The following is a 55,256-nucleotide window of genomic DNA, read 5'->3' on the forward strand; positions in this document are numbered from 1 at the left end:
ACCCGTTTTTATTTTTGCTGACATAACATCCTCATTCGTTCATAGCGCGGTAAGCGGCTTTCGCCCGCTCTTTGTCATAGCCAACCGCCGTTAACTTATTAACCAGTTTGCGTTTGTAGTACCAGTTAACGCCAAAAGTACCAATCGCCACGATGATCCCCACCAACACCGCCCAATCCTGTAAGGTCATAGCCCCAGCGGCTGTTAATATCGATGCAACCCAGTACGATAGCTGGGAACTGTATTTGTCCATTCTCATGATCCCCACCTCCCATACGGGTGGCACTCGGAAGAAATAACGCCTGTTCTCAGGCCAGTGCCAGGCATTGTTCCGGCTTTAGCTCCTGAAACAGCACTTCGATCCCCAGCTTTTCAGCCAGAGCGTATTCAGCGCGTTGCAGCATTGCGAGGGAAATCGCCATGTAATCAGCCTCACTAAGCCCATCGGGTAATACAGCAGGATTCAGTGGGGTATCGCCAGAGGCGGCAATTTCCGCTGCCGCTGCGAAGAAAGCTCGCCGGTTAAACTCAGGCAAGCCGCTCATCGGGCCAGCAATATACGTTTTCATGCAGTTGGTTCCTGAAATGCAAAAGGCCAACGCAAAGGCTGACCCGGTTAATTGTCGTGGTTTATGGAAGAGTGTATTCTCATTCCTTTTCACAAAATGGAGGTTAAGTATGTTTATGCCATTTCTTATCGCACTGTGCACCGCATTCTGTGCAGTAGCTGGTAAGAAGAAATTGAGTTATTCCCTTTGGGTAGCCCTGATGATTGTTACTATGTGCTGGTTCAAATACCATGCATCAAGCGCATTAACTTTATCATTTTAAAGGTAAAATAATGAAATTCGCTCTAAACACTACTAACACTTATCGGATGGGTATCTGGCTGAACACCCTCGGTCTTTTTGGGATCAACGCGATATTGCTAATCGCATTCTACTATCAGTTGGCTTTGTCAGAATTGCCTTGTCCGCTCTGCCTGTTGCAACGGGCTGGCATGATGTTAATTGGCTTTGGATTTTTATTTAATATCTGTCTCGGAATTAAAAACATACATTACAGTATTGCACTGTTTGGCTGCGTGCTAACTGAAATTATCGCTGTTCGTCAAGTTTTTCTGCATATTTTGCCAGAAGATTTGGGATATGGTTCAACCTTCCTGGGTTTGCATTTCTATACATGGGCGCTGGTAGCTTCAATTCTCATTACTGTAGCAGTTGCAGTGATAATGACGTTACATAAAAGCGATTCAGCACAATCTCTCGTACCTAAATCGCTCATCGTTAAAATCGTTATTGCACTGTTTATATTACTGATTACAGCGAATTTAATATCAACAATCCTTGAGTGTGGTGGTGGGCAATGCGCAGATGACCCCACGTTTTATCAACTACTAAAACCGTAATCTATTCGTGGCGATACACCTGTATCGCCATCTTTAAAGTTCCCACGTAAAAAATCAGCAAAACGGGGGCTATTTAACATAATGGTTCTTAAGCGCACCGGCAAAAATGCACTCGTTTAAAATGTCACCTTAAAGCCACAAAAGCATATGTTTTCCTGGCGTTATTTGGCGAAAAACAGCAGTAATATTTTTATAACAAAACGCCATTATTGGCATTCAGCCAAATCAGCATGTGAACGGCTCATTTTGGACAGTTTCATGTTTTCAGCCGCCCAGAAACACGAAAGCCCCGCATCCGAAGAAGCGAGGCTTTGAAATTGAGGTCGTAAAATTAAATCACAATTTTAGATGTTAGAAGACTAGCATAGGTTTTTGGACGTCCGCAAGAGGTGCCGGCAAAACAACAATCGGATCCATATCAAGCCGAACTGCCATCGCAACTAAACACCCCTCTAAAAACTCCTCTGACGAACGCAAAGAGCGCGTAACATTAAATCGGGGTATATCCATTGCCTCAGCGATAAATCGAGTTGTGTGGCCCCCGATGAAACGTTGCCCCAGGATCAGGATGTCTTCTGCATGGCGTACCGTGCTCATATGCGCGACGCAGGTATCAATTGCCAGTCCGTCCTCGTCAGAGCAGCCAGGCTTACCAACTTCGGGTTTGCGTCCGGGTGTTACCGACATCGCAGGCCAGTCCACCAGTGAGCAGTATTCTTCACTCGCAGCCCACCGGCCCCAGCGTTCTAAAACTTCTTGCATATTTCTGCGCATAGCTTTTGACCTCAACATTTCTCAACAAAAATTATCGCTTAGTATTCATCCGACGACGCCAAACTCGGCGCTCAGGGTAATGAAACCCACCACCAGTCCAACTGGGTAACCGGATTGGGAAGAAGTCATCAACGATATGCGCCCTACGAGCCATTCCTAACCCACGATCATAGTTGCCGTACCGAAAAGGACGAACCAAACCATTTCCATACCAGAAATGAATTTCTCCAGAACGATTTCCACCGGAATAACTATGATGGATCCAGCGTTCCCACGACTCAGGGCGGCGAAGCCGATACCAGGTATTAACCTTTGGATTCACGGAAAGAAGCCAAATAACATACACCCCCGAACGGGCATACAACTCCGTACGCCGGTACAGTTCATCGATGCTCAATGCGCTGATTTGTATTTCGAAAGCGACCCTACAACCACGTATAGTCGCCAGCACGTCGGGGCGAACATTCCCCACAGCAACTTCGATCGCAACCTCCTCCACGTCCTGATGATCTCTGAGAGAGTCATAGACTTGCATTTTCAGGTCCATGTGCAATTCGGATTCACCTTTCCCGTAACCGCAGGATGTGGTGCTGCGATGGGCAAAGTGATGGATCTTCACACGACCTTTCCGCAGGGTAACAACTTCACCGCATTCCGGGCATGTAAAAAATCCCGGCTTCTGCGCATCCCTTGCGATGACAATTTTTTCGTTGTTGATTGCTGTCAGCATCCGGCCTCCCCATTCACAAGCATTGCATATGAATATTCGGTGAATAAAAATTGGGACGGCTTGGGTGGGACAAACCCCTCCCCCCTAAAGGGGGGAGAGGGGGTTATGTCCCGCTACCTGCGCTTGTCGTGGTGTCCCGCTTATCCCGATTAAAAAACTCTTTAAAATCAACGCTGGGACAAAACTTGTCCCGTTGTCCCGCACCTTGTCCCGCTAAAATTTGTCCCGCCAAAAATAAATGATTTTTTATGCAAAATAATCGCATAAAAATTGAATCTGCCTTTTTATGCAAATTTGTTATTTCCTGCGAATTGGTAAATTTAAACACTTTCACCCCCTTCAAATTGCGCACCCGTGCCAAGCGCATCGGTTAAGATGCCGCTATCTGATTCCGCTATATCACCTGATTTTTTCATACGATTTAGTTCTCTGCGGAAAGTATCCTCTTTGCCACCATCGTCAATCCATAACGTTTTAAGCTGCTCACGGCTGATACTTCCGCCAGCGGCATCCAGTTGCCCCCAAATCCAGGTAGCAGTAGTTTTTTTACCTTCGCCGTTGTGCACTTCCATCATTATCGGTTCGATCTCGGCCATTGGCACATCTTCAAACACGCGTTCGGTAGTCAGTCTGACAGGGTCGTACACTTCACCTTCCGTACTGGTATACTCATCGTCGTACGCTTCGTTAGCTGCGATAACGTCGTCAGGCAGCTGCACCGTCGGTACCATGTAGCCACGGGTCGGCTGAGCCGGGCCGGTACGCTGTTTCTCATTAATCAGGTTCACAGCATCACCAATACGTTCAACGCGAATAACCGCATCGGCGTTGGCAAAGGCAGCAGAAGAACCACGCATTCCCTTACTGCTGTCCTTGCCGCTATGGTGAACAATACCCACCGCTGCGCCAGTCTCAGTGAACACCTTAGTAGCCCCCGCCATGAACTTTGCCACATCGCTGGCGCTGTTTTCGTCACCCTGCATCATTGACTGTGACAGCGTGTCGATAACAACCATGCGAAGGGGTTCACCTGTGTGGAATTCAATACGCTTGATCTCATTGATTAAACCTTTGACCTGTGCCGGAACAGAGAGATCGACCGGATGTGCGTAGGTGTAAAAAAGCTCCACTGGTTTACCATCGTTGTATTTGTCCGCCCAGGCACCGACGCGGGGCATTACGGAACTACCACCTTCAGCGGCAACGTACAGAACAACACCACCTTTAATGTTACGACCGCCCCAGCGATGGGTTTTCATCGCCAGACGACACAGCATGGAGATGAGAAGATACGATTTGAAATGGGAGGACATACCGTAAAACATCATCACGCCTAGAGGAACCAGCCCTTCAATGACGAACTTTCCCGGTTTACCGTATCCACCGGTATGCGGCCATGATTTCGGTAATTCGGGTTCTTCTGGCGGGAGTTCGTCAAAATCCTCGACGCTGGCGACAGAGGATAAACGCATACGTTCAGCACTAGGATTTTTCCATCCGGCTTGCTGCGCACGGGTAAAGATAGCTTGAAAACCAGTACGATCCGCCGTCAGGTGATCACTGTCCCATTTTTCTACAGCGGCGATATCGTCACCTATCCCGGCAGCAGACCATTCCAGCCAGAGATCACGCGCCTGGCCTTCCCAGTCGGTACCTTTAAACCAGGCAAGACGATTCCCCATCGCTACCCAGCTAGGGTACATATGTTCACCAGCATCAGCCAGCACAGAGGGATGCCACATTGCCGAACGCAGATCATCAAAGGTCTGTTGGGTTACGTGATTCAGATCGACGAGACGCGATAAATCATCACCGGTGTGATCAGATACAGACGAGATTGGCACATCGTCAGCCCTTGCCAGCAGTATATCAACGTCGATTACCTTGCCTGAAAAATCAATGAAAACGGCGCTTTCATGGGGGGCATACACCATGTGATCAAGGTTATATACCGATCTGTCCCATTTAACCGGGCCATCGCCAATCAGGCTGTAGCAGTCCATCAACTCCCGCTCAATCGCTTCACACAGGCGTTTATAGTCGGTTGTTGCTACGGTGCGGGAGAGCGCGAAGCACAGACGCCAGCGTTGTTCTCCGTTTGCGGTTCGGTGTTCATGGCTGGCGGTGGAATAAGCAAATCCTTGATAAGAGTTGGCTATGTCACGCAGCGTAGCCCAGCTAGGTAGTAAGCATCCGTCTAAATCCATCCACGCAACATCACGGTCACCCGCATTAACGGCGCTACGTCCATTCGACGTGTCGCGCATCGCCCCCCAAAGGTAAGACAGGCGCTTTTTTTTACGGGACAAGATGTCCTTTGAATCATCGGGGGCAACACCAATGTCTTTACGCAAGCGTTCAACTTTCGTCCGATAATCGGCAAAGTCCTTCGCCAGCGCGGGGGCCGGTCGGCTGTCTGTAGCTCCTTGCCCCACTGAGTAGTGTATAGGCATGGGTTAAGCCTTTTGTTGTTCTGGAGTTTCACCATTCAATAGCCAGACGGGTTCACATTTAAGAACTTTTGCCAATTCAAGAATAAAACTGGTACGGGTTGCACGCCCAGACTCAAGGTACTGAATAGATTGCTGGCGCATGCCAACACTTTCAGCCAATGAGGTTTGGGTAATGCCTAACGCCTTGCGGCGCTCCTTAATCCGGGAAGCAAGCGTAGAACTAGTCATTGGGTAAGCCCTTAGATGTTTACAGGTTTACTTGTAATTAACCCACAGGCAATCTGGTTTGTCAAATACAGATGTATCTGTAATCATCAACACCAGAATAAGGAGTCAACCATGAATCTTGCCAATCGAACCAAAAAGCGCAGAACAGAACTAAACTTAACTCAAGTCGAAGTCGCCAAACGGGCTGGGATAAGCCAGCAATCGATTGAAGCTATAGAGAATGGGAAAACGCTCAAACCTCGTAACCTCCTTGCTTTGGCTGCGGCCCTTAAGTGCGATCCCAAGTGGCTATTACTTGGCGGTGATGTTGTCACAGATTACAACTACGGAGCACGTAGAGTGCCGATTCTAAGCTATGTACAGGCCGGGGCTTTTACCAACGCTGAGCCAATACTTGATGCGGGTGAATTCGAGTATGTGCTAACTACAGCAGAATTGTCAGAGCGTTCGTTCGCGTTACGTATTCGTGGGGACTCAATGGAACCCGAATTTCGAGAAGGGGATATTGTGATCATCGACGCTGATGTGTATCCGACTCCTGGTGAGTTCGTAGCAGCGTCCAACGGTAGCCATGAGGCCACATTCAAAAAGTACCGCCCGGTAGGGATTGGAGCTAAAGGAGAAGAAGCCTTCGAGCTTGTACCTCTCAATAGCGATTACCCCATCTGCCGATCATGGGAAAAACCAGTAACTATCATTGGCACTATGGTGGAACACCGCATATTCCGAAGAAAACGCTAGTTTAAAATACACCTATCCATCTCAAGAGGGCTTTTGCCCTCTTTTTTATTGCCGTAAAAACAAATAATTAGGTTAAATATGCAAATAAATACCAAAACAACTGTTGACGCACTTACAGGTTTACTTGTATTTTTGACCGCAAGTCGAACGGCGCGACTTTAAACCATGCGTCGGAACCGTGGCGGGACAGGATGTCGGCAATACGGGGCAAAGTGAACTTATCAAGCGCCCTGCGGGGCGCTTCAATAAGACCACTGAGAGGAGTGAACAAAGTGAAAACCAAACTCCGAGAGGCTTTTGAGTATCGAAACGGCCAACTGACATGGAAATACAGGCCCATCTCGCACTTTAAAAGCCCCCATGCCTGGAAATCCACTAATTCGCGTTTAGCCGGAAAGCCAGCAGGAAAAGTACGAGCTAATGGATACGTTACGGTCTATCTCGACGGGAAAAACCAATATGTACATCGACTGATTTGGGTTTATCACTTCGGAAATATCCCGGAAAACATGGAAATAGACCATATCAACCACAATCGCACTGATAACCGCATTGAGAATTTGCGGCTTGTAACGCGAGCCGAGAATGCGCTTAACCTGGGGCAACGTCACCCAATAAAACGTAACGGCGTTACCTGGCGTCCGGAGCATAAACGTTGGTACGCGCGGATCACTGTTCACGGAAAAAGACTTCACCTCGGCACTTTCATCAATTTCGAAGCTGCTCTCGCCGCTCGATTACATGCAGAGCGGGAACACGGTTTCCAGCACGTCAGGAGGATTCAACCAGATGCAACAGCCTGAAAAAGTCAAAACAGCCCCATTAGGCACTGCTCCCGTAAATAACACTGTTCGCCGCCTGCGCTGGTTGCGTAAGCGCGATGAACTGGAACGAAACCCCAACGCCCACTTCCCGATCACCCTTTATATCTGAGGTACCCCATGAGCCTTGAATTAGTCATTAAAGAAAATACCGAGGTAATGCGCCAGCTAATTGCAGCAATGCAGAGCGGCAAAGCCTTTACCCCTGATACACCGCCCCAACCGAAAACAGACAGCGCCAGCGTCAAAAAAGAGGAACGAAAGGGGCCTTTCTGGTGGAAAAGTCTGGACGGACTAAAAACCGGCGTGGCGGATGATACTACCGCGCTGAAAGCGATAATCGACGCCAACGCTGGTATTGAGATCACCAAAGTTGAATATCTGCAATTGCAGGAGAAACCTGAAAAAGAAGCACCTGATATTGAATCACTTGATATCCGCATTATCACAGCGCTGGCCAATTTGTTCGGCGCGAAAGCTAAGAACCTCACGTCTGAACAGGTAGAGAAAGCACGGGCGTATGAGAATGGCAACAAACGCGATCAGTTCACTGACGCACTGAGCCTTGCGCTGATTGATTGCAAAGCGGCGAAAAACACCACGCGCGCAGTGATACTCGATCTCTGCATCGTCATGCTGGCGCACTGGAGTGCGATGGAAACCATCGACGAACGTCAGGCGTTTGCCGAATTGTACATCAAAACACCGTACAACAAACGCGCTGGCCTGATACCTCAGAAAGCCGAGCCGGAGGCAATAACAGAGCCGGAAACTAACGAGCCTGATCAGGACACCGCAGCACTTTTTGAACAGGCCAGAACCCTGGTCATGAAGCTGACAACAGGCGGCTATCGTAATGAAGCCGTGGAAATCCTGAACAAATTCGGCGCTCAGAAGCTGGCTCAGGTTCCCCAGGAAAATCTGGCAGACGTTGTGATGCTGGCAGAAGCCGCATTACAGGGAGAGTGAGTTTTATGCACTGGAAAGATATTCCCGGATATTCGGGGTTCTATCAGGCTCACCCTGACGGCGTTATACGAAGCGTTGACCGACAAGTTCATAATAAAACGGATAAAAAATCACGATCAGTTAAAGGCACGGTTATTAAGCAGCAACTTAACAGGCGTGGGTATTTTACCGTTTCACTTCGAACCAACGGATTTCGAAAACAAGTTGCTGTTCATCGCTTAATCGCAATGACATTTATCCCAAACGACGAAAAAAGCGCGTTGGATGTTGACCATATAAACGGTATCCGTACTGATAATCGCGTTTCTAATCTTCGCTGGCTAAAACGCTATCAGAACTGCGCAAACCTTCACACTTGCAGAGGAAGGACAAGCACAATCGGTGTTGCTTATTATCCAAGGCTTTCAAAGCCCTATAGGGCATACGGTAATAATGCTGGTGAGTATAAACACCTCGGATATTTTTCCTCGCTGCAAGAAGCCAAAATTGCACGCCAAAAACATCTTGAGGAGGTTTTTAATGGCTGAACACGCGAAACTTTCTCCATCGTCTTCGCATCGTTGGTTACATTGCCGTGCGGCACTGGCCGTAGAACAGTTTGAGACTGACGAAACAACGAGTTATGCCGAAGAGGGTACAGCAGCCCATACTCTGGCGGAGATTGTTCTTCGTAACCGACAGAAACACCCACCAGAATATGCAGGCTGTGACGTTGGCACCTATCTCGGAACCTATCCGCTGGCGCATCCATCAAAACCGAATCCGGGGCCGCAGGTCAGTCAAGAAATGGCTGATAAGGTGGGTGAGTATGTCGAAGCGGTCTGGACGCTGGCGCAGCACCCCGGCGCGATACTCATGGTGGAGCAGAAGTGCGACTTCTCTCACATAGTCGGTATACCCGATCAGTTTGGTACCTCTGATGCGGTAATCATCATCGACGACGAATTGCAGATCCACGACCTCAAATATGGTTACGAGAAAGTGGATGCGTTCGAAAACCCCCAGCTAATGATTTATGCGCTGGGAGCACTGGAACATATCAGTTTGATCGCCGACATCAATCGTGTACGAATGTTTATCCACCAGCCGCGCATCAACCACGTCAGCGAGTACGAATGCAGCGTACAAAATCTGGAAGAGTTTGGGCAGAACGTGAAAGCCATCGCTGCCGATGTGCTACAACTGGCAGACCACGCAGGGGATAACGGCCCCGATGTTATCCCGGCAACGGCATTCCACCCCGGAGAGAAAACCTGCCGTTGGTGCAAGCGGCGAGGTAAATGCCAGGCGCAGGCGGAATATGTATCAACTGCGCTGATGAATGATTTCAGCGAAATATCCGAGCCGCCGCCCCTGGAAGACGCACTGACCACCGCCCGTCAGAAACTGGCTGAATCGGATGGGAAATGGCTGGGTGAAACGCTACCGCTGATTGACCATATCGAAAGCTGGTGTAAAAGCGTCCGCTCTGCGGCATTTAGCATGCTCCAAAATGGCCACTCCGTTTCCGGCTATAAACTGGTTCAGGGTAAACAGGGTGATCGGAAATGGCGAAGCGATGAAGAAGCCGAAACCTTGCTCAAATCATTCCGGCTGGGTAAAGACGCACCTATTTATACAGAGAAACTTATCAGCGCCCCGCAAGCTGAAAAACTGTTTAAGTCAGGGGCTATCAGCGACCGCCGTTGGAAAAAACTTACCGCACTGATAACCCGCTCTGATGGAAAACCAACAATAGCCCCTGAGTCCGATTCCAAACCTGCATTAAATATCAATCCTGCAAACGACTTTGACGATGTTGAAGCCGCTGAATCCCTCATTTAATTTAAAGGTAATTATCCATGAAAGTAAAACTGAATAACGTGCGACTGTCTTTTGCTCAAGCTTTATTTGAAGCGGAGGATTATCAGGGTGATGGTAATTTTAAATTTAGCTCTACATTTCTTATCGATAAAAACCGAAAAGATTTAATTCAGGAAATAGAAGCCGCCATTAAACAGGTTGCGACTGCTAAATGGGGAGCCAAGGCAGATGCCATTATTAAATCCATAAGAGGGAACAACAATAAATTTTGTTTCAGGGATGGTGACGAACACCCTGACTATGACGGTTACGATGGGCATATGTCCATTAAAGCCAGCAACAAAGCTCGCCCCCTGGTAATCGACCGGGATCGTACTCCGCTGGCCGCCGCCGATGGTAAACCCTACTCAGGTTGTTATGTCAACGCGACGATCACCCTCTTCGCTTACGACAGCAAAGGCAACAAAGGCATTTCCGCATCCCTCGGAGGTGTCCAGTTCCTGCGTGATGGGGATGCTTTTGCCAGTGGTGGTAGCGCAACTCCTGACGATTTCGACGATGTGAGCGAAGGTGCTGACGCCGAATCGCTGATCTAACCCATCCTGCCCCGCCGCCAGCGGGGTTCAATCTTCAAAGGTGAGCAAATGATGAATACCACTCCATTTAACCAACAACTGGTTTACCTGAACAAAGGCACCCTGAATGAAGAACTGACCGAAGTTCTGGCCGAGGTAGTGAAAGCGGTACGCGAAACCGGTAAAGCGGGTTCCCTGACGCTGACACTCAAAGTGGCGATGTTCAGTAAAGCCAACGAAGACGTAGTGAAAATTTCCCCGGTTGTCGCCAGCAAGGTACCGGAAGGCGAACGCGCCGAAACCATTATGTATTCGACAGCGGATGGCGATCTGCTGCGTGACGATCCCAGCACAGTACGCACCGAACTGAAACAGGTTGATGCAGGACAGCAGGAACGACGCACCCTGCCAGAACAGGAAACCAGCCTGCGTAAAGTTATCTGACCCTTTTAGCCAGTACCAAGGGAAACCACTCACCCGGCCAACGCGCCGGGTTATTTATATCTAAAACAGGAACAAAGAAATGACCGAAGCTCAGACAATTTTCGATATTGTAAAAAGCAATCAGTTGTTAAACGTCAATGGTACTCCGGCGATTGCTATGCCGGAAGGCTACGAACTGGCCGATCTTGAGCACTTTCTTCCAGCACCGCGCCGCATCCGTCAGAACGTCAAACTGTTGTCGGCTGACAGCTTCATCCAGTACTGCGCAAAGTTTGCAACCGATGCCTCGGTGATCCTGGCCGATGCTAACCAAACAAAGTTAACCGCCCAACTCGACTATCACGCCGCTCCTGCCACACCAGACTGGTGTAGCCACTCTGCTGTTTATCAGTGCGTGAAGTCCAAACCCTGGAAGATTTGGGAAGAACATGATGAAACCGCTATGGGACAGGAGGCTTTCGCTGAATTCCTGGAAGACCGCGCTGGTGACATCGTTACACCAACCGGTGCGGAACTGCTGGAGATCGCGACTAAATTCCAGGTGATCCGCAAAGCGGTATTTGGTTCCGCTATCCGCCTCGCCACCGGGGAGTTTCAGTTCAACTACAGCGATGAAAACGACAAAGGCACCATTGAGGTACCGGAAGTTATCACGCTGGGTCTGGCACCGTTCCATAACGGTGAATCATATGAGGTGCAGGCCCGTCTGCGTTACCGCCTGCGCGAAGGTAAGCTGGCCTTTACCTTCAAGCTCATCAATCCGGAGCGCGTGATCGAAGATGCTTTTAACTCTGTCGTTGAGAGTGTTAAAGCCGGTGTGACCGAAGCAACCGTCTACGACGCGCAAGCCTAAACGACGATACCCACACCCGACGAAATGTCGGGTGTTTTGCAAAGAAGGTCTATTGCCTTCTCCGCAAAACATTAATTCGGTGAGGATAGCTATGAAATATGGATCGGTTTGCAGCGGTATTGAAGCCGCAAGTGTTGCATGGAGATCTCTAGGCTGGAAAGCGGCTTGGTTCTCCGAGATTGAAAAATTCCCGTCTGCTGTGTTGGCGCAACACTGGCCGGAAGTGGTCAATCTTGGCGATATGACGAAAATTGCACAGTTCGTGCACGCTGACGAAGTTGAAGCGCCTGACATCCTGGTCGGTGGCACTCCGTGCCAATCATACTCAATTGGTGGTCTAAGGAAGGGACTCAAAGACCCACGAGGGAAACTTACTCTCGCATTTGTGGAGTTAGCTGATGGAATCGACATTAAACGCGCCGAAAAGGGACAGCAACCAACAATCATCGTCTGGGAAAATGTCACTGGAGTCTTCTCGTCAAAAGATAATGCATTCGGATGCTTTCTTGCAGGACTGGCTGGAGAAGCTAAAGAGTTCGAACCTGGCCCACGACCTTCTGAAAGAACCAGTAGCAAATTCTGGCGCTGGGATAAAAAAGCCAGTAAGCACTTTCCAGTCTGGTCAAAGCGTGGTGCTGTTATTGGACGACAGCGCAAAGTGGCCTGGCGAACCTTTGATGCACAATACTTCGGAATGGCCCAACGACGCCCGAGAATTCTCCTTGTTGCAAGCGCTCGAACCGACATTGATCCCGCCAAAATACTTTTTGAGTCCGAAAGCCTGCGCAGGGTTGATCCCCCGTCAAAACAGACGCCCGTGCCTGTTTGTCTCACAGCAAGAGGGGCTGGCTCTCTCGATGACCGAGAAACTTATGTTGTTACAGAAGCAGGCAAAATCCGCCACCTAATGCCAATTGAGAATGAGCGGCAGATGGGCTTCCCTGATGACCACACAAAAATCCCTTGGCGTGGAAAGAATGCCAACGATTGTCCTGACGGGCCACGTTATCGCGCTATCGGTAACAGTATGGCGGTACCTGTAATGCAATGGATTGGAATACGAATCCTACTGGGTATTTTTATCTTTTAAGGGCTTTAAGATGCAAAGACTTTGGTTAGACCTTGAAACTTATAGCGAAACACCTATCAAGAATGGTACCCATGCCTACGCTGAAAACGTAGAGATCATGCTGTTTGCCTGGGCGATTGATAGTGATCCTGTACAAGTATGGGACGTTACCGCTAATGCAAAAATCCCTCTTGAACTCCGACTTATGCTCAAAAATCCTGACGTGCTGATTTACGCCCACAATAGCCATTTCGATCGCACGGTATTAAATCACGCCATGCCGGGTGTCGCTGTCGGTGGTGTGGAACGCTGGCGGGATACAATGGTCAGGGCGCTGGCACACGGTCTGCCGGGAGCGCTGGGCGATCTGGGCGACATTCTCAGTGTTTCACAGGATAAAGCCAAGGATAAGGCTGGTAAGCAACTGATCCAGCTATTCTGTAAGCCTCGCCCCAAAAACAGCACTATCCGCCGCGCTACTGCCAAAACACATCCTGTCGAGTGGCAGCGATTTGTTGAATACGCCGGGCTGGATATTGATGCCATGCGCGAGATCGACAAAAAGTTACCTACCTGGAATTACTCAGGTCAGGAACTGGCGCTCTGGCACCGTGATCAGCGCATTAATGATCGCGGCGTATTCATGGACGTGCAGCTTGCAGAGGCAGCGGTTACGGCTGTTGAGATGGAACAGAAGGTTCTGGCCAAACGAACGCGGGAACTCACGGACAACGAGGTGCAGGCGGCAACACAGCGTGACGCCATGCTGAAACACATAGCAGAAGCCTTTGGTATCGAACTGCCCGATATGCAGGCCAGCACCTTGCAGCGCCGGGTTAACGATCCTGATTTACCGTTTGAACTTCGTGAATTACTCGCTATTCGCCTACAGGCCAGTTCCACCAGCACCAGCAAATACAAAACCCTGATGAAAGGCGTCAGCCGTGATGGACGCCTGCGCGGAACGTTACAGTTTTGTGGGGCATCGCGTACGGGCCGCTGGGCCGGGCGCTTATTTCAGCCCCAAAATTTACCCAGACCAACGTTAAAACAAGCCGACATTGATTTTGGGATTGAAGCACTGAAAGCCGGGTGCGCCGACCTGCTTTACGATGATGTGATGCAGTTGACCAGTTCAGCGTTGCGCGGCTGCATCATGGCCCCTGCGGGTAAAAAACTGGTGATATCTGACCTTAGCAACATCGAGGGACGCGTACTCGCGTGGCTGGCCGGGGAGAAGTGGAAGCTACAGGCGTTTCGCGATTATGACACCATCATCGGTACCGATGAAAAAGGCGAGGCGATCCGCGCTGGCCATGACCTGTACAAGCTGGCCTATGCGAAATCCTTTGGTGTAGCCCCGGATGAAGTGGATAAAGATCAGCGTCAGGTCGGCAAAGTAATGGAGCTGGCTTGTCTTTCTCCTGATACTTTAGTAATGACGGATAAGGGATATCTTCCGCTTATAAGCGTAACGACTAACGAAAAATTATGGGATGGAAAAGAATGGGTAACACATCAGGGAATAGTTTATCGCGGACAAAAAAGAGTAATCGAAGTAGACGGTGTAAAAATGACCCCAGACCACATGATCCTGTCATCGACTGGATGGAAGCCGGCAAGCCATATCGTTTCAAGCAAATATACGCTACGCCAGAGCCTGGCTCTCGCTTCGGGGAACTTACCGTCATCCGCGAAATCGCAAAAAATCAGAGCGGTGCCCGAAGACTCCTGGTTCAGTGCTCGTGCGGCACGATGCCACATAGTGTCCTTCTTCAAAACATTCTCAAAGGAAAAAGTAAAAGCTGCAATACCTGCGCCCGGAAAAAAACTGAAACGTACCGTAAACAGTATTTTTGCTACGCAGACGCCTTGCCTAATGATGAAACACGCAGGAGATTGCTCAACAGACTGGCTGCTGCCATCGGACGTTGCCACAAATCTTCGAATCGCCTGTATCACAACTATGGAGGGAGAGGTATCTCCGTCTGTGAGCTTTGGCGAAAAGATAAAAGAGCTTTTCTCTTACACGTACGCAATTTGCCGAGATTTGATGATCCCGTACTCGAAATGGATCGTATCGATAATAACAAGGGGTACGAACCCGGGAACATTCGCTTTATTTCCAAAGCAGAAAACAATAAAAACCGGCGCAAGATTGCTGAGTTACAAAGTCGAATTGATGAACTGGAAGAACGTTTACGACATTGCAAATGCAGGGCCTCGTAACCGTTTCACGATAAAGACAAATAGCGGACATTTAATAGTTCACAACTGTGGTTATGAAGGCGGAGTTGGTGCTTACGCCACATTCTCTCTGGCGTACAACATCGACCTCGAAGAAATGGCCTCTGCCGCTATCGACAACATCCCGCGTAACATACTGGATGAAGCCATTCGTGCATATGAATGGGCAGTAAAACAGAAGCGAACCTACGGGCTGTCAAAACGCGCTTATGTTGTTTGCGACTCTTTTAAACGCCTCTGGCGCGAAGCCCACGCGGCAACATTCAGCTTCTGGAAGGAGATCGACCAGGCCACCCGCCGTGCCATTGCTACACCCGGCATCACCATTTCCTGCCGCAAACTAAAACTTCGCCGCGACGGAAGCTGGCTACGCATTCAGCTTCCATCTGGCCGGGCAGTCTGTTACCCCGGCGCACGTATCGACGACAGCGGCAAGATCAGCTATATGGGCATCAACACCTACAGCCGGAAATGGCAACGCCTGCAAACCTACGGCGGAAAATTGGCGGAAAATATTACTCAGGCAACTGCCCGCGATGTGATGGCCGCCAACATGCCCGCCGTGGAGGACAACGGCTACGACATCATACTGACGGTACATGACGAGATTTTAACAGAAGCCCCCGACGCCGCCGATTACTCTCACGAACACCTGAGCACCCTGCTCGCAACTAACCCCGCATGGGCTTTAGACCTGCCGCTATCCGCGGATGGGTTCGAGGCTTATCGCTACAAAAAAGATTGACATTTATGCAAGTTTTTACAAATACTGAAAAGGCACCAGCAAAATCTGGTGTCGGGATTGGAACCCCGGATATCTGTAAAGACGCATAGCCGCGTTTGCGGTTTTTTTATGCGCAAAGCACAGTCGCATCTGGATTATGGTGGGGCGTGCAGGGGAGCCGAAAGGCTCGCCGGGTCTTTACAGCCGGTAGTTCCAACCCTGTACGTCTCACCACCCTAAGATTGGAACCTGACGGTGGTGGTTAACTAAACTGTAAAGGTAAATCACTATGACCGCTCAACTCATCCCCGTTTTCAACGGTGACATTTCTAACGAAACCGTTCTACTTTGCAACGCTCGCGATCTTCATGCTTTTCTCGGCGTTAAACGTGATTTTTCAACATGGCTTTCCGGTCGCGTTATCGAATATAAATTCATTAAAGATCAAGACTATGTTTTGGTACCCCAAAATGGGGGAATCAAAAATGGACGGGGCGGCGATCGCAGAAGCAAAGATTACCACCTCACGTTAGATACCGCTAAAGAATTGGCGATGGTAGAGCGCAACGAACAGGGTCGTCAGGTTCGGCGCTATTTTATTGAGTGCGAGAAAAAGTTACATCAGCAGTCCTTTCCTCAGGCTCCGTCAGTACCCGATGCGTTTAATCCACGCGGACTACCGAGAGGAGTTTATCTTCAGAAGAATTGTAGTAAGAACCCCTACCGGGCTTCAATATGGCGGAATGGACAACACTATCATGTGGGCGTTTTTCCCACGATAGAAGCAGCGGTTAATGCACAGAAAAATTTCTTCAGCGGAGATAAAATCCAACCGATACTGTCCTCAACTGAACAGGATCTGTTTATAGGCAACCTGCACGCCATCCTGCACAATTTCAGACGTATTGATGAAATCTGGCGCTCGCGGCTGCGTCCGGCACTTGAAATAATGGATTCGAAATTAGTCTACCTCCTGCATGACCGATTTAACGACAGCATGTGCGTCATACCGACAATAGAAAGCCGCATCGGCAAATACATACCGCCAAAACTACCTCGTTAAATAGACTCAGCCCCTGTATATGCAGGGGGTTTTTTATAGGATAAAAACAATGTCATTTAAATACCATGACAGCCCCCTGTATTACCGGGCTGCGCGTGAGGCTGCGCAAATTGAACGCGAAGGCGATTACCGCCGCGCTGCAAAGGTATGGACAAAAGCCAGCCGGTTATCGCGCAACGGAATTAATCAGCAGTGGAGCGAAAATCGCTCCGACTTTTGCCTAATGCAGATCGGGCGGGAAAAACTGAAAGAGGCGGTTGCCGATGGCCTACACCCGTGAATCCACCATCGAAAAATATCTGGTAGCGGAAGTGAAAAAGGCTGGCGGCATCGCGTACAAGTTTTTATCTCCCGGTCGCCGCGCGGTGCCGGATCGGCTGGTACTGCTACCGGGTGGCCGGGCAATCTTCGTTGAGTGCAAAGCCCCCGGCGAAAAGCCACGACCCGAACAGTTGCGCGAGCATGAACGGCTTCGGGCACTGGGCTTTACCGTAGTGGTACTGGATAGTAAAAATCTGGAGGAAATATTGTGAGTAAACGCGATGATCCACAACTGCGGGTACGCATCCCACAAGAACTAAAGGATGCGCTGGAGAAAACAGCAGCGGATAACGACAGGACACTGACCGCCGAAATAACAAGGCGGCTACGTGAAAGCCTCGAACAAGATGGGGTCACTTTCTACGGCTAAGAAGCTGATGAAGTTTACTAACTGCATCGTATAACTCTTCTTCATTTTCAGTGATCCACTCCAAATCGGTCAACTGTTTGTTCAGACCTCTAAGATCTTCTAGCTCGTCAGTAAGAGCTTCGAAATCAATAGCCATATTACTGTAAGCATTATCCTTTTGATTACCATTTTTATAGTAATTCGAGTTCACAAAATCTTGGACAACAGTAGCCTCAAGACGATCAACAATCTCAGCTGTCAACGTTCTTTTATTAGATTTCGCTTTTAATTCAAGCGTTTCTTTCAATTCATTAGGTATGCGAACCCGCAGTTGGGGATCATCTCTCTTGCTCATATTCATCACCCGATAAGTACATGAGGACAACATGCCTCACATTTATGTTGACTTCAAGCCTCACGGAGAGTACTACTATTTTAGTTCTCACATTGAGTACTAAATGAGGTATTGGGTATGGCTATAAAACCGTCACAACTTCATCATGCGGATTTACTCTCACATCTGGCCAGCCTACTTGAAGCTGCGCAGTTGCTGGTGATCTTCAATGGTGGGTATCAGCTAGCGTTAGAGATTATTAATTTTGTACAACAGGCTGCGAAGGAGGCCGCAAATGCAGATGAGCAGTTTTGAAATGAAAAACGCACCAGTAGCGCCAACTACCGATGCGTCAGTAAAACATTCAAGCTTAGGAGGCTTAACGATGTATACCTCGCAGGATAATAGCGCGGCCCCCATAACTATGTCCAGCCGGGAGATCGCCACTCTGGTTGAATCCCGACATGATAAGGTCAAGCAATCCGTTGAACGCCTTGCCAATCGTGGTGTTATTAGTCTTCCCCCAATGGGGGAATACCTCGACCGCCTAGGCCGAAAAGCTCACGAATACCACCTTACCAAACGTGACAGCTACGTAGTTGTCGCGCAACGCTATACCTGTTATCGATCCGATGGTTGCTCTTAACGACCCGGCTACAATGCGCGGTTTGCTGCTTGGATATACCGAAAAGGTGCTCACCCTGGAAAACCAGGTGCAGGAAATGAAACCGGATGTTGACGCCCTGTACCGCATCGCAAAATCTGACGGTGGCACCTGCATCACCACTGCGGCCAAAGATCTGCAAATTCGGCCAAAAGACCTCTTCGCTTACCTCAACGCCAATAACTGGATCTACCGCCGCGCCGGGGGCAAAAGCTGGCTTGCTTACCAAAGCAAGATCCAGTCTGGTTTGCTGGAGCATAAAGTCACTGTCGTCACCAGGGGGGATGGTTCAGAAAAGACCGTCGAGCAAGTACTGGTAACGCCAAAAGGATTAGCCAAACTATCACAGTTGCTGAACCAGCAGGCGGCATAAGATAACCGGCCCCGTCACAGTACGGGGCTTTTTACAGGAACAACAGCGTGCAACAGGCATTTACCCCAAGGCCCTATCAGGAATTAATAACCAATTTCCTCATTAATAATCCGCGCTGCAACGTGTGGGCTGGCATGGGTATGGGGAAAAGTTTGGCCACACTGACCACACTGGAAGATCTCTTTATGTGCGGTGCCGAAACACAGCCGGTGCTGGTTCTTGCGCCACTGCGCGTAGCACGGTCAACGTGGCCGGATGAAGTCGATAAATGGAACCATCTGCGCAATATTGAAATGCAGCCGATTGTCGGCACAGTCAAAGAACGGCTGGCTGCACTGCAAAACACCAATGCCAGCGTGTATACCACCAACTACGACAACCTGGTCTGGCTGGTTGAAACGCTGGGTGACCGCTGGCCGTTCGGCACAGTGGTCGCAGACGAGAGCACCCGGTTAAAGTCGTTCCGGTTACGGCAAGGCGGTAAACGCGCAGCGGCACTGGCTAAAGTCGCGCATAAGAACGTACACCGCTGGATGAACCTCACCGGTACACCTGCGCCTAATGGCCTGATCGACCTGTGGGGCCAGGCGTGGTTTGTTGATCAGGGCCAGCGTCTGGGGCGGACCTTTGGCGCATTTGCTTCTCGCTGGTTCAACAACATTCAGTTTCCCGGCCAGCAGTGGTCAAAGCTGGAACCACGCCCCTACGCACAGGAGCAAATGCAGGCGGCGCTACGCGATGTAACTATCTCACTGGATGCCGCCGACTGGTTTGATATTGAGGAACCGATCCACAACGTTATCCGGGTGCAGATGCCAGCAAAGGCGCGGCAACAATACCAGGAAATGGAAAAGCAGATGTTTCTGGAACTGGACGGCACCGACATCGAAGCACAGAACGCCGCCGCTAAAACGGTAAAGTGTCTGCAAATCGCCAGCGGTGCTGTCTATACCGACGACAAAGGTACCTGGTCAGAGATCCACGATGCCAAATTACAGGCGCTGGAAAGCGTGATTGCCGAATCTGGCGGTATGCCGGTGCTGGTTGCCTACCACTTTAAAAGCGACTTAGCCCGTTTGCTGAAAGCATTTCCGAAGGGTAAACAGCTTGATTCCGATCCACAGACGCTGCGCGACTGGAACGCCGGAAAAATACCTGTCCTTTTTGCTCACCCAGCCAGCGCAGGCCACGGCCTCAACTTACAGGATGGCGGCAACATACTGGCGTTCTTCTCTCACTGGTGGGATCTGGAACAGTACCAGCAAATTATTGAACGTATAGGGCCAACGCGCCAGATACAGGCAGGGCATAACCGTCCGGTCTGGATACACCACATTATCGCCGCCGATACCGTAGACGAACTGGTAATGCAGCGGCGCGATTCAAAACGCGAAGTGCAGGACATTCTGCTTGAGGCAATGAGAAAGCGAGGTTTGAAATGAGCGAACAATCAATTAACAGGGCTTTGATCGAGGATTTAGCAAGGTTTAGCGACACTCAGGATGTTATTGAATTCCTGTTCGGAACAGCAGAAGGGCTTGTTGCAGAAGAACGCTATGCCGAAGCAGAAACGTTACGAGAAGCAACAGACAGTTTAAGCGCAATGTATACCACTCTCACGGAATTTGCCGGGGAAATAGCACGCCTCAATTTTCAGGTCGAACGGCTGAAAGATAGAACAGGAGAATAATTATGGCTACTCGTTATATCGGACTTAAAGAGATGTGCGAACTGACAGGGAAAAGTCATCCAACCTTATGGCGGATGTGGGCCAAGAAGAAGGAATTTCCTGCCCCGCAAAAAAGCCTTAGCGGCTCGTTCCTCGGATGGCCTGAAAATATCTACGAAGAGTGGGTTAAGAGCCAAAACGCTAACAGCACCCGTTAGAACACCCGCAAATCTAACAACACCCACCAAAACAAACGTAACTTATTGATTTTAATGGCACGCCCTACAGGATTCGAACCTGTGACCTACGGCTTAGAAGGCCGGTGCTCTATCCAGCTGAGCTAAGGGCGCATAATGAGTCGGTCGAATTATACGGTGCCAACCTGCCGAGTCAATGTTTTTGCCGCCGGTGGCGGACGAAGTGATGAGGTTATAACCAGTTATTAACGGCGACCATGACGGTGATCATCCAGTGAGATCAATCTTTCTTCCGTTGGCATACTGTCAACAGGATCGGGCATAAAGTGGGCATTGTAGGCCTGGCGGAAGACGTTCATTTCCCGGCTGTCCGGTTCCAGCTGACGCAGAAAACCGAGTGCCAGCAACATTTGCTGACGGCTGATATCGGCAGAGATGGCCGCTTTACGCAGGATATAGCGCCAGCGCAGCTGGTTCTCTTCGCTGTTATCAACGATAAACACTTGCCAGATAAGCAGCACTACGGCGGCATTGCGCAGAGTTTCTTCATCATCGCGGGCGATATAGTCAGTAAATTCCTGGGCCGCATCTCTTCCCATCACCAATAGCAAGGATTCAACCTGTACCGGCGCAATATTCAGCCGTTTGCTCAACGCCCTGGCTGAATGGCGCGTTGTGGCGGTAAGCAGCCGAAATCCTGCAATAAATACCACAATCAGTGTGGCCAGCATTAACCAAATCATCATCATGTCCGTTACGGAGTCTATGCTGCATAATAAAAGTTATTGGTCACCAGCAAAAGCGTGTTTATCAATAGTGCAGCGATTTCCTGCCTGACAGCCGCGCTGGCTTCTGACAGAATAGCCCAGTGTTTATTTTAATTCTCTACAGGTGAGTTGCCGCGCAGATGGTTGCAAAAATTATTGATGGTAAAGCCATTGCTCAACAGGTTCGTCAGGAAGTGGCCACAAAGGTAAGACAGCGTCTGGCAGCAGGAAAGCGCGCACCTGGGCTTGCCGTGATTCTTGTCGGTGAAAATCCTGCCTCACAAATTTATGTTGGCAGCAAACGCCGCGCCTGCGAAGAGGTCGGATTTATTTCCCGTTCATACGATCTGCCTGCCGCGACCAGTGAAAATGAACTGCTTAAGTTAATTGACGAGCTAAATGACGATCGGCAAATGGATGGTATTCTGGTGCAATTGCCGTTACCCGCAGGGATTGATAACGTCAAAGTTCTGGAGCGTATCGCGCCGGATAAAGACGTTGATGGTTTTCATCCCTACAATGTCGGACGTTTATGCCAGCGGGCACCCAGACTGCGCCCCTGCACGCCACACGGTATTGTCACCCTGCTGGAGCGTTATAACATTGAGACTTTCGGTCTGAACGCCGTGGTAATCGGCGCCTCCAATATCGTTGGTCGTCCAATGAGTATGGAGCTGCTGCTGGCCGGCTGTACCACCACCGTCACCCATCGTTTCACCCGTGATTTACGCCATCATGTAGAGCATGCCGACCTGCTGGTGGTCGCCGTGGGCAAGCCAGGTTTTATTCCCGGCGAGTGGATTAAACCGGGTGCCATCGTGATTGACGTTGGCATTAATCGTCTGGAAAACGGTCAGGTTGTCGGTGATGTGATCTTTGCCGAAGCCGCACAACGTGCCGCGTGGATTACGCCGGTACCGGGCGGTGTCGGGCCGATGACGGTTGCAACGCTGATTCAGAATACGCTGCAGGCCTGTGAAGAATTTCATGACCAGGAGGCGCAGTGATGGCAACTTTTTCCTTAGGTAAACATGCACACGTCGATCTCTGCGATCTGCTTAAGCTGGAGGGTTGGGTGGAAAGTGGAGCGGTAGCGAAAAATACCATCGATGCCGGCCTGGTAACGGTGGACGGACAGGTAGAAACCCGCAAGCGCTGCAAAATTTTTCCCGGTCAGACCGTCGTACTCGGCGCACAACGCGTTACCATTATTCCGTAACCCAAGGCCTGCGTCGTTTCATCCGCTTACCCGGCGCAGGGCTTTCACTCAGTGCAATCCGATTATTTACGCCGCCAGGTGGTGCCCTGGGGCCCATCTTCCAGCACAATCCCCATTGCCATCAGCCGATCGCGTGCTTCATCCGCTTTTGCCCAGGCTTTCGCCTGACGGGCGTCAAGCCGCATCTGAATCAATCTTTCAATCTCGGCGGTGTCTTCTTCACTGTGGCGTCCGCCACTTTGCAGGAACTGTTCCGGCTCCTGTTCCAGCAAGCCAAGCACCGCACCAAGCTGACGCAGACGCGCTGCCAGCCCATCTGCTGCTACGCTGTCTTCAGCTTTCAGGCGATTTACCTCGCGGGCCAGGTCAAACAGCACCGAGTAGGCTTCCGGCGTGTTGAAGTCATCGTCCATTGCCTGACGAAAACGCGTTTCAAACGCCTCCCCGCCTGCGGGAAGCGCCCTGGCATCGGTATGACGTAGCGCGGTATACAGGCGCTCCAGCGCCGCACGCGCCTGCACCAGATTATCTTCGCCATAGTTAAGCTGGCTGCGATAGTGGCCGGACAGCAGGAAATAACGCACCGTTTCAGCATCAAAGTGCTGCAGCACGTCACGCACGGTAAAAAAGTTGCCCAGTGATTTGGACATTTTTTCCCGATCAACCATCACCATACCGGAGTGCATCCAGTAATTGACGTATGTGCCATCATGCGCACAGCTGGATTGTGCCAGCTCGTTTTCATGATGGGGAAACATCAGGTCGGAGCCACCGCCGTGCAAATCGAAATGTTCCCCCAGCTGTTTGCAGTTCATTGCCGAACATTCAATGTGCCAGCCAGGCCGCCCTGGGCCCCAGGGGGATGGCCAGCTGGGTTCATCTTCTTTGGCCATTTTCCACAAAACAAAATCCATTGGATTACGCTTCACATCGGCCACTTCAACCCGGGCACCGGCCTGCAGCTGTGCCAGATCCTGACGTGACAGCTGACCGTAACCGGCATCGCTGTCGACGGCAAACAGCACATCACCGTTTTTTGCAATATACGCATGCTGACGGGCTATCAGCTTTTCCGTCATTTCAATGATTTCACTAATATGGCGGGTAGCGCGCGGCTCAAGGTCCGGCGGCAGAATATTCAATGCAGCAAAATCACGCTGCATTTCGGCAATCATGCGGTTAGTCAGCTGCTCAACGTTTTCTCCATTATCACGGGCGCGCTGAATAATTTTGTCGTCAATATCGGTAATATTGCGCACATATTTCAGCTCATAGCCAAGATAACGTAAATAACGCGCAATGATATCGAAGGCAACAAAAGTCCGGCCATGGCCAATATGGCATAAATCATAAACGGTGATACCACACACGTACATGCCCACCTTTCCGGCATGAATAGGTTTAAATTCCTCTTTTTGACGACTCAGGGTGTTAAAAATCTTCAGCATTGAGACATTCCGTTTGTACGTGTGGGATGATAAGTAAATACAATTCTGTTCACTATTGTGCCCTAGTGTGGTGACAAGCGCTACGGTAAACAGGAATTCTCCGCCGGGGTTGAAAGCTGACGCGCGGTAACATTCTGTGATATAAGTCCATGCTGATTGATCCTGCGGTCAGAGAACCAGCGGGAGTGCGAGACGTTAACCTTTACAGGAACAGATTATGGTTACTTTCCAGACAAACCACGGCAATATCGTGATCAGAACCTTTGATGATAAAGCGCCGGCCACCGTTAAAAACTTCCTGGATTATTGTCGTGAAGGCTTTTACGACAACACTATTTTTCACCGGGTTATTAATGGCTTCATGATTCAGGGCGGCGGCTTTGAACCTGGCATGAAGCAGAAAGGTACCAAGGCTGAAATCAAGAACGAAGCCAACAACGGCGTCAAAAATACCCGTGGTACGCTGGCAATGGCCCGTACTCAGGCGCCCCATTCAGCCACCGCCCAGTTTTTTATCAACGTTGTCGATAATGATTTTCTCAACTTCCGTGATGAAAGCCTTCAGGGCTGGGGTTATTGTGTATTCGCTGAAGTGGCAGAAGGGATGGACGTGGTTGATAAAATTAAAAGCGTTGCCACCGGTCGCAGCGGTATGCATCAGGACGTACCAAAAGAAGACGTTGTGATTGAAAAAGTGACTATCAGCGAATAATGCCTGCTACTCTTTTTATCGCAGACCTTCATCTGTCACAGGACGAACCGGCAATCACTGCCGGTTTTCTTTCCTTTCTGGCCAATGAAGCGCCAGCCGCAGAGGCCCTTTATATCCTGGGGGATCTGTTTGAAGTGTGGATAGGGGATGACGACAGCAACCCGCTCCACCAGCAGATTGCCACCGCGCTGCATAAGCTGCAAGAACAAGGTGTACCCTGCTACTTTATCCACGGCAATCGTGATTTTCTGCTGGGGCAGCATTTTGCCAGACGGGCCGGTATGCAGCTGTTGCCTGCAGAACAGATGGTCAACCTGTACGGTGAGCAGGTACTGATAATGCACGGTGACACGTTATGTACTGATGACACCGGTTATCAGCGTTTTCGCCGCCAGGTGCAACAACCCTGGCTACAACGCCTGTTTCTCGCCCTGCCGCTCAGCCTGCGTCAACGCATTGCCGCCCGCATGCGGGACAACAGCCGCCAGGCCAATCAGTATAAGTCACTGGATATTATGGATGTGAATCAGCAGGCCGTTGAGCAGCGTATGCGTCACTATCAGGTTCAGCGCCTGATACATGGCCATACCCATCGCCCCGCCGTACATCGCCTGACGGTAAACGATGCGCCGGCTGAACGGATGGTTCTCGGCGCATGGCACCACCAGGGGTCCATGATTAAAGTAACGCCGGACGGCGCTCAGTTTATTGCATTCCCGCTGTAAATCTGCGCCATTCCGTGGCCCCCTGATAGCGTAACGCAACCGTTTTCCTCGTTGGCAGGACGTGCTATCCTCAGTGCCCTTCACTGAACCTCAGGATGCCTGCAAAACCATCAAGCAGGCGGATAATCACAGGAGCCAGACCCGATGTCTTCTACTGCCGCACCGGCCCCTATCGCCATTGTCATGGGCTCAAAAAGTGACTGGGCAACCATGAGCGCGGCCGCCGGGATCCTCGACAGCCTGCAGGTGTCTTATCATACTGAAGTGGTGTCAGCACACCGCACGCCGGACAAACTGTTTAGCTTTGCCAGCCAGGCGCATGACCATGGCTACCAGGTGATTATTGCCGGTGCCGGCGGCGCGGCGCATCTGCCGGGAATGCTGGCGGCAAAAACGCTGGTGCCTGTGCTGGGTGTTCCGGTGCAGAGTGCCGCACTGAACGGCGTTGACAGCCTGTACTCCATCGTCCAGATGCCCCGAGGCATCCCGGTCGGTACCCTGGCGATTGGCAAAGCAGGCGCGGCCAATGCCGCGCTGCTGGCGGCGCAGATCCTTGCGCTGCATGATGCCCCGCTGGCACAACGGCTGGCTAACTGGCGACAGAGCCAGACTGACGAGGTCCTGGACAATCCCGATCCGAGGGGGCAGCCATGAAACCAGTTTGCGTACTGGGAAACGGTCAGCTAGGCCGGATGCTGCGTCAGGCGGCAGAACCGCTGGGTATAGCGGTTTTTCCGGTTGGCACCGATGCCGAACCGGCGTCATTACCCATTCAGCAGAGCGTGATTACCGCTGAAATTGAACGCTGGCCAGAAACAGCACTAACCCGCCAGCTGGCAAACCACCCTGCCTTCGTTAATCGCGATATTTTCCCGCAGCTGGCAGATCGCCTGACGCAAAAACAGCTGCTGGATGCGCTGGGGCTGGCAACCGCCCCGTGGCAACTGCTACAGAGTAAAGACCAATGGCCGCAGATATTTTCCACACTTGGCGATCTGGCTATCGTTAAGCGCCGTACCGGCGGCTATGATGGCCGGGGTCAGTGGCGTCTGCAGCAACACGAGACTGACACCCTGCCTGCAGAATGCTATGGCGAAACCATCGTCGAACAAGGGATTCATTTTTCCGCTGAAGTGTCGTTGATTGGTGCCCGCGCACATGATGGCAGTACGGTGTTTTATCCGCTAACCCACAATTTGCATGAAGATGGCATTTTACGCACCAGCGTCGTGCTGCCACAGCCGGATGAACAACTGCAACGCCAGGCAGAACGGATGCTGTCTGCAATTATGAACAAGCTAAGCTATGTCGGTGTCATGGCCATGGAGTGTTTTGTTGTGCCGCAGGGACTGCTGATTAACGAACTGGCTCCACGCGTTCACAACAGCGGTCACTGGACGCAAAATGGCGCATCCATCAGTCAGTTTGAACTTCATTTGCGCGCGATTCTGGACCTGCCACTCCCGACACCGGCAGTCAGCTCACCAGCAGTCATGGTCAATCTGATTGGAACCACGCTGGATTATCAGTGGCTCGACCTGCCACTGGTACATCTCCACTGGTATGAAAAAGAGGTCCGTGCTGCACGCAAAGTCGGCCATCTTAATCTCACCCACCCCGATCGGATAACCCTGAGCCTGACGCTGAAAGCGTTGCAATCAATGTTGCCCGACGAATATGCCACCGGCATTCACTGGGCATTAAACCGGTTGGCCTGATCGCTGCCATCAAGACACTGCCGGCTGGCAAAGCGAAAAATCACGCGGTATTTTGCCAGCCCCGGTATGATAGACCGCCTGCCCGCGCTTTATTCGGCGTTAAACATACGATACAGCACCTTCCCTTGCAGCAAGCGGCCCCCCAGCCAGCCGCCGCACAGTGCCAGCAACACCGTACCGGTAAGCGGTAACGTTAACCATAATGTCCACTCCGGTGTTCAGGGGAAATCGAATATTTTACGCTGCAAACCCCACAGCGCCGCTTCGGCACCGATTGCCGCTGCGACGCCGGAAATCAGACCGAGCAGCGCGAACTCACTCCACAAGGTTGCCTGCAACAACCGACGACTGGCACCAAGGGTGCGGTATACCATCAGTTCCTGACGCCGCTGGCGCAAGCCAACCTGAATTTGCGCCAGTAACAGCAGTAATCCGCAAACCGTCACCAACACCACCATCACTTCCAGCGCCCGGCTGACCTGACTCAGCACCTGACCGATTTGACGCAGGATACTACCTACATCCAGCAAACTGAGCGTGGGAAATGTCCGGTTAAGCTGTACCAGTAGAGGGTTATTGTTGTGTAAACGGAAACTGGTCAGCCAGCTTTGTGGCTGATCGTCCAGTTCCCCCGGCGGAAAGATGAAAAAAAAGTTCGGCCGCAAGCTTTCCCAGTCAACCTTACGCAGACTGCTAACCTTTACCGAAAAGTCCTGGGTATCCCCGGTAAACGTCAAAACATCACCCAGCCGGATACCTAAACGCTGTGCCACCCCCTGTTCCACCGAAACTTCCACTTTGTGCGGCGGCCAGCTGCCGCTAATCAGTTGATTCTGTTGTGGCAACACCTGCAGCCAGGTGAGATTGAGTTCACGATTCAGCGCATTGTCACTGCGGGGATCGACAGGCTGTTGATTCAACGCGGTCAACCTGGCACGAACCACCGGGTAAAACGTCTGCGCGGTCACCTGGTGCTGTTGCAGAAAATCCGCCACCTGTGGCACCTGTGACGTGGTAATATTAAGCAAAAAGTAATTCGGGCTGTCAGCCGGTAACTGTTGCTGCCAGCGCTCAAGCAAATCGCCACGCATGATCAGTAATAGCGCCAGCAGCATAAAAGAGAGCGAAAATGTGGCCAGCTGGCTAAGCGAGGTCCACGGCTGACGTAATAAACGATTAATCGCCAGTCTGATAGCCAACTGACGCACCTTCAGCCGTTTCAGCAGCAGTAACGCCAGCCATCCCAATAGCGCCAGTACCAGCGCCAGCATGACAATACCGCCGGCCAGTACCCATAACAATTTATTCCCCCCTACCAGCAACGCCAGCAGAACCAGCACGATTAGCGCGGCGGCAGGAAGATAATATTTTAGCGGCCAGACGCGAGCGACCGCATCACGCCGTAACACTCTGAGCGGCTGGGTTGCCAGCAAAAGCCGCCAGGGACGCAAACCCACTAATAGCGCAATCACAAACAGCGCACCGAAAGCCCAAAGCCATGGCCAGCTACCGGCAGCAGGTAAGCTGCCAGGCAGCACCGGTCGCAGTAACCGCAGCAATACTGCTTCCACCGCCTGTCCGGCCAGCGCGCCAGACAGCGCGGCCAGCAGCAGGATCGCCAGCCACTGGCCAATAAGCAGTTTACGCAACATCACTTTGCCGGCACCGAGCGTTTTCAGTACCGCCACCAGATCGTAACGACTGCGGCTGTAATGGCTCATCGCGACGGTAACGGCAGCAATGGCCAGCATCAGGGTCAGCAGCGCAGACAACAACAAAAACTGCTGGGCACGCTGCATCGACAGGCTCAGCGCATCCTGTGAACTGCCGGCACTCAGCCAGCGCTGGTCGGGGTGAATCTGCTGTTCAATATAGCGGTCATAGGATGCCAGTGCGGCGGGCGTGCCGGAGAACTTATAACGCCAGCTGAGCCGGCTACCGGGTTGTATCGCGCCGGTGGCCTGCACGTCAGCCAGATTCATCAGCAGCCGGGGGGCAGTCTGAAAAGGGTTAAAGCCGGCGTCAGGCTCCTGAAGGACTTCCCCGGCAACCCGCAAACGGGTATCGCCAACTTCCAGACTTTCACCCGGTTTTAAACCGAGTAATGCCAGCAGCCTGGGCGCAACCAGCACCGTCCCCACTCCGGGTTTCTGCCCGGCAGGGGCCGTCTGCAAAACGCCAAACATCGGATAACGATCGTCAACCGCTTTTACCGATGCCAGCTGCGGGCTATCTGCGGCAAAGGTCATGGTCATGAAGCTAAGCTGGCGACTGAGCTGCAAGCCACGTTGCTGCGCCTGCACCAACCAGTCAGCCGGCACCTCACGCGGCGAGATCAGGGTACGATCGCCGGCCATAAAATCACGACTTTGTTGTGTCAGCCCTTTTTCCATACGGTCGCCGATCGAGCCTAATGCCAGCACGCAGGCGACTGCCAGACTCAACGCCAGCCAGACAATCAGCAACGAGGGAGCGCGCAGCTCTCGCCAGAACCAGCGGACAATCATGACTCCTCCCACAACCGGCCGTCGCGCAGCCGTAAACGCCGTTCACAGCGTGCAGCCAGCTGCTCATCATGAGTAACCAGGATTAAGGTTGTCGCCTGATGACGATTTAACGAAAACAGCAAATCGGCAATACGCTCGCCGGTCTGACGATCAAGGTTGCCCGTTGGTTCATCAGCGAACAGCAGATCGGGACGGCCACTGAAAGCGCGTGCCAGCGCCACCCGCTGTTGCTCACCGCCGGAGAGCTGCGCCGGCAGATGCCGCAGACGCTGGCCAAGACCAAGCTGCTCCAGCAATTCCGTTGCCTGCTGGCGGCTGGTCTTATCACTCTCACCACGCAGCAACGCGGGCAACTGAACATTCTCCAGCGCATTCAGGGTAGGTACCAGCATAAAAGACTGGAAAACAAAACCTACATGACGCGCGCGCAGCGCGGCACGCTGCTCCTCGTTCAGGCGATGCAAAGGCTGACCCAACAGCAATACTTCGCCCTCACTGCCATCATCCAGCCCGGCAAGAATAGCCAGTAATGTAGACTTACCAGAACCCGATTCCCCCACCAGCGCAATGCTTTGTGCCGGTTTGACAACCAGCTCAACTCCGGTAAGGATGGAAAGCTGATGCGCTCCCTGACCGACGGACTTACTAAGACGATGCACTTCAACAATGTTTTCCGCTGGCATGACCTGTTCCTGTTAGTGATAATACTCTTCGCCGTACCCGCAGGCGCAGCACAAAGGTTACTGGTTCTTGGCGACAGCCTCAGTGCCGGCTACCGTATGCCAGCTGACGAGGCCTGGCCACAGCGATTAAACCAAAAATGGCAGCATACTCCTGAAGTCATTAATGGCAGTATCAGTGGTGATACGGCGGCACAAGGCCTGGCACGCCTGCCGGCATTACTCAAACAACATCAGCCTGACTGGGTACTGATTGAACTCGGTGGTAACGATGGCCTGCGTGGCTTTCCACCACAGCATATTGCCAGCGACCTGCAAAAAGCCATTGATAGGGTGAAAGCCGCGCACGCCAGACCGATACTGATGCAAATCCGTCTGCCTGCCAACTATGGCCGTCGCTACACTGAAGCCTTCAGTGCGATTTATCCCCAGCTGGCACAGCAAAACGCGATACCGCTGGTACCGTTTTTTATGGAACAGGTTTACACCAACCCGGCATGGATGCAGCAGGACGGTATTCACCCAACCCCGGCAGCCCAGCCCTTTATTACCGGGCTGATGGAAAAGGTACTTACCCCCTTAGTTAAACATGAATGAAACGGGCGTCGTGCCTGTGACAGGTAAAGTTATGCAAAAAGCGGTTGTAATTACCGGCTGTTCCAGTGGCATTGGTCTGACGGCAGCAAATGATTTACTGCAGCGCGGCTACCGCGTGCTGGCCACCTGCCGTAAAACGGAGGACGTAGAACGCATGAACCAGCTGGGGTTTACCGGTATCCAGCTCGATCTCAACGATGAACAAAGCGTTGAGCAAGCGGCCCGGCAAATTCTGGCTGCCTGTGATAACCGGCTATATGCGCTGTTTAATAACGGTGGTTATGGTCTTTATGGCCCGCTACAGAGCGTGACGCGCCGGCAGCTGGAACAGCAGTTTGCCACCAATTTGTTCGGGACTCATCAGCTAACGCGCTGTCTGTTACCGGCCATGCTGGCCCATGGTGAAGGCCGAATTATCAGTACCAGTTCGGTAATGGGCCTGATTTCCACAGCCGGCCGCGGTGCCTATGCCGCCAGCAAATATGCGCTGGAAGCCTGGAACGACGCATTACGTCACGAACTCCACGGCAGCGGCATCCGCGTCAGCCTGATTGAACCCGGGCCAATTGACACCCGCTTTAGCGATAACGTAAACCAGACCCAGCGCGATAAACCGGTGCAAAATCCGGGTATCGCCGCGCGTTTCACCCTGCCGGCGACGGCGATACTACCCGCGCTGCGCCACGCGCTGGAGAGCCATCATCCACGTTTGCGCTATCCGGTTACGCTGGTCAGCTGGGGGATAACCTTTTTGCTCCGCCTGTTGCCAGCGACAATAATGGATATGATATTGCGTGTAAAATGAGCCAACGGCAAGCCGGCCCCTTGATCGCCGCGGCAATACCCCCATAAGTGTTCAATACCTTATAAAAAGAGACTTTGCCCATGTCACCACAAGCAACTGTTGTTAACATTACGGAAGCCAACCTGCATCAGACGCTGGAACAATCCATGGAAATGCCGGTGCTGTTTTACTTCTGGTCGGCACGCAGCCAGCATTGTGAACAGCTGACGCCGATACTGGACCGGCTGGCACAGGAGTATGCGGGGCAATTTATTCTCGCCAGACTGGATTGTGACGCCGAGCAGCTGGTCGCCTCACAGTTCGGACTGCGCGCTATTCCAACCGTTTATCTGTTCCAGAACGGTCAGCCTGTTGACGGCTTCCAGGGACCGCAACCAGAAGAAACCATCCGCGCACTGCTGGAAAAAGTCCTGCCAAAACCGGAAGAACTTCAGGCACAGCAAGCTCTGGCACTGATGGATGAAGGCAAATATACCGAAGCATTGCCGCTGCTGAAAGAGGCCTGGCAGCTCAGCCAGCAGAACAGTGACATCGGTTTTCTGCTGGCTGAAACGCTGATTGCGTTAAAACGCAGTGAAGAAGCCGAATCGGTGTTAAAAGTCGTGCCGCTTCAGGATCAGGATAGCCGTTATCAGAGGCTGGTTGCCCAGATTGATTTACTCAAACAGGCGGCAGACACTCCGGAAATTCAGCAACTGCAACAGCAGCTGGAAAAGGAACCGGAAAATGCGGTTCTGGCCAGCCAGCTAGCGCTGCAGCTACACCAGGTAGGTCGCAATGAAGAGGCACTGGCGTTGCTGTACAGCTTCCTGAAAAAGGATTTGGCAGCGGCCGATGGCGAGGTACGCAAAATATTTCAGGAAATTCTGGCGGTACTTGGCACCGGCGACGCACTGGGAACAAAATATTATCGCCAGCTTTATTCGCTGCTTTACTGAGATACCCGGCGGGGCCCCACTGCCCGCCATTATTTTCGCTGCACACAGCAGCCGGCCAGGTTATTGATAATCGGGCAGTCTGCGCTATCGTCCTCCGGACACTGCGCCGCCAGTGCCAGCAGGCGTGTGCGCATACGCTGCAGTTCGCCAATGTGATTTTCAATCTCCGCCACTTTTTGCAAAGTGCGGTGCTTTACTTCGGCACTGTGTCGCGCCGGGTTGTTAAACAGTTGTACCATCTCCCGACACTCTTCCAGATTAAAACCAACCTGGCGGGCCTGGCGCAACAAGGTCAACTCTTCAACATGCCGGGCATCGTAGCAGCGATAACCGTTCAGGTTGCGCACAGGTGGAGTTACCAGCCCCTTTTCTTCATAAAACCGGATAGTTTTACTGGTCAATCCGGTTCGTTTCGCCACATCGCTGATATTCACATTAACTCCTTGACCTTAACCTTAATGGAAGGTCTACCCTTGATAACATCTGTCAGGCAGGATTACAAATCAAGGAGTCATCAATGTCCCGGACACTATTACTCAATCTGAAGGGGCTGTCCTGCAATCACTGCATTCAACGCGTGCAGCAAGCGCTTGAACAGCGTCATGACGTGCAAAACGCCACGGTATCGTTACAACAGGCACGGGTAACCGGCGATGCCAGCGCTGAAGCGCTGGTCGGCGAAATTGAAAAGGCCGGCTACCATGCCACTGTCGCCGGGGACAACCCCTGCCCAAAATCTGAGCCGCTGACAGACAGTCATCAGCCGCCGGAAGCGCTGGCAGCGGACAGGCAACAGCTTCCGGCAGAAAATAATGAAGTACAGCATTTACTGATAAGTGGAATGAGTTGTGCCAGCTGTGTCAGTCGGGTGGAACAGGCATTAACTGCCGTTCCCGGCGTTCAGCAAGCACGGGTAAATCTCGCCGAGCGCAGCGCGCTGGTACTGGGTGATGTCGATGCACAACAGCTGGTCACAGCCGTTGTGCAGGCCGGTTATGATGCTGAAGCCATTGAAGATGATGAGCGGCGCCGTGCCAGACAACAGCAGACTGTCCGCCATGCGCTACGCGGTTATGCCTGGCAATCGACGCTGGCACTGGCGCTCGGTATTCCCCTGATGCTCTGGGGATTACTGGGTGGCAATATGCAGCTGACGCCGGCTAACCGCAGCGGCTGGCTGGTGATTGGTATAGTTACTCTGATCGTTATCATCCTCGCAGGCGGTCACTTTTATCGCAGCGCATGGCGCAGTCTGCGCAATGGCAGCGCCACCATGGACACGCTGGTGGCGCTGGGTACCGGCGTGGCCTGGATCTACTCAATAAGCGTTAATTTGTGGCCAGAACGCATCCCTGGCGAAGCGCGGCATCTATACTATGAAGCCAGTGCGATGATCATCGGTTTAATCAACCTGGGGCATTTACTGGAGCTACGCGCCCGCCAGCGGGCCTCACAAGCACTGACCCGCCTGATGGACCTGACGCCGCCCATGGCGCGGGTAGTGGAAAACGATAGCGAACACCCACGACCATTAAGCCAGGTACAAATCGGCATGACGCTACGCGTGACGCCCGGCGATCGGGTGCCGGTAGATGGCGACGTTATTCAGGGAGAAGCCTGGGTCAATGAAGCCATGCTGAGTGGTGAAGCGCTGCCTCAACATAAAAAGGCCGGTGATACCCTGTCAGCAGGGACGCTGGTTGAAGACGGCAGCGTGCTGTTTCGGGCCAGCGCGGTCGGTAAACACACAACCCTGGCACGTATTATCCAGCTGGTGCGCCAGGCGCAAAGCAGCAAACCACGGCTTGGTCAGCTGGCCGATAGTATCACGGCAGTTTTCGTACCGGTGGTGGTGGCGATCGCCATTTTTAGTGCCGCTATCTGGGCGTTTTTTGGTCCGGCACCTCAGCTCACTTATAGCCTGGTGGTGGCTACTACGGTGTTAATTATTGCCTGTCCCTGCGCACTGGGTCTTGCTACGCCGATGGCGGTGATCGCAGGCACTGGCCGGGCGGCAGAACTGGGCATCGTGATCCGTGATGCCGATGCCCTGCAACGTGCCAACAGCATCGATACGCTGGTGTTTGACAAAACCGGTACCCTGACTAAAGGCATTCCGGCGGTGATGGCCATCGAAAGCTGGCATAGCGTCAGTGAGCAGCAAGCTCTGATCTGGGCCGCAGCGCTTGAACAGGGATCCAGCCACCCGCTGGCTCAGGCCATCGTGCGACGCGCCGAAGGCCACCCCCTGCCTGCAGTCGATCAGTTTCATCAATCAGGTGGGCTCGGCGTCAGCGGACATATTCACGGGCATCACCTGCTGCTGGGTAATGAAGCATTTTTACGTCAGGCCAGCATCGCTACCACAGCGGTCAGTGAGCGGCTACATGCTCAGGCAGCATGCGGGGCCACGCCGGTGTTGCTGGCCGCCGACGGTCAGGTAGTTGCATTATTTGCCCTGCGCGACCCGCTGCGTGAAGAGAGTAAACCGGCGCTGGCAGAACTGCATCGTCAGGGCTATCAGCTCATTATGCTGACCGGTGATCATCAGGTCACTGCCCGCGCCGTTGCCGATGAAGCCGGTATTGATCGGGTCATTGCCGGTGTCCGGCCGGAGGGTAAAGCTGACGTTATTCGCCAGCTTCAACAACAGGGTCATCAGGTAGCGATGATTGGTGACGGGATTAATGATGCGCCGGCGCTGGCAATGGCGGCACTGAGTATGGCCATGGGAAGTGGCAGTGATGTCGCGGTGGAAAGTGCGGATATCACCCTGATGCGTCCGCATCCGGGCAGCGTTGTCGACGCTCTGGCGCTCTCGCGGGCTACCTTACGCAATATGAAACAGAATCTGCTCGGCGCTTTTTTTTATAATGCCTGTAGCATCCCACTGGCGGCCGGCGTGCTCTGGCCGTTTACCGGCACCTTGCTCAGTCCGGTGGTGGCAGGTGCCGCCATGGCGCTATCATCTATTACCGTGGTGGCAAACGCTAACCGGCTGCTGCGTTTCCGCCCTGCAGCGCGTCACTGACGCTGACCGCTGTTCTTACCCGCAGTTAACAGGTAGCATAGCCAGGTAAAATGCGGGAGGCAGAAATGGGCAAACTTGGCCAGGCCATTCAGACCCTGGTGAAAATGCTGGTGCCAGGTCGCTACAGCTGGCCGGCAACGGATATCAGTCTGAACGGCAGCCATTTTCATCTGGTTGGCAGTATTCATATGGGGACGCGCGATATGCAGCCGCTGCCCCCGGCTTTGTTACAAAAACTGCGCCAGGCTGACGCGCTGATTGTTGAAGCCGATATCACCTGCGGTATCTCCCCCTTCGGCCACAGCGCCCCCTGCGATCCGCTGCCACGGCGACTCAATGCACAACGCTGGCAGCAGCTAAGCAAACTGTGCGGTGAACTGGGTATTGATACGCAGGTTATCGCCAGCCTGCCCGCCTGGCAGGTGGCCCTGATGTTACAGGCACAACAGGCACAGCAGCTGGGTCTGCGTGCAGAATACGGCATTGACTATCAGCTGTTGAGCGCGGCGCATGGTGGCGGCCAGCGGGTGATTGAGCTGGAAGGCCCTCAGGCACAGCTGCATCTGCTGGAAGCCCTGCCGGAAAATGGCCAGTCGCTGCTGGAAGATACCCTGTTGCACTGGCATACCAATGCCCGGTTGTTGCAAACCATGATTAGCTGGTGGCTGGATGTTGCGCCTGGTCGCCCCGAATCGCCGTTGCCTTCCACCTTTAGCAACGATCTCCATGATTTGCTGATGGATCAGCGCAATGCCCGCTGGAATAGCCGATTACGCACGCTGCCGCCAGGTGACTACGTGGTGGCAGTTGGCGCTCTGCATCTCTACGGACAACATAATCTGGTGGATTTACTGCGGAAGCGTTAAAAAAGGAGGCCAGTGTTGCTACTGGCCTGTCAAAGAATGACATGCTTTTGATTCTGGTTATTAATCAGCAAACGAATTGCTGACGCGGGGCGCATTGTCACCCAAAGCACGTTTTTTAGCCAGTTATTTTTTTCAGCCTGGTATCCAGCCACCGTTTCAGAGAAGCCCATAAATGACACCTGCAATCACACTTCTGCAACAGCAGCAAATTGCATTTACGCTACATCCCTATGAACACGACAGCGAAGAAACCCATTTCGCTGATGAAGCCGTACGTAAACTCCATCTTGATCCTGCCCGGGTATATAAAACGCTGCTGGTCACCCTCAACGGTGATACAAAAAAGCTGGCTGTTGCGGTAACGCCGGTGTCAGCCATGCTTGATCTAAAAAAAGTTGCCAAAGCATTTGCCGCTAAAAAAGCAGATATGGCCGAGCCACAGCTGGCGCAGCGGGTAACCGGTTATCTGATCGGTGGTATCAGCCCGCTTGGACAAAAAAAACGGCTGCCCACAGTGATTGACTATCGTGCGGGCGAATTTGCCACTATCTTCGTTTCCGGTGGCAAACGCGGACTGGATATTGAGCTGGCCGCCAGCGATCTGGCCACGCTGCTGAATGCCACCTTTAGTGATATTGCCAAAAGCTGACTATACCCGTGGGGTCTGAGCGACCAGCCAGTCAACAATCCAGCGACCGGCTGGGCCGGGGGGCATGCGTCGTGACCATACCGCATCCACCTCAATCCTTTGTGGCCAGTTTTTTACCGGTAATTCCTTGAGTATCTGATGGCCAAACTGTTCAACCTGCCAGCGTGGCAAAATGCTCCAGCCGAATCCCTGCTCAGCCATCTCCAGCAACAGCATATACGAAGAAGCTGACCAGACGCCGTGTGTCGACATCAGCGGCGCTTTTTCCAGATAGGTATTAAGACGCAGCTGGCGCACCTTGCTTAATGCCTGTTCACTCACCTGGGGCAGCGCCGCCAGCGGATGACTGTGATGCAAATAAATCGCCATCTGCCCATCCACCTGCAAGCGCGCCGTCATGATATCCGATGGATAACTGGCCTGAACCCGCACCACACCAATATGCGCCCGCCCATGCTGCAGCAGATCGATAACGTCTTCATCTTCCGCCACCATACATTCAAAGGCAATATCCGGGTAGCGCCGGTCAAACTCCCGCAGTAAATGTTCATGATGATCGGCTTGCCAGAAATCTGAAACCGCCAGCGTCAGGCCAGGTTCTATTCCACCCGCCAGGCGCACCGCCAGTTCATCAAGCCGGGCGCTGGCCTGTAAAATCTCCCTGACCTGCGCCAGCGCCCGCTCACCTTCGCTGGTGAGTACCGTTGCCCGGCCATCGCGATGAAATAAGCTAAACCCAAGGTCGCTTTCCAGGTTAGCAACCGCACTGCTGATGGTCGACTGACTTTTTCGTAATGCCCGGGCAGCTGCTGAAAACGAGCCGCTTTCAACAGTCTGCACAAATGCTTCCAGTGATTCCGGTGAATAACGCATATATCTATCGCTTTTTTCGATGGCTACTCATTTCATTCTAGCAAAAAGCACAGGGATAATGGCGGCAGTTTATAAGGAGGCAGTATGCATACCCGTTCACTGAAAGAGCGTATCATTCACGCTGTTATCTTCGAAATACTGGCGATTGCCACCGTTTCGCCCCTGTCCGCCTGGGTAATGAACCGGCCCTGGCTTACCATGGGAACACTGGCGATCATACTGTCGACGCTGGCGATGATCTGGAACATGGTTTATAACGCCGGTTTCGACCGCCTGTATCCGCCGGGCCAGCCACGAAGCCCGCAGTTAAGAATCCTGCATGCGTTGGGTTTTGAAGGGGGCTTTATTTTAATCGGCCTGCCGGTGGTGGCACTGATGCTGAAGATCACGCTGATTCAGGCGTTTATGCTGGATATCGCATTCTTCCTGTTCTTTTTGCCGTTCACCATGCTTTATAACTGGCTGTACGATCGTGTGCTTAACCGTCTGATGGCAAGACGGCAATGCTGTTCACAGTAAGAAAGGCCCCTTACGGGGCCTTGCTTAACCGGCGTCGGGTTTATAAACAATTTCATTAGCCGGCATAAAGTGGCTGGCATCCAGTGGACTGTGCTTTTCGATATAGCCTTTAAGCACTTCGGCATCCACGAATCCGGTATTAACGAAGCCGGGTAATTTATCTATTTCCGGATAACCATCTCCGCCGCTGGCATTAAAACTCAGCGTCGCCATTCGGTACGTTTTATTCGCCTCTAGCGGCTGACCTTTGATTTTAATCTCACTCACCGCGTGACCATCAGCAATCAGGCTGACGTTGGCAAACTGCGCGTAAGCCCCGGAATCCACCAGCTTGTTGGCCACCACCGCCAGATATTTTGCCACCTCACTGCCCTGCATATCGATGTAAACCAGGGTATTGCCAAACGGCTGAACCTTCAGCACATCGCGATAGCTGATAGCGCCACCTTCAAAGGAATCACGCACACCGCCCCCGCTCATCACAGCGAAATCCGCCCGGGTTCGTTCCATTTGTGCGCTCAGTATCAGGCGCGCCATATTTGTCTGCTGAAACCGTACTTTGCTGCGGTCACCTTCCAGCCGGCCGTTAACGCTGCCGATTTTAACATTCAGCCGGGCCTGACCTTTTTTCTGAAAAGGCATCAGCAACTTTTCCATAGCCGGATTTTTGGCTATTTCCTCGGTGTAATTTACCCAGCTGGTGCTGCCATCCGCATTAGTCACCTTATGACGAAGGTTAATCGGCACCAGTTCATAATGCACCAGCGTCAGGACCCCGTTACGGAATGTAAAGTCAGCCCGGCCGATATATTTACCCCATTCATGCGCCTGCACAATCCAGGTGCCATTCTGGCGATCCGGTGTACAAGGCGTACCCGGCACATAGTTTTTTTGTTTTTCATTGTCGCCGGCCATACACACCGGATCCTGAGAGTGCCCCCCGACGATCATATCGAGGTAGCCCGCCGGCAATTCGCGTGCCATTTCAACATCGCCCGGGGCGTTTGAACCGTGCTGCCCATTGTCATAATGCCCCATATGGGTAGCTGCAATAATCACGTCCGGCTTCTCTTTCGCGCGCAGCTGATCAATCACGGTTTTCGCTTCAGCCGCCGGCTTGCGAAACTCAATGTCGTTAAAATAGGCGGGATTGCCAATTTTTGCCGTATCATCAGTGGTTAAGCCAATAACCGCAATTTTCAACCCGGACCGCTTAAACAATGCCCACGGTTGAAACAGTCGTTTCCCGGTGCTTTTCTGGTAAATGTTGGCAGAAAGTAAGGGGAATTTCGCCCACTTTTGCTGCTGGCGTAATACCGAAAGCGGATTATCAAATTCGTGGTTACCTATTGCCATCGCATCGTAACCTACCAGGTTCATGCCGCGAAAATCAGGCTCTGCATCCTGCAAATCCGATTCGGGAACGCCGGTATTGATATCACCGCCAGAAAGGATCAGTACCGAACCTCCATGCGCCTGTACCTCATAACGTATTTTATCCATCATGGTTTTTTGCGCTGCCAGACCATATTCGTCATGTTCATTTTGCCAGAAGCGACCATGATGATCGTTGGTATGCAGTACGGTGAATTTATAGGTACGATCTTTTATCCAGGCCTCTGCCGAAAATGGCGCCGCTGCCAACGCGATAATCAGGGCTGCCCGCATAGCTTGTTTAACCCGTTTCAATAGCGATCTCCTGGTTACTTCACCTTAAAAACGGTGATTTCACGGTGACGGTGACATCTTAGCCAGCGCAAAGTATGCAATAGTTTACCTGATATAAGTCATCACACTGCTTTACACGACCGTCTTATGCCTTCCTTAAAGCCTTTTCGGTTTTATCTGCCGCCATAAACCTCATAAAAACGAGGATACTTGCAACAATCTGTAAGTAACCATCATATTATCCTTTAACAGACAAATAAGGCAGCTTTTACTATGATAAGCTGCGGATTAATGGGAGTAATTGCTTGGTATATTGCCTGCAATGAATTTTTTATTTTGTGTAAATCCAATTAGCTAGCTGAACTAAGCTGGGAAAATCAGCCTCATGATAGCGTTTCACAAACGCATCAGATTAATTTTAGTCAGACATCGAAATTAACAAGCGCCGAAAATCGTTTTGCCATAAACTAAAAACTTACAAGCGGATACGTTTGCACACAAAAGGAGGCAGGAATGCATCATACAACCCCCCTGATTACCACCATAGTGGGAGGTTTGGTTCTTGCCTTTTTATTCGGCATGCTGGCAAACCGGCTGCGTATTTCCCCGCTGGTGGGCTATCTGCTGGCTGGGGTGCTGGCCGGCCCGTTTACGCCTGGGTTTGTCGCCGATACCAACCTGGCACCGGAACTGGCTGAGCTGGGGGTTATCCTGCTGATGTTTGGTGTCGGCCTGCATTTTTCGATGAAAGATCTGATGGCAGTAAAGTCAATTGCCATTCCCGGGGCTATATTGCAAATTGCTGTGGCAACCCTGCTGGGACTGGGGTTAGCAACCTTGCTGCACTGGCCGGTAATGACCGGCGTGGTATTTGGCTTGTGTCTTTCCACCGCCAGCACCGTGGTGTTGTTACGCGCACTGGAAGAACGCCAGCTGATTGACAGTCAGCGTGGTCAGATAGCCATCGGCTGGCTGATTGTGGAAGATCTGGTGATGGTGCTGACACTGGTATTGTTGCCTGCCATTGCCGGCATGTTTGAAGCAGGAAACGCCAGTTTCAGCCAGCTGCTGTTAGACCTTCTGATAACAATAGGTAAAGTGGCCGCCTTTATGTTACTGATGATGGTGGTAGGCCGCCGGCTGATACCGTGGATCCTGGCGCGCAGTGCCGCCACCGGTTCACGCGAGCTTTTTACCCTTGCGGTACTGGCACTGGCGCTCGGTATCGCGTTTGGTGCCGTTGAGTTTTTCGATGTTTCTTTCGCCCTCGGCGCTTTCTTTGCCGGTATGGTACTTAACGAATCAGAGCTTAGCCATCGTGCCGCACACGATACCCTGCCGTTACGCGATGCCTTTGCCGTGTTGTTTTTCGTTTCTGTCGGCATGCTGTTTGATCCCATGGTATTGCTTACCCATCCGCTGGCCGTTGCCGGGACGCTGGCTATTATTGTGCTGGGGAAATCGCTGGCCGCGTTGCTGTTGGTCATCCTGTTTGGCCATTCAAAGCGTACCGCGCTGACCATCGCCGTCAGTCTTGCACAAATTGGCGAGTTCGCGTTTATTCTTGCCGGTCTGGGTATTTCACTGAATCTGATGCAGAGCGAAGGACGTAATCTGGTACTGGCAGGCGCGATTCTCTCTATTATGCTCAACCCGATTCTGTTCGCCTTGCTGGGGCGCTGGCTGGATAAAAACGAAACCATGGAAGAACAAACGCTGGAAGAAGCCGCCGAGGAAGATAACCAGATTCCTATTGATATCTGCGATCACGCGCTGATTGTCGGTTATGGCCGCGTGGGTAGCCTGTTAAGCCAGCGTTTGATGGAAGCGGGAATACCGCTGGTGGTGGTGGAAAATAGCCGGCCACGCGTCGAAGCATTACGCGAAAAAGGCATGCTGGCAGTGCTCGGCAACGCGGCGCGGGACGACATTATGGACGTGGCACGACTCGACTGCGCTCGCTGGCTGTTGCTGACCATACCCAATGGCTATGAGGCCGGAGAAATTATCAGCGCGGCACGGGCAAAACGACCAACAATTGAGATTATCGCCCGCGCTCACTACGATGATGAGGTCGAATATATTCTTGAACACGGAGCGAATCGCGTGGTGATGGGCGAGCGTGAAATTGCCAGCAGCATGCTAACTATGACGCTGGAAAAACAGCAGACAGCCCAAGGCTGCCCGCCATAATCAGTCAGCAGCTAGCGCTCCCAGTAAGCTTCCTCCAGACTATCTTCGCGCTCCGGCAGGCCTCGTGTCAGACGGGGCGAATGCTGATTGAGCACCTGATAACTGACACGATTGGCATATTTACACAACTGCGCCAGTGAGGAATACGTCAGGCAACGCCGGCTATGTTTACTGGAATTCGGTACGTTCTGGCGATGATAATCATTGGCAGTGATATCATGCAACAGCGCCGCCAGCGCACCATCACCGGCACCGTTGGTATTCATGATCTTTTCCGGGCCGCCCATATAAGGGGCAATATGCGAATAGATACGTAGCGGATGCTGGCAGTCCTGGCGGCGCTGGGCGCGGCTAAACTCATACTGATTAAATTCAGGAATCACCCCGGGCAGTAACGGATGGTTGGTTTTACGTTTCGCTGCCTCTTCGGTATAACCGGCCATAAAAAGCCCCGAAGGCCCGGCAGTACAAAGTGCCAGGTCAACCCACTCGAGAACCTTATCACAAGCCTGCAAGGGGTCACTGATACCGGTCAGGGCTTCGGCTTCTTCTTCATTCATCGCCACAACCGCAACATGATCGCGCAGAAAATCACGCCAGAAAGTTGGATTATCGGCAATCACATATTTTGTGCCCAGCGTCAGCACTACCGGTACATCATGCTGATGGGCATATTCAATGGCCTGCATTGTGGCAGCAGGCATCGGTTCGCCAGGTTTACAGCGCACCAGATAAGAGGTCAGTACCAGCGCGGATGCGCCCTTAATCACCGCTTCAGGAATATTCTCCGGGCGCAGCTGATTCATCATCCCCGGACTGATGGCAAAGGTTCGTTCACCATTGTCGCCAATCAGGGTAAAACAGCGGCCAATAGGCCCCTCCACCCCTTGCAGATAATTAAGGTCAGTACGGCTGGACGTATTACAGAGATAACGATAGGCATAGCCGCCAATCTGTATATTGCGGCACATGGTGCCAAGCAAAACCGATCGGTCATCAGCCAGCACCGAATAATTATGCAGCGTATTGCCAATCGTGCCGCCGGCAAACTGATGGGTGATAAGATTATGACGCATCAGCTCGGCATACAGCGCCTCAGCGACCTTATCCTCAATCACCAGCGAGTGGCCCCGGCTCAGGCCGTAGCGGGTGATAAATTCATCATCCACCTTTGCTTCAATATCCACCAGCGTCTGATCGATGCCGGTCACCCAGCTGCTGCCGGTTTCAGTTTCAGGCTGAACCGGCTGGATCAGCGGGTCGCGGGCGTTGACAGGAAAATAGTGTTTGGATTTGCGCTTGCCGGGAAATTTCATCTTTTATCGACTGAAGGTAAAACAGGCTGGCGATAATAGCACATCACAAGCCACGGATCTTCGGCGCCGGCGGGCAGGTTCAGCAGCCCGCCAGCTTAAGCCAGGGACTTACCAGACCGGCCATCATTGCGATATGTTCCGCGTCATCATTAAGCGCCGGAATATAATCAAAGCGCGTCCCCCCGGCTTCAAGGAAAAAGTCACGGTTCTGTTCGCTGATCTCTTCAAGGGTTTCCAGGCAGTCGGCAGAAAATCCCGGACTGATAACCTGAACATGTCTGACCCCTTGTGCCGGCAGCTGGCGCATAGTCTCATCAGTATAAGGCGTCAGCCAGGGCTCCCGGCCGAAACGCGACTGGAAGGTCAGAATGGCTTCGCTTTCATTCAGCCCCAATGCCGCAGTCAGTGCCTGAAATGTCGCCCGGCAGCGCAGCGGATAATCATCCCCTTCATCGGCAAAGCGTTGCGGGATGCCGTGAAAAGACATCACCAGTAAATCGGGTTTGCCATTGCGTGCAAATGCACGCAATACGGAGGCTTTCAGCGCGGCAATATAGCCAGGATCGGTGGCATAATCGCGGATAAAATGCACTTCCGGTAGCGAGCGATACCCGGCAAAGACCCGCGTGACACAATCCCAGACCGCAGCAACGGTTGAACAGGAAAACTGCGGATACAGCGGCAGAATAATCAGTCGCGTCACCCCTTGCGCCATCAGACTATCCAGTGCCGATTTCATACTGGGATTGCCGTAGTTCATGCCCAGGGCCACCGGTAGCTGCAACCGGGCTTCCAGTGCGGCACGCTGCCGCTGGCTCCATACCATTAGCGGCGAGCCTTCCGCCATCCAGACCGACGCATATAATTTTGCAACCCGCGGTGAGCGCAGTGGCAAAATTGCGCCGTTCAGAATTGGCCACCACAGCCAGCGCGGCGTATCCACCACCCGCCTGTCGCTGAGAAATTCTTTCAGATAGCGTTTAACCGCAGCGGAAGTCGGCGCATCCGGCGTTCCCAGATTAGCCAGCAGGATACCTGCTTTTTCATGGCGCATGATTATTCCTTACTCAGCCGGGGGCAACATCGTCCTGTCGTGACAGATGTACATCAGAATCAGCAGTATATTGTAGCGAAAAACAGCGTGGGTAAAACCGATTATTGTGACAGGAGGGCCGGAAAGAAACCCGGCCCTGAAACAGCCTTAGCCGAGGATGGTAGTCAGTTCAGCACTGACATCTTTCACCGGCCGGGTACCATCAATTTTGTGGTAAGCGGTCTTGCCCTCGGCAGCGAGGGCGCCGTAATAGGTGATTAATAGCGCCGTCAGCTGATGATATTCAACCAGACGTTTACGTACCGTTGCTTCTTCATCATCTTTACGGATGGTCAGCGCTTCGCCGGTCACGTCGTCTTTCCCTTCAACTTTCGGCGGATTAAACCTGATGTGATAAACACGACCGGAAGGTGCATGTACCCGACGACCGACAATACGTTCCACAATCAGCTCGTCCGGGACAGCAAACTCAAGCACGTAATCAACATGAATACCGGCTTCTTTCATCGCATCAGCCTGGGGGATGGTGCGCGGAAAACCATCCAGCAAAAAACCTTTGCGACAGTCATCCTGAGCAATACGTTCCTTGACCAGCGCAATCACCAGTTCATCGGTGACCAGCTTACCTGCGTCCATCAGTGCTTTAGCCTGCTGACCGAGCGTTGACCCCGCTTTAACAGCAGCGCGCAACATGTCACCGGTGGATATTTGCGGAATGCCGTATTTCTCCATGATGAAATGCGCCTGAGTCCCCTTACCTGCGCCCGGTGCACCGAGCAGAATAATACGCATTGCGTAAATCCCCTTACGAATTGCTTAATAAATCAAACCTGAAGATGATGAACATATCATTAAGGCACCCGCCCGACAAGGAAGCGCTGGCGTCGTAGCCGCGCTATTGAGCCACGCCGATGATCGCTGACAGACGGAACAAGCAGACAACCGCCGGTGTTATCGTAATTTTGCTGGCGGACATCGGCGATGGCTTTAACAATAAAGGCAAGCTGCCAGCCCTTACCGCTGACGTATCGCCAGCGCTAGCAGGCAGCGCGCTACTATCCGCGTAAAGCCGCCAGGGTTACTGACGCTGACGCCACAGCCGGGAGAGCTGTTGCTGGATCCTGTCAGTCATATCGACGGTTTTACGCCCGTCACCACCTACCCGACAGGACAAACGGAGGGTGTGCGATTGCGGAAAATAGCTGGCGCCGGCGATTTTCACCTGCTGTTGAAGCTCTTCGCTTAGCGGTGGAACTTCAAAACAGCTAAATGGCAGGTTTGGATCGCTGATAGAAGTGAAGGTCATGCCGCCAATATTAAGCATTTTGACCGGTTTAACCTGAGCGACGTTATACGGTTTCCATTCATCACTGTGGATATATGCAAGCGCCTCTTTCAGCGGTTTGTCTGCTGATGTTGACGCTTCAAACAGGCGCAGCTCGCTGCGCAATAACGTGCTGAAATGCGCCGGACGCAGGGCAATGATAGCCAGTCCGGCCGCCAGTGATGCGTGTTCATGCAACGGGGCAACAAACACCGAACTGTCACGAATTAATTCACCGTGCAGATTGGTGGCAAAACTGTGTGATGCATCAACCACTCCCTTACCCCTGCTGTCTTTCAGGCTGTGCACTTCTCCGGTACAGGGATCGACATGGGTAATAATGCGTACGCTACCCGGACCAGTAATATGTCCCGGTGCGTTAAACAAGGCGCTTGCCGGCTGGAAATGGGCATGTTTCGCCAGACACAAGGTGGTTTCCTGCTTATGAAATAAATGCGACAGAATAACCAATCCGACACGTACCGACTGCACAAAGAAGATATCGTAGTCATCCAGCTTATAAATACGTGACAACGCGTCACGAAGTTCGTCTCTCAACATAAGTGCTCGCTTATAAAATTGATCGCCATGAAACCCCTCAAGCCGGAATGACAATACCGCAATGTCTTTCAATTGGCTCACTCATGCAGATAGCGCAGTGTCATGACAATTTCGCGAAAAAATTAACTCTGGCACGATGGTACAGGGAAGCTGACATCCGGTTCTCACGTAATTTCCTTATCTTCTGTGCCAGTAACCAACAAGGTTACTACTAATGGTAATAATGGACTTTTACAATACTGGCAAGACAAAGTCACTTTGCCAGGTAAAAAAATTGCCTGAAAGCAAAGCTGACCGCTTAAAAACCGGCCAAAAACGCAATGCCAGTGATTGCCAGTCCGACTGGCTGACCTGCCATCATAGCCGGTAATAACACAATGGTTTCTCTACCGTATTTTAAGTCGAATCGTCGGTGAAAATAGCAGCCGTTACGGCCTTGTACGGGGTTTATTGGTTTTGCGCAGCGCGGGCAGCTTGAGGCAGGTGACGGAATGACAGCGGGACGGCAACCGTATTGAGGCGCGCGGCAGATGCCTCATTCACATCAGGCGGGGATTGATGGCCAGGCGTCAGCCAGCAATCTGACTGAACATCCTGGCCATCACAGGGCTTGCCGGTTATGCCAGCAACAGCTGGTTCATCCGCCGGATAAACTGGTTAGGATCTTCCAGCGTACCGCGCTCAGCAAACAGCGCCTGATCCAACAGCAGGTCGATCCACTCGGCGAAACGCGTTTCGTCCTGGGTATCGGCAATGCGTTTCACCAGAGCATGTTCCGGGTTAATTTCAAAAATGTACTTCACTTCCGGCGCCGCCTGGCCTGCGGCAGCAAACAGCTTCGCCATCTGCGTACTGATTTCATTGGCATCCGTAGTGACAACGGCCGGTGTATCGGTCAGACGATGGGTCAGACGCACCTCTTTAACCCGCTCTGCCAGCAAGGTTTTCACCCGCTCAACAAATGGCTCCAGCGCTTTTTCCGCTTCTTTTTGCGTCTCGCTGCTTTCTTCGTCCGCCAGCTTACTGAGCGACTCATCCGCTTTGCTGACCGACTGGAACGCTTTACCGTCAAATTCCGTCAGATAGCTCATCATCCATTCATCAATGCGATCGGAAAGCAGCAGAACCTCAATCCCTTTTTTGCGGAACAGTTCCAGATGCGGGCTGCTTTTCGCCGCCGCATAGCTGTCGGCGGTAATAAAGTAAATTTTCTCCTGCCCTTCCACCATGCGGCTGACATAGTCTTGCAAAGAAACGGTCTGCGCCGCGCCATCACTGCTGGTCGAAGCAAAGCGCAGCAGTCTGGCAATCGCCTCCGCGTTGGCCGAATCTTCCGCCGGTCCTTCTTTCAGTACCAGACCAAACTGCTGCCAGAAAGTCTGATACTTTTCATTGTCCTCTTTTGCCACTTTTTCCAGCATTTGCAGGACGCGTCGGGTCAGAGAACCACGCAAATTTTGCGTCAGCCGGCTGTCCTGTAACAGCTCGCGTGACACGTTCAGCGGCAGATCGCTGGAGTCAATTAATCCACGGACAAAACGCAGGTAATTCGGCATAAAGACTTCTGCGTCATCCATAATAAATACGCGCTGTACGTAAAGTTTCAGTCCGTGTTTATGCTCGCGGTTCCACATATCCCAGGGCGCCTGGGCGGGAATATAGAGCAGGCTGGTATATTCCTGTTTACCTTCAACCCGGTTGTGACTCCAGACCAGCGGATCACTGAAATCATGGGCAATGTGTTTATAAAACTCTTTATATTCGTCATCGCTGATGTCAGATTTGTTGCGCGTCCACAGCGCCTGAGCCTTGTTAATCTTCTCCCAGCTGGTGGTTTCGCTCTCTTCATCCTGTTGCTCAATTTCCACCGGCAAAGCGATATGGTCAGAGTATTTGCTGATGATGTTGCGCACGCGCCAGCTGTCGAGGAATTCATCTTCACCTTCACGCAGATGCAGAGTAATTTCCGTACCACGATCGGCCTTGGTAATATCGGCCAGAGTGTATTCGCCCTCACCGGCTGATTCCCAGAAGACTCCGGCGTCAGCGCTGGCACCGGCGGCACGGGTTCTGACTGTCACCTTATCGGCTACGATAAACGCAGAGTAAAAACCAACGCCAAACTGACCGATCAGTTGGCTGTCTTTCGCCTGATCTGAGCCAAGAGACTCAAGAAAAGCTTTTGTACCAGATTTAGCAATGGTGCCGAGGTTTTCAATGACTTCCTCACGACTCATCCCGATACCGTTATCGCTCAGAGTCAGAGTACGTTTCTCTTTATCCACCGACACCCGCACCCGCAAATCGCCATCACCTTCATACAGTTCGGCGCTGGAAAGTGCCCGGAAACGCAGCTTATCGGCAGCATCTGAGGCATTAGAGATGAGTTCACGCAGGAATATTTCTTTATTTGAATACAGAGAGTGGATCATCAGATGTAAAAGTTGCTTTACCTCTGACTGGAAGCCACGGGTCTCTTGTCCTTTCATGGTCATTGTTACCTCAACTAAAATCAGGTTATTACAAACGTTGAGGTTACAGATGGGGTTAGAGAGAAAATTTTCAAGGGGGTCAGGTAAACATGCCCCCCGACTGCTCAGAACTTCATCTTCTGACGACCGGCCAGCGAGTGAGAAAGCGTGGTTCCGTCAACCATTTCCAGCTCGCCCCCGACCGGTACACCGTGAGCAATACGACTGGCATCCACACCGTACTGACTGCACAATCCGGCAATATAGTTAGCGGTCGCCTCACCTTCAACCGTCGGGTTTGTCGCCAGGATAACTTCGGACAACGTTTCCTGTGCCAGCCGCTGTTCAAGGCGATCGAGGCCAATATCATCCGGCCCGATACCGTCCAGCGGTGACAGATGTCCCATCAGCACAAAGTAACGTCCGGCAAACTGGCCGGTTTGTTCGATAGCATGAATATCTGCCGGACTTTCCACTACGCAGATCTGGCCATTATGCTGACGACGGGGATTGGCGCAGATTGCGCAAACGTCCTGTTCGGTAAACGTGCGGCAATCAGCACAGTGGCCAATCTCCGACATCGCCCGCGTCAGCGCCTGCGCCAGCCGCATGCCACCGCTACGATCGCGTTGCAACAGCTGAAACGCCATGCGCTGTGCCGATTTGGGTCCGACACCCGGCAGACAACGCAGCGCCTCCATCAGTGATTCAAGAAGCGGGCTGGTTTGCATCAGAATGGCATCTTAAAGCCCGGCGGCAGCTGCATACCGGAGGAAACAGAAGCCATTTTCTCTTTTTGCGCTTCATCAATACGCCGTGCTGCATCGTTAAAAGCCGCCGCCACCAGGTCTTCCAGCATATCTTTATCATCTTCCAGCAGGCTGGGATCAATCTCCACCCGGCGGCAATTATGTGCGCCATTAATCGTGACTTTCACCAGACCAGCACCGGATTCGCCGGTCACTTCCAGTGCGGCGATCTCTTCCTGAACTTTGGCCATTTTATCCTGCATCTGTTGGGCCTGCTTCATCAGGTTGCCCAGACCGCCTTTACCACCAAACATAGTTTTCTCTCTCAGATCAGACCGCATCACAGTATGCGCGCGGCTCGTTATACGGGGCGAATACTCTCATCATCAACGTCGGCGTCAAAAAGACGGCAAAGAGTCTGAATATGGTTATCCGCACGAATCGACTGACGCGCCTGCGTCAGCTTTTCTTCATAAATTGTCTGACGCCACTCCAGCGGCGTTTTCTGCGCTGGATTATCATCTGACACAATCTTCAGTTCAAGAGGACAACCGGCATGCTGACTGAGCGCCTCACTCAGCGTTTGCTGTGCCGCAGCAGAATTAAGGTGACGCTGGCTGCTGCGAAGATGCAGGCACACCTCACCCGCCGACTCTTCTTTCCAGGCGTTCAGCGCCAGCTGCTCTACCAGCTTTGGCAGGTTAAGCTGAGCAATCAGCCGCGCCCAGTCATCACGCTGCTGAGCCTCCTGCGCCAGCTGAACGGTCAGCTCCGGGGTTTTTTCATGCTCAAGGGCAGTACGCAAAGCTTTCGGTGTCGTCACCGCTTCTGGCGTTACCTGCGGTTTCGCCTGGGCCTTCCAGCGATATGCTTCTTTTTTTGCTGGCGCTGCTGCCGCCTCCTTCACCCCTGACTGGCGTTTCTGTCCCCGTTCAGTCGCGGCCGCCAACCGTGCCAGTACCGGACTCACCGGCTGCGCACTTTGCGCCGCCGGCTCACTCTTTTTTACTTTATTTTCTCCCCGCTGCTGTAACTGGCGTCGGGCTTTCAGTAGCTGGCTGGTGCTGTCAGGCAGTTCAGCTGCCACATCTGGAGCAGAAGGGGCATCAACCGCTGGCGCTGGCGCAGGTACAGCAACGGTTGGCTCAGCGGTAGCCACCGGCTGTGGCTTTGCCTGCGGGGTCATCAGCGGCCGTGCCGCCGCCGGTTCGGTAATGGTCTGCGAAGGATGGAATGCCAGCGCACGCAGCAGCGTCATTTCCACACCCATTCGCGGGTCTGGCGCATAGGCTAGCTCTTTACGCCCCACCAGCAATGTCTGATAATAAAGTTGCAATTCGGCGGGTGGCAGCGTTCGCGCCAGTTCACTCAGCCGCGCGTCATTCGGAGATTCATCACTCTGCCCACCGGGCAAAAGCTGGGTCATCGCAATGCGATGAAACAATGCCAGCATGTCGACCAGTAAAGCATCCCAGGTCACTCCGCGGCTGGCAGCGGCTGACAGCTGTGACATCATGGCCTGGCCATCCGCGTTTACCAGCGCCTCAATCAACGCCAGCGGCTGTTCGTCATCCAGCGTCCCCAGCATGACACTGACCGTTTGTGTGCTAATGGTCCCCTGTCCCATCGCAATAGCCTGATCGGTCAGACTCAGTGCGTCGCGCATACTGCCATCAGCCGCGCGGGCCAGCAGTTGCAATGCTCGGGGTTCAACGCTGATTTTCTCCTGGTCCAGCACATGTACCAGCTGCTGGCGAATTTGTTCCGGTTCCAGCGCCTTCAGATGAAATTGCAAACAGCGTGAGAGAATAGTCACCGGCAGTTTTTGCGGGTCGGTGGTGGCCAGTAAAAATTTTACGTGCGCCGGCGGCTCTTCCAGCGTTTTTAGCAGCGCATTGAAGCTATGACGCGAAAGCATATGCACTTCGTCTATCAGATAAACTTTGAAGCGGCCGCGCGCCGGCGCATACTGTACGTTATCCAGTAAGTCGCGAGTGTCTTCTACTTTGGTGCGTGAAGCGGCATCAATCTCGATAAGATCAACAAAGCGGCCCTGCTCAATTTCGCGACAGTTATCACACTGCCCGCACGGCGTCGCGGTAATACCGCTTTCGCAGTTCAGCCCTTTCGCCAGCAGGCGGGCAATAGTGGTTTTACCGACGCCACGCGTGCCGGAAAACAGCCAGGCATGGTGAATGCGACCCAGCGACAGGCCATTAGCCAGCGCGGTCAGCACATGTTGCTGTCCGACGACTTCGGAAAACGCTTGTGGTCGCCACTTGCGGGCAAGTACCTGATAGCTCATGAGTTTGTGGGGGATATTGAGTTTACCGGTAGGTAATGCTAACACAGCCCCGCCCTGACAGCGAGGCTGTTATCCTGGCTCAATGTCCAGGAAAATTGACCAGGCTGTAGCTCTCGACGCCAATGGCTTTCAGCCGGCTTTCACCGCTCAGGTCGAAAAGATTAATCACGAACGCAGCATCATGCACCTCACCACCCGCCCGGCGAATCAGTTTTACCGTGGCTTCAATAGTGCCGCCAGTGGCCAGCAGATCGTCAATAACCAGCACCCGGTCAGTGGCCTGAATAGCGTCTTCATGTAACTCCAGTGCATCGCGACCGTATTCCAGTTCATAACTTTCGCTCAGCGTCTTACGTGGCAGTTTTCCAGGTTTACGCACCGGAACAAAGCCGACACCCAGCCCCAGCGCCACCGGAGCACCAAACAGAAATCCCCGCGCTTCGGTTCCCACGACTTTAGTGATGCCTTTATTACGGTAACGCGCCACCAGCAATTCAACGCTAAGTGCAAAGGCTTTCGGATCTTCCAGCAGGCTGGTGACATCACGAAACAGGATGCCCGGTTTGGGATAATCGGCAATGCTTTTAATGCTATTTTCGAGATACTTAATCTGCTCAGCAGTAGCAGTCATAATAATACGCCTGGTAAAAACCGAATCTGACTCGCGTCGCTTTCGTCTCCGCCGTGAAATCAAAGACGGCGCCCCGTCTGTTTGAGCCGGGAGAAGCCACGCACGAAAACCTCTAAATCTATGCAAAACACCGGCTAATTGCAACCGGATAACAGCCACCAGACTTGATCTTTATCGTGTTTTATTACCGTTAGCCGCAGTATAAATCAACACAGCAGACGCTCGATACTTTGCAGCCTGCTGGTCGATCAGCATAAAATAGTTCTTTGTCGCGCGTAGCTGTTATGCTCACTGTCAGTCTTCCGCTCATTCACAGGAAACATTATGAAAAGTGCCCGGCTGCTGACGCAGCTACAGGCCCGGCTGACGGAACTGGCAGAACGGCTGACACCTGTTGCACAGCAACGCAGTGCCCGGGCGCGTTTTGACAATCAGTTATTTCACAGCCAGAGTGTCAGATTAGCAGACTGCTTGCAGGAAGCCGATCGCAATATGGCGCAGCTGCGTCAGGCGGTGACGCACCAACGCAGTGAACAGGTAGCCTGGTATGCCGAGCGTCTGGTGTTACAAATCACCGCCCTTGAACGCGAGCTGGCCACCCAGACGTTGCGCAAAACAGAACCTGCACAAGCCGACACGGGTAAAACGCTTTATGAGAAACTGGCTGAACATCAGGAATATGAACGACGCCTGCAAAGTATGATTGCCGATCGGGAAAGACAGCTGGAATCCGGCGTTCAGCCCAATGCTCCGCTGGTTCAGCGAGAAATTGCTGCACTGGAAGGGCGCTTACAACGCTGTCGCCAGGCGTTAAAAAACATTGAGCGCCGCATTGAGTCTCGCGAAAGCCATGATTAGTGACGCAGAAAGCGTGCGCCCCGCAGCGGTTAGCAACCGCAATAACTGTTTTATCAGGAGGAGTCATGACGCTGGAAAATGCGCCGCCTGAACTCAAACTGGCGGTGGATTTAATTATGATTTTAGAAGAGAACCAGATTGATAGCCAGACGGTGCTTGCCGCGCTGGAAATAGTCAAACGCGATTATCAGAAAAAGCTGCTACCAGGTCAGGACACGCTAACAGAAGAGTGAGACAAGCCAGGGCTGTACTGCAGGGTGTCAATCAGGGTGGAAACCAGCTGTGATGCTTCCTGTGCAAGGTTAAAACTCTCTGGCATAAACAGCCAGTTTTCCATCAGACCGGTCATATAGGCGCGAATAATAATTGCTGCCTGGCGGGTCATCAGTGCTGGCGGCAGCTGTCCTGCAGCAATACACTCACGTAATACATCTTCAATTTTCTCGTAACATTCCAGGTAGAGATTCTGTTGCATAAGTTGTAACGTTTTCATTTCGCCGACAAATTCGCATTTATGGAAAATAATTTCCGAAAGCGATCGCCGGCGCGCATCACAAGCCGTTGCCTGAAGCACATAAACCAGCATTTCCCGCAGAATAGACAGTGGATCTGCCGGATATTTTAATCGATACTCATGTTCTAAGTCTTCAAGACCGGATTCAGATTGCGCCAGAATTTCATTTAATAAATCCGTTTTATTTTTGAAGTGCCAGTAAATAGCGCCACGCGTTACACCTGCCGCTTTAGCAATATCGGCAAGTGATGTGGCAGAAACGCCGAATGCGGAAAAACGACCAATCGCGGCATCTATAATTTGATTTTTTGTAACAAGTGCTTGTTCTTTGGTTTTTCGTGCCATACAGAAGGTCTTTACAAGCGGGCTGATTTACATACATTTGCGAATGTTTGTATCATAGCACGACAATAACTTGAACGCAGCAATGGGTTTTACGGTTTCTCGCGCCCATTGAACGAAATATTCGATATTGGACATTCGAGGTTTATTTATGAATAAAAGCAGAAGGATTTCGCCTCTGGCGGTCGTTCTGATGCTCTCTGGCGGCCTTGTGCTGACAGGTTGCGATAACAAAAATGGTCAGCAGGCCAACCAGCAACAGGCGCCGGAAGTGGGCGTTGTCACGCTAAAAAGCACGCCAATGACCATTACTACTGACCTTCCTGGTCGCACCTCACCGTTCCGTATAGCCGAAGTTCGCCCTCAGGTTTCCGGCATTATTCTTAAGCGTAATTTTGTTGAAGGTA

General features: G+C 52.2%; 63 protein-coding genes, 1 tRNA gene, 2 pseudogenes and 1 other annotated feature (1 of these 67 running past the window's edge). Of the genes and pseudogenes, 40 read left to right on the top strand and 26 right to left on the bottom strand.

All coding sequences use genetic code 11. The features are described 5' to 3' along the window. Positions 1-31: 31 nt before the first annotated feature. Positions 32-259 carry an HP1 family phage holin gene (locus BL249_RS13955; protein WP_048913776.1) on the bottom strand — a complete coding sequence of 76 codons (228 nt, stop codon included), beginning with the start codon at positions 257-259 and terminating at the stop codon, positions 32-34. 49 nt (positions 260-308) lie between these two features. Continuing rightward, the gene (locus BL249_RS13960) at positions 309-569 is read right to left on the bottom strand and encodes a DUF4406 domain-containing protein (protein WP_099705615.1); all 261 of its coding nucleotides are present in this window, start codon (positions 567-569) and stop codon (positions 309-311) included. 115 nt (positions 570-684) lie between these two features. Between BL249_RS13960 and BL249_RS19270 the strand changes: the two genes are divergently transcribed. Beyond that, on the top strand, positions 685-831 hold the full coding sequence (locus BL249_RS19270; RefSeq protein WP_241898893.1) for a DUF5993 family protein: 147 nt from the start codon (positions 685-687) through the stop codon (positions 829-831). 10 nt (positions 832-841) lie between these two features. Further along, positions 842-1,408, top strand: a complete 567-nt coding sequence (locus tag BL249_RS13970; protein ID WP_099705613.1) for a disulfide bond formation protein B — start codon at positions 842-844, stop codon at positions 1,406-1,408. A gap of 351 nt (positions 1,409-1,759) precedes the next feature. Here BL249_RS13970 and BL249_RS13975 read toward each other — a convergent pair whose 3' ends face one another. The 5 genes from BL249_RS13975 to BL249_RS13995 form a co-directional block, all read right to left on the bottom strand. Continuing rightward, positions 1,760-2,182, bottom strand: coding sequence for an antiterminator Q family protein (locus BL249_RS13975; protein ID WP_099705612.1), 423 nt, complete (start codon positions 2,180-2,182; stop codon positions 1,760-1,762). 31 nt (positions 2,183-2,213) lie between these two features. Continuing rightward, positions 2,214-2,912: a competence protein CoiA gene (locus BL249_RS13980; protein WP_099705611.1), complete on the bottom strand. Its 699-nt coding sequence runs from the start codon at positions 2,910-2,912 to the stop codon at positions 2,214-2,216. 103 nt (positions 2,913-3,015) lie between these two features. Beyond that, complete coding sequence (locus BL249_RS13985) at positions 3,016-3,240, bottom strand: hypothetical protein (protein ID WP_099705610.1); 225 nt, start codon at positions 3,238-3,240, stop codon at positions 3,016-3,018. Next, the gene (locus BL249_RS13990; RefSeq protein ID WP_099705609.1) at positions 3,233-5,365 is read right to left on the bottom strand and encodes an AAA family ATPase; all 2,133 of its coding nucleotides are present in this window, start codon (positions 5,363-5,365) and stop codon (positions 3,233-3,235) included. The genes BL249_RS13985 and BL249_RS13990 overlap by 8 nt, the downstream gene beginning before the upstream one ends. 3 nt (positions 5,366-5,368) lie before the next feature. After that, positions 5,369-5,593, bottom strand: coding sequence for a helix-turn-helix transcriptional regulator (locus BL249_RS13995; protein WP_099705608.1), 225 nt, complete (start codon positions 5,591-5,593; stop codon positions 5,369-5,371). 111 nt (positions 5,594-5,704) lie between these two features. Here BL249_RS13995 and BL249_RS14000 point away from each other — a divergent pair, with 111 nt between their 5' ends. From BL249_RS14000 to BL249_RS14075, 15 genes and pseudogenes are all read left to right on the top strand, one after another. Further along, positions 5,705-6,334 carry a LexA family protein gene (locus BL249_RS14000; protein WP_099705607.1) on the top strand — a complete coding sequence of 210 codons (630 nt, stop codon included), beginning with the start codon at positions 5,705-5,707 and terminating at the stop codon, positions 6,332-6,334. Between the two features lie 272 nt (positions 6,335-6,606). Further along, positions 6,607-7,137, top strand: a complete 531-nt coding sequence (locus tag BL249_RS14005; RefSeq protein ID WP_158233083.1) for an HNH endonuclease signature motif containing protein — start codon at positions 6,607-6,609, stop codon at positions 7,135-7,137. Continuing rightward, positions 7,124-7,267 (top strand): hypothetical protein, encoded by a 144-nt coding sequence (locus BL249_RS19020; protein WP_158233084.1) that lies wholly within the window; start codon positions 7,124-7,126, stop codon positions 7,265-7,267. The genes BL249_RS14005 and BL249_RS19020 overlap by 14 nt, the downstream gene beginning before the upstream one ends. A gap of 8 nt (positions 7,268-7,275) precedes the next feature. Further along, positions 7,276-8,124: a hypothetical protein gene (locus tag BL249_RS14010; protein WP_099705605.1), complete on the top strand. Its 849-nt coding sequence runs from the start codon at positions 7,276-7,278 to the stop codon at positions 8,122-8,124. A 5-nt stretch (positions 8,125-8,129) separates the two neighbouring features. Next, positions 8,130-8,651, top strand: a complete 522-nt coding sequence (locus tag BL249_RS14015) for an NUMOD4 domain-containing protein (RefSeq protein ID WP_099705604.1) — start codon at positions 8,130-8,132, stop codon at positions 8,649-8,651. Continuing rightward, positions 8,644-9,948 carry a DUF2800 domain-containing protein gene (locus tag BL249_RS14020; protein WP_099705603.1) on the top strand — a complete coding sequence of 435 codons (1,305 nt, stop codon included), beginning with the start codon at positions 8,644-8,646 and terminating at the stop codon, positions 9,946-9,948. Before BL249_RS14015 ends, BL249_RS14020 begins: the two co-directional genes overlap by 8 nt. A 17-nt stretch (positions 9,949-9,965) precedes the next feature. Continuing rightward, positions 9,966-10,523, top strand: a complete 558-nt coding sequence (locus BL249_RS14025) for a DUF2815 family protein (RefSeq protein WP_099705602.1) — start codon at positions 9,966-9,968, stop codon at positions 10,521-10,523. 48 nt (positions 10,524-10,571) lie between these two features. Further along, the gene (locus BL249_RS14030; RefSeq protein WP_099705601.1) at positions 10,572-10,946 is read left to right on the top strand and encodes a hypothetical protein; all 375 of its coding nucleotides are present in this window, start codon (positions 10,572-10,574) and stop codon (positions 10,944-10,946) included. Between the two features lie 79 nt (positions 10,947-11,025). Continuing rightward, positions 11,026-11,799: a YfdQ family protein gene (locus BL249_RS14035; RefSeq protein ID WP_099705600.1), complete on the top strand. Its 774-nt coding sequence runs from the start codon at positions 11,026-11,028 to the stop codon at positions 11,797-11,799. A gap of 91 nt (positions 11,800-11,890) precedes the next feature. Further along, positions 11,891-12,865, top strand: a pseudogene (locus BL249_RS14040) (DNA cytosine methyltransferase); the annotation flags it as partial. A 34-nt stretch (positions 12,866-12,899) separates the two neighbouring features. After that, positions 12,900-15,860: a DNA polymerase gene (locus BL249_RS19275; RefSeq protein ID WP_241898891.1), complete on the top strand. Its 2,961-nt coding sequence runs from the start codon at positions 12,900-12,902 to the stop codon at positions 15,858-15,860. A 268-nt stretch (positions 15,861-16,128) separates the two neighbouring features. Beyond that, on the top strand, positions 16,129-16,902 hold the full coding sequence (locus tag BL249_RS14060) for an antA/AntB antirepressor family protein (RefSeq protein WP_099705598.1): 774 nt from the start codon (positions 16,129-16,131) through the stop codon (positions 16,900-16,902). A gap of 49 nt (positions 16,903-16,951) precedes the next feature. Beyond that, positions 16,952-17,182: an ANR family transcriptional regulator gene (locus BL249_RS14065; protein WP_099705597.1), complete on the top strand. Its 231-nt coding sequence runs from the start codon at positions 16,952-16,954 to the stop codon at positions 17,180-17,182. Then, positions 17,166-17,435, top strand: a complete 270-nt coding sequence (locus BL249_RS14070; protein ID WP_099705596.1) for a VRR-NUC domain-containing protein — start codon at positions 17,166-17,168, stop codon at positions 17,433-17,435. Before BL249_RS14065 ends, BL249_RS14070 begins: the two co-directional genes overlap by 17 nt. Then, positions 17,432-17,593, top strand: coding sequence for an Arc family DNA-binding protein (locus BL249_RS14075; RefSeq protein ID WP_099705595.1), 162 nt, complete (start codon positions 17,432-17,434; stop codon positions 17,591-17,593). The genes BL249_RS14070 and BL249_RS14075 overlap by 4 nt, the downstream gene beginning before the upstream one ends. Here the strand turns inward: BL249_RS14075 and BL249_RS14080 are convergent. After that, the gene (locus tag BL249_RS14080) at positions 17,577-17,927 is read right to left on the bottom strand and encodes an Arc family DNA-binding protein (RefSeq protein ID WP_099705619.1); all 351 of its coding nucleotides are present in this window, start codon (positions 17,925-17,927) and stop codon (positions 17,577-17,579) included. The genes BL249_RS14075 and BL249_RS14080 overlap by 17 nt on opposite strands. 117 nt (positions 17,928-18,044) lie before the next feature. Here BL249_RS14080 and BL249_RS19140 point away from each other — a divergent pair, with 117 nt between their 5' ends. From BL249_RS19140 to BL249_RS14105, 6 genes are read left to right on the top strand one after another with little or no spacing between them, the layout of a single operon-like run. Further along, positions 18,045-18,221, top strand: a complete 177-nt coding sequence (locus BL249_RS19140) for a hypothetical protein (RefSeq protein WP_168174282.1) — start codon at positions 18,045-18,047, stop codon at positions 18,219-18,221. After that, positions 18,202-18,552, top strand: a complete 351-nt coding sequence (locus tag BL249_RS19510) for a hypothetical protein (RefSeq protein ID WP_446717689.1) — start codon at positions 18,202-18,204, stop codon at positions 18,550-18,552. The genes BL249_RS19140 and BL249_RS19510 overlap by 20 nt, the downstream gene beginning before the upstream one ends. A gap of 13 nt (positions 18,553-18,565) precedes the next feature. Continuing rightward, positions 18,566-18,943: a phage antirepressor KilAC domain-containing protein gene (locus BL249_RS19515; RefSeq protein ID WP_199073483.1), complete on the top strand. Its 378-nt coding sequence runs from the start codon at positions 18,566-18,568 to the stop codon at positions 18,941-18,943. A 47-nt stretch (positions 18,944-18,990) separates the two neighbouring features. After that, positions 18,991-20,385 (top strand): DEAD/DEAH box helicase, encoded by a 1,395-nt coding sequence (locus BL249_RS14095; protein ID WP_099705593.1) that lies wholly within the window; start codon positions 18,991-18,993, stop codon positions 20,383-20,385. Next, a complete protein-coding gene (locus BL249_RS14100) occupies positions 20,382-20,633 on the top strand; it encodes a hypothetical protein (protein ID WP_099705592.1) in 252 nt (83 codons plus the stop codon). Before BL249_RS14095 ends, BL249_RS14100 begins: the two co-directional genes overlap by 4 nt. Positions 20,634-20,635: 2 nt before the next feature. Further along, entirely contained in the window at positions 20,636-20,830 is a 195-nt protein-coding gene (locus tag BL249_RS14105; RefSeq protein ID WP_099705591.1) for a helix-turn-helix transcriptional regulator, read from the top strand. Positions 20,831-20,885: 55 nt separating this feature from the next. On the opposite strand, the gene BL249_RS14110 is transcribed toward BL249_RS14105, so the two are convergent. Then, a tRNA-Arg gene (locus tag BL249_RS14110) sits at positions 20,886-20,962 on the bottom strand. 92 nt (positions 20,963-21,054) lie between these two features. Next, positions 21,055-21,552, bottom strand: coding sequence for a DUF1198 family protein (locus BL249_RS14115; protein WP_099705590.1), 498 nt, complete (start codon positions 21,550-21,552; stop codon positions 21,055-21,057). A 164-nt stretch (positions 21,553-21,716) separates the two neighbouring features. On the opposite strand from BL249_RS14115, the gene folD reads away from it, so the two are divergent. After that, positions 21,717-22,583 carry a bifunctional methylenetetrahydrofolate dehydrogenase/methenyltetrahydrofolate cyclohydrolase FolD gene (folD, locus tag BL249_RS14120; protein ID WP_099705589.1) on the top strand — a complete coding sequence of 289 codons (867 nt, stop codon included), beginning with the start codon at positions 21,717-21,719 and terminating at the stop codon, positions 22,581-22,583. Then, complete coding sequence (gene ybcJ / locus BL249_RS14125; protein WP_099705588.1) at positions 22,583-22,795, top strand: ribosome-associated protein YbcJ; 213 nt, start codon at positions 22,583-22,585, stop codon at positions 22,793-22,795. Before folD ends, ybcJ begins: the two co-directional genes overlap by 1 nt. Positions 22,796-22,857: 62 nt before the next feature. Here ybcJ and cysS read toward each other — a convergent pair whose 3' ends face one another. Further along, entirely contained in the window at positions 22,858-24,243 is a 1,386-nt protein-coding gene (gene cysS / locus BL249_RS14130; RefSeq protein ID WP_099705587.1) for a cysteine--tRNA ligase, read from the bottom strand. 217 nt (positions 24,244-24,460) lie between these two features. Between cysS and ppiB the strand changes: the two genes are divergently transcribed. From ppiB to purK, 4 genes are all read left to right on the top strand, one after another. Further along, on the top strand, positions 24,461-24,955 hold the full coding sequence (ppiB, locus tag BL249_RS14135; RefSeq protein WP_099705586.1) for a peptidylprolyl isomerase B: 495 nt from the start codon (positions 24,461-24,463) through the stop codon (positions 24,953-24,955). Continuing rightward, positions 24,955-25,680, top strand: a complete 726-nt coding sequence (lpxH, locus tag BL249_RS14140; protein ID WP_099705585.1) for a UDP-2,3-diacylglucosamine diphosphatase — start codon at positions 24,955-24,957, stop codon at positions 25,678-25,680. Before ppiB ends, lpxH begins: the two co-directional genes overlap by 1 nt. Before the next feature lie 144 nt (positions 25,681-25,824). After that, the gene (gene purE / locus BL249_RS14145; protein WP_099705584.1) at positions 25,825-26,334 is read left to right on the top strand and encodes a 5-(carboxyamino)imidazole ribonucleotide mutase; all 510 of its coding nucleotides are present in this window, start codon (positions 25,825-25,827) and stop codon (positions 26,332-26,334) included. After that, a complete protein-coding gene (purK, locus tag BL249_RS14150; RefSeq protein WP_099705583.1) occupies positions 26,331-27,398 on the top strand; it encodes a 5-(carboxyamino)imidazole ribonucleotide synthase in 1,068 nt (355 codons plus the stop codon). The genes purE and purK overlap by 4 nt, the downstream gene beginning before the upstream one ends. 89 nt (positions 27,399-27,487) lie before the next feature. Here purK and ybbP read toward each other — a convergent pair. Then, positions 27,488-29,905 (bottom strand): annotated as a pseudogene (gene ybbP, locus BL249_RS14155) (putative ABC transporter permease subunit YbbP). Beyond that, positions 29,902-30,588 (bottom strand): putative ABC transporter ATP-binding protein YbbA, encoded by a 687-nt coding sequence (gene ybbA / locus BL249_RS14160; RefSeq protein ID WP_099705582.1) that lies wholly within the window; start codon positions 30,586-30,588, stop codon positions 29,902-29,904. Before ybbA ends, ybbP begins: the two are co-directional and overlap by 4 nt. On the opposite strand from ybbA, the gene tesA reads away from it, so the two are divergent. The 3 genes from tesA to BL249_RS14175 all read left to right on the top strand — a co-directional run bounded on the left by tesA (position 30,559) and on the right by BL249_RS14175 (position 32,925). Beyond that, entirely contained in the window at positions 30,559-31,182 is a 624-nt protein-coding gene (tesA, locus tag BL249_RS14165) for a multifunctional acyl-CoA thioesterase I/protease I/lysophospholipase L1 (RefSeq protein WP_143354780.1), read from the top strand. The two genes, ybbA and tesA, sit on opposite strands and share 30 nt — an antisense overlap. A 31-nt stretch (positions 31,183-31,213) precedes the next feature. After that, positions 31,214-31,987, top strand: a complete 774-nt coding sequence (locus BL249_RS14170; protein WP_099705617.1) for an SDR family oxidoreductase — start codon at positions 31,214-31,216, stop codon at positions 31,985-31,987. Between the two features lie 80 nt (positions 31,988-32,067). Next, entirely contained in the window at positions 32,068-32,925 is an 858-nt protein-coding gene (locus tag BL249_RS14175; RefSeq protein WP_099705580.1) for a co-chaperone YbbN, read from the top strand. 29 nt (positions 32,926-32,954) lie between these two features. On the opposite strand, the gene cueR is transcribed toward BL249_RS14175, so the two are convergent. Next, positions 32,955-33,359 (bottom strand): Cu(I)-responsive transcriptional regulator, encoded by a 405-nt coding sequence (cueR, locus tag BL249_RS14180; RefSeq protein ID WP_099705579.1) that lies wholly within the window; start codon positions 33,357-33,359, stop codon positions 32,955-32,957. Positions 33,360-33,442: 83 nt separating this feature from the next. On the opposite strand from cueR, the gene copA reads away from it, so the two are divergent. The 3 genes from copA to ybaK all read left to right on the top strand — a co-directional run bounded on the left by copA (position 33,443) and on the right by ybaK (position 37,471). Continuing rightward, on the top strand, positions 33,443-35,956 hold the full coding sequence (gene copA, locus BL249_RS14185) for a copper-exporting P-type ATPase CopA (protein WP_099705578.1): 2,514 nt from the start codon (positions 33,443-33,445) through the stop codon (positions 35,954-35,956). Positions 35,957-36,021: 65 nt separating this feature from the next. After that, on the top strand, positions 36,022-36,822 hold the full coding sequence (locus tag BL249_RS14190; RefSeq protein ID WP_099705577.1) for a TraB/GumN family protein: 801 nt from the start codon (positions 36,022-36,024) through the stop codon (positions 36,820-36,822). 172 nt (positions 36,823-36,994) lie between these two features. Beyond that, complete coding sequence (gene ybaK, locus BL249_RS14195) at positions 36,995-37,471, top strand: Cys-tRNA(Pro)/Cys-tRNA(Cys) deacylase YbaK (protein WP_099705576.1); 477 nt, start codon at positions 36,995-36,997, stop codon at positions 37,469-37,471. On the opposite strand, the gene BL249_RS14200 is transcribed toward ybaK, so the two are convergent. Further along, a complete protein-coding gene (locus BL249_RS14200; RefSeq protein ID WP_099705575.1) occupies positions 37,472-38,344 on the bottom strand; it encodes a LysR family transcriptional regulator in 873 nt (290 codons plus the stop codon). Positions 38,345-38,428: 84 nt separating this feature from the next. Here BL249_RS14200 and BL249_RS14205 point away from each other — a divergent pair, with 84 nt between their 5' ends. Beyond that, the gene (locus BL249_RS14205; RefSeq protein ID WP_099705574.1) at positions 38,429-38,863 is read left to right on the top strand and encodes a multidrug/biocide efflux PACE transporter; all 435 of its coding nucleotides are present in this window, start codon (positions 38,429-38,431) and stop codon (positions 38,861-38,863) included. A gap of 24 nt (positions 38,864-38,887) precedes the next feature. On the opposite strand, the gene ushA is transcribed toward BL249_RS14205, so the two are convergent. After that, the gene (gene ushA, locus BL249_RS14210; RefSeq protein WP_099705573.1) at positions 38,888-40,531 is read right to left on the bottom strand and encodes a bifunctional UDP-sugar hydrolase/5'-nucleotidase UshA; all 1,644 of its coding nucleotides are present in this window, start codon (positions 40,529-40,531) and stop codon (positions 38,888-38,890) included. Between the two features lie 513 nt (positions 40,532-41,044). Between ushA and ybaL the strand changes: the two genes are divergently transcribed. Next, positions 41,045-42,724, top strand: coding sequence for a YbaL family putative K(+) efflux transporter (gene ybaL / locus BL249_RS14215; protein WP_099705572.1), 1,680 nt, complete (start codon positions 41,045-41,047; stop codon positions 42,722-42,724). Positions 42,725-42,735: 11 nt separating this feature from the next. On the opposite strand, the gene BL249_RS14220 is transcribed toward ybaL, so the two are convergent. From BL249_RS14220 to apt, 9 genes are all read right to left on the bottom strand, one after another. Continuing rightward, entirely contained in the window at positions 42,736-44,040 is a 1,305-nt protein-coding gene (locus BL249_RS14220; protein WP_099705571.1) for an inosine/guanosine kinase, read from the bottom strand. Positions 44,041-44,119: 79 nt separating this feature from the next. Continuing rightward, the gene (hemH, locus tag BL249_RS14225) at positions 44,120-45,094 is read right to left on the bottom strand and encodes a ferrochelatase (protein ID WP_099705570.1); all 975 of its coding nucleotides are present in this window, start codon (positions 45,092-45,094) and stop codon (positions 44,120-44,122) included. Between the two features lie 147 nt (positions 45,095-45,241). Then, positions 45,242-45,886: an adenylate kinase gene (adk, locus tag BL249_RS14230; protein ID WP_099705569.1), complete on the bottom strand. Its 645-nt coding sequence runs from the start codon at positions 45,884-45,886 to the stop codon at positions 45,242-45,244. A gap of 286 nt (positions 45,887-46,172) precedes the next feature. After that, the gene (locus BL249_RS14235; RefSeq protein ID WP_241898892.1) at positions 46,173-47,060 is read right to left on the bottom strand and encodes a DUF6024 family protein; all 888 of its coding nucleotides are present in this window, start codon (positions 47,058-47,060) and stop codon (positions 46,173-46,175) included. 536 nt (positions 47,061-47,596) lie between these two features. Beyond that, positions 47,597-49,468, bottom strand: a complete 1,872-nt coding sequence (gene htpG / locus BL249_RS14240; protein ID WP_199073484.1) for a molecular chaperone HtpG — start codon at positions 49,466-49,468, stop codon at positions 47,597-47,599. Positions 49,469-49,575: 107 nt separating this feature from the next. Then, positions 49,576-50,181: a recombination mediator RecR gene (recR, locus tag BL249_RS14245; protein ID WP_099705566.1), complete on the bottom strand. Its 606-nt coding sequence runs from the start codon at positions 50,179-50,181 to the stop codon at positions 49,576-49,578. Next, positions 50,181-50,513: a YbaB/EbfC family nucleoid-associated protein gene (locus tag BL249_RS14250; protein WP_078004499.1), complete on the bottom strand. Its 333-nt coding sequence runs from the start codon at positions 50,511-50,513 to the stop codon at positions 50,181-50,183. The genes recR and BL249_RS14250 overlap by 1 nt, the downstream gene beginning before the upstream one ends. Positions 50,514-50,560: 47 nt before the next feature. After that, on the bottom strand, positions 50,561-52,504 hold the full coding sequence (gene dnaX / locus BL249_RS14255) for a DNA polymerase III subunit gamma/tau (RefSeq protein WP_099705565.1): 1,944 nt from the start codon (positions 52,502-52,504) through the stop codon (positions 50,561-50,563). Continuing rightward, positions 51,164-51,225 (bottom strand) — a sequence feature (DnaX frameshifting element). Its footprint overlaps the gene before it by 62 nt. Positions 52,505-52,583: 79 nt before the next feature. Then, positions 52,584-53,135 carry an adenine phosphoribosyltransferase gene (gene apt, locus BL249_RS14260; RefSeq protein ID WP_099705564.1) on the bottom strand — a complete coding sequence of 184 codons (552 nt, stop codon included), beginning with the start codon at positions 53,133-53,135 and terminating at the stop codon, positions 52,584-52,586. Positions 53,136-53,459: 324 nt separating this feature from the next. On the opposite strand from apt, the gene priC reads away from it, so the two are divergent. Both priC and rsmS read left to right on the top strand, forming a co-directional pair. After that, positions 53,460-53,993: a primosomal replication protein PriC gene (gene priC / locus BL249_RS14265; protein ID WP_099705563.1), complete on the top strand. Its 534-nt coding sequence runs from the start codon at positions 53,460-53,462 to the stop codon at positions 53,991-53,993. A 65-nt stretch (positions 53,994-54,058) separates the two neighbouring features. Beyond that, complete coding sequence (rsmS, locus tag BL249_RS14270; protein ID WP_099705562.1) at positions 54,059-54,226, top strand: pleiotropic regulatory protein RsmS; 168 nt, start codon at positions 54,059-54,061, stop codon at positions 54,224-54,226. Here rsmS and acrR read toward each other — a convergent pair. After that, the gene (gene acrR / locus BL249_RS14275; RefSeq protein WP_099705561.1) at positions 54,202-54,852 is read right to left on the bottom strand and encodes a multidrug efflux transporter transcriptional repressor AcrR; all 651 of its coding nucleotides are present in this window, start codon (positions 54,850-54,852) and stop codon (positions 54,202-54,204) included. The two genes, rsmS and acrR, sit on opposite strands and share 25 nt — an antisense overlap. A gap of 148 nt (positions 54,853-55,000) precedes the next feature. Here acrR and BL249_RS14280 point away from each other — a divergent pair, with 148 nt between their 5' ends. Next, positions 55,001-55,256, top strand: the 5' end (the start) of a protein-coding gene (locus BL249_RS14280; RefSeq protein WP_099705560.1) for an efflux RND transporter periplasmic adaptor subunit. Its footprint extends 944 nt past the window's final position; only the first 256 of its 1,200 coding nucleotides appear in the window; its start codon is at positions 55,001-55,003; its stop codon lies off the right edge, out of view.

Source organism: Erwinia sp. OLFS4 (assembly GCF_002752165.1).
Lineage (GTDB): Bacteria > Pseudomonadota > Gammaproteobacteria > Enterobacterales > Enterobacteriaceae > Izhakiella.

Excerpts from the sequence above, each read along its gene's own strand:
- adk (WP_099705569.1), bottom strand. The coding sequence starts at position 45,886 with ATGCGTATTATTCTGCTCGGTGCACCGGGCGCAGGTAAGGGGACTCAG.
- priC (WP_099705563.1), top strand. The coding sequence starts at position 53,460 with ATGAAAAGTGCCCGGCTGCTGACGCAGCTACAGGCCCGGCTGACGGAA.
- BL249_RS19275 (WP_241898891.1), top strand. The coding sequence starts at position 12,900 with ATGCAAAGACTTTGGTTAGACCTTGAAACTTATAGCGAAACACCTATC.
- BL249_RS14115 (WP_099705590.1), bottom strand. The coding sequence starts at position 21,552 with ATGATTTGGTTAATGCTGGCCACACTGATTGTGGTATTTATTGCAGGA.
- BL249_RS14220 (WP_099705571.1), bottom strand. The coding sequence starts at position 44,040 with ATGAAATTTCCCGGCAAGCGCAAATCCAAACACTATTTTCCTGTCAAC.
- apt (WP_099705564.1), bottom strand. The coding sequence starts at position 53,135 with ATGACTGCTACTGCTGAGCAGATTAAGTATCTCGAAAATAGCATTAAA.
- purK (WP_099705583.1), top strand. The coding sequence starts at position 26,331 with ATGAAACCAGTTTGCGTACTGGGAAACGGTCAGCTAGGCCGGATGCTG.
- BL249_RS14000 (WP_099705607.1), top strand. The coding sequence starts at position 5,705 with ATGAATCTTGCCAATCGAACCAAAAAGCGCAGAACAGAACTAAACTTA.
- ushA (WP_099705573.1), bottom strand. The coding sequence starts at position 40,531 with ATGCGGGCAGCCCTGATTATCGCGTTGGCAGCGGCGCCATTTTCGGCA.
- BL249_RS14010 (WP_099705605.1), top strand. The coding sequence starts at position 7,276 with ATGAGCCTTGAATTAGTCATTAAAGAAAATACCGAGGTAATGCGCCAG.
- ybaK (WP_099705576.1), top strand. The coding sequence starts at position 36,995 with ATGACACCTGCAATCACACTTCTGCAACAGCAGCAAATTGCATTTACG.
- BL249_RS14080 (WP_099705619.1), bottom strand. The coding sequence starts at position 17,927 with ATGAGCAAGAGAGATGATCCCCAACTGCGGGTTCGCATACCTAATGAA.
- lpxH (WP_099705585.1), top strand. The coding sequence starts at position 24,955 with ATGCCTGCTACTCTTTTTATCGCAGACCTTCATCTGTCACAGGACGAA.
- BL249_RS19140 (WP_168174282.1), top strand. The coding sequence starts at position 18,045 with ATGGCTATAAAACCGTCACAACTTCATCATGCGGATTTACTCTCACAT.
- BL249_RS14015 (WP_099705604.1), top strand. The coding sequence starts at position 8,130 with ATGCACTGGAAAGATATTCCCGGATATTCGGGGTTCTATCAGGCTCAC.
- cysS (WP_099705587.1), bottom strand. The coding sequence starts at position 24,243 with ATGCTGAAGATTTTTAACACCCTGAGTCGTCAAAAAGAGGAATTTAAA.
- BL249_RS19510 (WP_446717689.1), top strand. The coding sequence starts at position 18,202 with ATGCAGATGAGCAGTTTTGAAATGAAAAACGCACCAGTAGCGCCAACT.
- ybbA (WP_099705582.1), bottom strand. The coding sequence starts at position 30,588 with ATGCCAGCGGAAAACATTGTTGAAGTGCATCGTCTTAGTAAGTCCGTC.
- BL249_RS14025 (WP_099705602.1), top strand. The coding sequence starts at position 9,966 with ATGAAAGTAAAACTGAATAACGTGCGACTGTCTTTTGCTCAAGCTTTA.
- purE (WP_099705584.1), top strand. The coding sequence starts at position 25,825 with ATGTCTTCTACTGCCGCACCGGCCCCTATCGCCATTGTCATGGGCTCA.
- BL249_RS14175 (WP_099705580.1), top strand. The coding sequence starts at position 32,068 with ATGTCACCACAAGCAACTGTTGTTAACATTACGGAAGCCAACCTGCAT.
- htpG (WP_199073484.1), bottom strand. The coding sequence starts at position 49,468 with ATGAAAGGACAAGAGACCCGTGGCTTCCAGTCAGAGGTAAAGCAACTT.
- BL249_RS14030 (WP_099705601.1), top strand. The coding sequence starts at position 10,572 with ATGATGAATACCACTCCATTTAACCAACAACTGGTTTACCTGAACAAA.
- acrR (WP_099705561.1), bottom strand. The coding sequence starts at position 54,852 with ATGGCACGAAAAACCAAAGAACAAGCACTTGTTACAAAAAATCAAATT.
- BL249_RS13995 (WP_099705608.1), bottom strand. The coding sequence starts at position 5,593 with ATGACTAGTTCTACGCTTGCTTCCCGGATTAAGGAGCGCCGCAAGGCG.
- BL249_RS13990 (WP_099705609.1), bottom strand. The coding sequence starts at position 5,365 with ATGCCTATACACTACTCAGTGGGGCAAGGAGCTACAGACAGCCGACCG.
- ybcJ (WP_099705588.1), top strand. The coding sequence starts at position 22,583 with ATGGCAACTTTTTCCTTAGGTAAACATGCACACGTCGATCTCTGCGAT.
- BL249_RS14250 (WP_078004499.1), bottom strand. The coding sequence starts at position 50,513 with ATGTTTGGTGGTAAAGGCGGTCTGGGCAACCTGATGAAGCAGGCCCAA.
- BL249_RS13970 (WP_099705613.1), top strand. The coding sequence starts at position 842 with ATGAAATTCGCTCTAAACACTACTAACACTTATCGGATGGGTATCTGG.
- recR (WP_099705566.1), bottom strand. The coding sequence starts at position 50,181 with ATGCAAACCAGCCCGCTTCTTGAATCACTGATGGAGGCGCTGCGTTGT.
- BL249_RS14020 (WP_099705603.1), top strand. The coding sequence starts at position 8,644 with ATGGCTGAACACGCGAAACTTTCTCCATCGTCTTCGCATCGTTGGTTA.
- BL249_RS14035 (WP_099705600.1), top strand. The coding sequence starts at position 11,026 with ATGACCGAAGCTCAGACAATTTTCGATATTGTAAAAAGCAATCAGTTG.
- BL249_RS14060 (WP_099705598.1), top strand. The coding sequence starts at position 16,129 with ATGACCGCTCAACTCATCCCCGTTTTCAACGGTGACATTTCTAACGAA.
- BL249_RS13980 (WP_099705611.1), bottom strand. The coding sequence starts at position 2,912 with ATGCTGACAGCAATCAACAACGAAAAAATTGTCATCGCAAGGGATGCG.
- BL249_RS14105 (WP_099705591.1), top strand. The coding sequence starts at position 20,636 with ATGGCTACTCGTTATATCGGACTTAAAGAGATGTGCGAACTGACAGGG.
- BL249_RS19515 (WP_199073483.1), top strand. The coding sequence starts at position 18,566 with ATGCGCGGTTTGCTGCTTGGATATACCGAAAAGGTGCTCACCCTGGAA.
- folD (WP_099705589.1), top strand. The coding sequence starts at position 21,717 with ATGGTTGCAAAAATTATTGATGGTAAAGCCATTGCTCAACAGGTTCGT.
- BL249_RS14070 (WP_099705596.1), top strand. The coding sequence starts at position 17,166 with ATGGCCTACACCCGTGAATCCACCATCGAAAAATATCTGGTAGCGGAA.
- BL249_RS14100 (WP_099705592.1), top strand. The coding sequence starts at position 20,382 with ATGAGCGAACAATCAATTAACAGGGCTTTGATCGAGGATTTAGCAAGG.
- BL249_RS14170 (WP_099705617.1), top strand. The coding sequence starts at position 31,214 with ATGCAAAAAGCGGTTGTAATTACCGGCTGTTCCAGTGGCATTGGTCTG.
- BL249_RS14200 (WP_099705575.1), bottom strand. The coding sequence starts at position 38,344 with ATGCGTTATTCACCGGAATCACTGGAAGCATTTGTGCAGACTGTTGAA.
- BL249_RS13955 (WP_048913776.1), bottom strand. The coding sequence starts at position 259 with ATGAGAATGGACAAATACAGTTCCCAGCTATCGTACTGGGTTGCATCG.
- BL249_RS14065 (WP_099705597.1), top strand. The coding sequence starts at position 16,952 with ATGTCATTTAAATACCATGACAGCCCCCTGTATTACCGGGCTGCGCGT.
- BL249_RS13960 (WP_099705615.1), bottom strand. The coding sequence starts at position 569 with ATGAAAACGTATATTGCTGGCCCGATGAGCGGCTTGCCTGAGTTTAAC.
- rsmS (WP_099705562.1), top strand. The coding sequence starts at position 54,059 with ATGACGCTGGAAAATGCGCCGCCTGAACTCAAACTGGCGGTGGATTTA.
- BL249_RS14190 (WP_099705577.1), top strand. The coding sequence starts at position 36,022 with ATGGGCAAACTTGGCCAGGCCATTCAGACCCTGGTGAAAATGCTGGTG.
- ppiB (WP_099705586.1), top strand. The coding sequence starts at position 24,461 with ATGGTTACTTTCCAGACAAACCACGGCAATATCGTGATCAGAACCTTT.
- BL249_RS19020 (WP_158233084.1), top strand. The coding sequence starts at position 7,124 with ATGCAACAGCCTGAAAAAGTCAAAACAGCCCCATTAGGCACTGCTCCC.
- BL249_RS19270 (WP_241898893.1), top strand. The coding sequence starts at position 685 with ATGCCATTTCTTATCGCACTGTGCACCGCATTCTGTGCAGTAGCTGGT.
- dnaX (WP_099705565.1), bottom strand. The coding sequence starts at position 52,504 with ATGAGCTATCAGGTACTTGCCCGCAAGTGGCGACCACAAGCGTTTTCC.
- copA (WP_099705578.1), top strand. The coding sequence starts at position 33,443 with ATGTCCCGGACACTATTACTCAATCTGAAGGGGCTGTCCTGCAATCAC.
- tesA (WP_143354780.1), top strand. The coding sequence starts at position 30,559 with ATGCACTTCAACAATGTTTTCCGCTGGCATGACCTGTTCCTGTTAGTG.
- ybaL (WP_099705572.1), top strand. The coding sequence starts at position 41,045 with ATGCATCATACAACCCCCCTGATTACCACCATAGTGGGAGGTTTGGTT.
- hemH (WP_099705570.1), bottom strand. The coding sequence starts at position 45,094 with ATGCGCCATGAAAAAGCAGGTATCCTGCTGGCTAATCTGGGAACGCCG.
- BL249_RS13975 (WP_099705612.1), bottom strand. The coding sequence starts at position 2,182 with ATGCGCAGAAATATGCAAGAAGTTTTAGAACGCTGGGGCCGGTGGGCT.
- BL249_RS14205 (WP_099705574.1), top strand. The coding sequence starts at position 38,429 with ATGCATACCCGTTCACTGAAAGAGCGTATCATTCACGCTGTTATCTTC.